Source organism: Vibrio harveyi NBRC 15634 = ATCC 14126 = KCTC 12724 (genome assembly GCF_001591145.1).
In the GTDB taxonomy this organism is placed as follows: domain Bacteria; phylum Pseudomonadota; class Gammaproteobacteria; order Enterobacterales; family Vibrionaceae; genus Vibrio; species Vibrio harveyi.
In genome coordinates this window covers 1-57,671 of sequence record NZ_BCUF01000036.1, presented here as the reverse complement: position 1 = coordinate 57,671, position 57,671 = coordinate 1, and the positions used below count along the sequence as shown (strand labels likewise).

General features: G+C 43.6%; 48 protein-coding genes (1 of these 48 running past the window's edge). 22 read left to right on the top strand and 26 right to left on the bottom strand.

The window, feature by feature from the left end; translation table 11 throughout:
- On the bottom strand, positions 1–139 hold the 5' portion of the coding sequence (locus VHA02S_RS17800; RefSeq protein WP_005451792.1) for an SPOR domain-containing protein. The gene continues 431 nt to the left of window position 1, outside the view; 139 of the gene's 570 nt are visible here — the first part of the coding sequence; the start codon lies at positions 137–139; its stop codon lies beyond the left edge, outside the window.
- 236 nt (positions 140–375) lie between these two features.
- On the opposite strand from VHA02S_RS17800, the gene VHA02S_RS17795 reads away from it, so the two are divergent.
- Both VHA02S_RS17795 and VHA02S_RS17790 read left to right on the top strand, forming a co-directional pair.
- Positions 376–3,015, top strand: a complete 2,640-nt coding sequence (locus VHA02S_RS17795; protein WP_038898938.1) for a bifunctional acetate--CoA ligase family protein/GNAT family N-acetyltransferase — start codon at positions 376–378, stop codon at positions 3,013–3,015.
- A 437-nt stretch (positions 3,016–3,452) separates the two neighbouring features.
- On the top strand, positions 3,453–5,534 hold the full coding sequence (locus VHA02S_RS17790; RefSeq protein WP_038898937.1) for a TonB-dependent hemoglobin/transferrin/lactoferrin family receptor: 2,082 nt from the start codon (positions 3,453–3,455) through the stop codon (positions 5,532–5,534).
- Between the two features lie 54 nt (positions 5,535–5,588).
- Here the strand turns inward: VHA02S_RS17790 and VHA02S_RS17785 are convergent, their stop codons facing one another.
- A complete protein-coding gene (locus VHA02S_RS17785; protein WP_005451789.1) occupies positions 5,589–6,476 on the bottom strand; it encodes a LysR family transcriptional regulator in 888 nt (295 codons plus the stop codon).
- A gap of 236 nt (positions 6,477–6,712) precedes the next feature.
- Between VHA02S_RS17785 and VHA02S_RS17780 the strand changes: the two genes are divergently transcribed.
- Complete coding sequence (locus tag VHA02S_RS17780) at positions 6,713–8,884, top strand: TonB-dependent hemoglobin/transferrin/lactoferrin family receptor (RefSeq protein WP_017189048.1); 2,172 nt, start codon at positions 6,713–6,715, stop codon at positions 8,882–8,884.
- A 478-nt stretch (positions 8,885–9,362) separates the two neighbouring features.
- Here VHA02S_RS17780 and galE read toward each other — a convergent pair whose 3' ends face one another.
- Positions 9,363–10,379 carry a UDP-glucose 4-epimerase GalE gene (gene galE / locus VHA02S_RS17775; protein WP_005451787.1) on the bottom strand — a complete coding sequence of 339 codons (1,017 nt, stop codon included), beginning with the start codon at positions 10,377–10,379 and terminating at the stop codon, positions 9,363–9,365.
- Between the two features lie 54 nt (positions 10,380–10,433).
- Positions 10,434–12,392, bottom strand: coding sequence for a diguanylate cyclase domain-containing protein (locus tag VHA02S_RS17770; RefSeq protein ID WP_038898936.1), 1,959 nt, complete (start codon positions 12,390–12,392; stop codon positions 10,434–10,436).
- Between the two features lie 290 nt (positions 12,393–12,682).
- On the opposite strand from VHA02S_RS17770, the gene VHA02S_RS17765 reads away from it, so the two are divergent.
- Genes VHA02S_RS17765 through VHA02S_RS17755 form a run of 3 tightly spaced genes read left to right on the top strand, consistent with a single transcriptional unit; the run spans position 12,683 to position 15,053 of the window.
- Positions 12,683–13,438, top strand: coding sequence for a 5-oxoprolinase subunit PxpA (locus VHA02S_RS17765; RefSeq protein WP_038898935.1), 756 nt, complete (start codon positions 12,683–12,685; stop codon positions 13,436–13,438).
- The gene (locus VHA02S_RS17760; RefSeq protein ID WP_017819609.1) at positions 13,438–14,121 is read left to right on the top strand and encodes a 5-oxoprolinase subunit B family protein; all 684 of its coding nucleotides are present in this window, start codon (positions 13,438–13,440) and stop codon (positions 14,119–14,121) included. The genes VHA02S_RS17765 and VHA02S_RS17760 overlap by 1 nt, the downstream gene beginning before the upstream one ends.
- Positions 14,118–15,053: a 5-oxoprolinase subunit C family protein gene (locus VHA02S_RS17755; RefSeq protein ID WP_038898934.1), complete on the top strand. Its 936-nt coding sequence runs from the start codon at positions 14,118–14,120 to the stop codon at positions 15,051–15,053. Before VHA02S_RS17760 ends, VHA02S_RS17755 begins: the two co-directional genes overlap by 4 nt.
- A gap of 33 nt (positions 15,054–15,086) precedes the next feature.
- Here VHA02S_RS17755 and VHA02S_RS17750 read toward each other — a convergent pair whose 3' ends face one another.
- The 3 genes from VHA02S_RS17750 to VHA02S_RS17740 form a co-directional block, all read right to left on the bottom strand.
- A complete protein-coding gene (locus VHA02S_RS17750) occupies positions 15,087–16,520 on the bottom strand; it encodes an FAD-dependent oxidoreductase (RefSeq protein ID WP_038898933.1) in 1,434 nt (477 codons plus the stop codon).
- 354 nt (positions 16,521–16,874) lie between these two features.
- Positions 16,875–19,331, bottom strand: coding sequence for an ABC transporter permease (locus tag VHA02S_RS17745; protein WP_038898932.1), 2,457 nt, complete (start codon positions 19,329–19,331; stop codon positions 16,875–16,877).
- On the bottom strand, positions 19,322–20,023 hold the full coding sequence (locus VHA02S_RS17740; RefSeq protein ID WP_038898931.1) for an ABC transporter ATP-binding protein: 702 nt from the start codon (positions 20,021–20,023) through the stop codon (positions 19,322–19,324). The genes VHA02S_RS17745 and VHA02S_RS17740 overlap by 10 nt, the downstream gene beginning before the upstream one ends.
- Here VHA02S_RS17740 and tesA point away from each other — a divergent pair.
- The 4 genes from tesA (at position 20,022) to VHA02S_RS17720 (ending at position 25,764) form a co-directional block, all read left to right on the top strand.
- Entirely contained in the window at positions 20,022–20,624 is a 603-nt protein-coding gene (gene tesA / locus VHA02S_RS17735; protein ID WP_038898930.1) for a multifunctional acyl-CoA thioesterase I/protease I/lysophospholipase L1, read from the top strand. The two genes, VHA02S_RS17740 and tesA, sit on opposite strands and share 2 nt — an antisense overlap.
- Positions 20,625–20,707: 83 nt before the next feature.
- On the top strand, positions 20,708–21,907 hold the full coding sequence (fabV, locus tag VHA02S_RS17730; RefSeq protein WP_038898929.1) for an enoyl-ACP reductase FabV: 1,200 nt from the start codon (positions 20,708–20,710) through the stop codon (positions 21,905–21,907).
- 218 nt (positions 21,908–22,125) lie between these two features.
- On the top strand, positions 22,126–24,036 hold the full coding sequence (locus VHA02S_RS17725; RefSeq protein WP_009696688.1) for a bifunctional diguanylate cyclase/phosphodiesterase: 1,911 nt from the start codon (positions 22,126–22,128) through the stop codon (positions 24,034–24,036).
- Positions 24,037–24,108: 72 nt separating this feature from the next.
- Positions 24,109–25,764, top strand: coding sequence for an ABC-ATPase domain-containing protein (locus VHA02S_RS17720; protein ID WP_038898928.1), 1,656 nt, complete (start codon positions 24,109–24,111; stop codon positions 25,762–25,764).
- 103 nt (positions 25,765–25,867) lie between these two features.
- On the opposite strand, the gene VHA02S_RS17715 is transcribed toward VHA02S_RS17720, so the two are convergent.
- Positions 25,868–26,488 (bottom strand): DNA-J related domain-containing protein, encoded by a 621-nt coding sequence (locus tag VHA02S_RS17715; protein WP_005451766.1) that lies wholly within the window; start codon positions 26,486–26,488, stop codon positions 25,868–25,870.
- A 113-nt stretch (positions 26,489–26,601) separates the two neighbouring features.
- Entirely contained in the window at positions 26,602–27,441 is an 840-nt protein-coding gene (locus VHA02S_RS17710) for an isopenicillin N synthase family dioxygenase (RefSeq protein ID WP_005451765.1), read from the bottom strand.
- Between the two features lie 222 nt (positions 27,442–27,663).
- Between VHA02S_RS17710 and VHA02S_RS17705 the strand changes: the two genes are divergently transcribed.
- Positions 27,664–28,260, top strand: coding sequence for a DUF2238 domain-containing protein (locus VHA02S_RS17705; RefSeq protein ID WP_038898927.1), 597 nt, complete (start codon positions 27,664–27,666; stop codon positions 28,258–28,260).
- Here VHA02S_RS17705 and cutA read toward each other — a convergent pair.
- The 5 genes from cutA to VHA02S_RS17680 all read right to left on the bottom strand — a co-directional run bounded on the left by cutA (position 28,222) and on the right by VHA02S_RS17680 (position 31,269).
- Entirely contained in the window at positions 28,222–28,554 is a 333-nt protein-coding gene (gene cutA, locus VHA02S_RS17700) for a divalent-cation tolerance protein CutA (protein WP_017189039.1), read from the bottom strand. The two genes, VHA02S_RS17705 and cutA, sit on opposite strands and share 39 nt — an antisense overlap.
- Positions 28,555–28,563: 9 nt before the next feature.
- Positions 28,564–28,815 (bottom strand): hypothetical protein, encoded by a 252-nt coding sequence (locus VHA02S_RS17695; protein ID WP_005451762.1) that lies wholly within the window; start codon positions 28,813–28,815, stop codon positions 28,564–28,566.
- Positions 28,799–30,505 (bottom strand): SgrR family transcriptional regulator, encoded by a 1,707-nt coding sequence (locus VHA02S_RS17690; protein ID WP_038898926.1) that lies wholly within the window; start codon positions 30,503–30,505, stop codon positions 28,799–28,801. Before VHA02S_RS17690 ends, VHA02S_RS17695 begins: the two co-directional genes overlap by 17 nt.
- Before the next feature lie 79 nt (positions 30,506–30,584).
- Entirely contained in the window at positions 30,585–30,818 is a 234-nt protein-coding gene (locus tag VHA02S_RS17685) for a DUF3389 domain-containing protein (RefSeq protein ID WP_009701825.1), read from the bottom strand.
- A gap of 16 nt (positions 30,819–30,834) precedes the next feature.
- Complete coding sequence (locus tag VHA02S_RS17680) at positions 30,835–31,269, bottom strand: hotdog fold thioesterase (RefSeq protein WP_009701824.1); 435 nt, start codon at positions 31,267–31,269, stop codon at positions 30,835–30,837.
- A 227-nt stretch (positions 31,270–31,496) separates the two neighbouring features.
- On the opposite strand from VHA02S_RS17680, the gene VHA02S_RS17675 reads away from it, so the two are divergent.
- The gene (locus tag VHA02S_RS17675; RefSeq protein WP_038898924.1) at positions 31,497–32,282 is read left to right on the top strand and encodes a M48 family metallopeptidase; all 786 of its coding nucleotides are present in this window, start codon (positions 31,497–31,499) and stop codon (positions 32,280–32,282) included.
- Between the two features lie 133 nt (positions 32,283–32,415).
- Here the strand turns inward: VHA02S_RS17675 and VHA02S_RS17670 are convergent, their stop codons facing one another.
- Positions 32,416–33,498: a site-2 protease family protein gene (locus tag VHA02S_RS17670; protein WP_009701822.1), complete on the bottom strand. Its 1,083-nt coding sequence runs from the start codon at positions 33,496–33,498 to the stop codon at positions 32,416–32,418.
- A gap of 358 nt (positions 33,499–33,856) precedes the next feature.
- On the opposite strand from VHA02S_RS17670, the gene VHA02S_RS17665 reads away from it, so the two are divergent.
- The 5 genes from VHA02S_RS17665 (at position 33,857) to VHA02S_RS17645 (ending at position 39,845) form a co-directional block, all read left to right on the top strand.
- Positions 33,857–35,107, top strand: a complete 1,251-nt coding sequence (locus tag VHA02S_RS17665) for an outer membrane protein transport protein (protein WP_005451753.1) — start codon at positions 33,857–33,859, stop codon at positions 35,105–35,107.
- Between the two features lie 22 nt (positions 35,108–35,129).
- Positions 35,130–37,574 (top strand): VolA/Pla-1 family phospholipase, encoded by a 2,445-nt coding sequence (locus VHA02S_RS17660; RefSeq protein ID WP_038898923.1) that lies wholly within the window; start codon positions 35,130–35,132, stop codon positions 37,572–37,574.
- 135 nt (positions 37,575–37,709) lie between these two features.
- The gene (locus tag VHA02S_RS17655) at positions 37,710–37,919 is read left to right on the top strand and encodes a YgdI/YgdR family lipoprotein (protein WP_005451749.1); all 210 of its coding nucleotides are present in this window, start codon (positions 37,710–37,712) and stop codon (positions 37,917–37,919) included.
- A gap of 268 nt (positions 37,920–38,187) precedes the next feature.
- Positions 38,188–38,745: a PhnA domain-containing protein gene (locus VHA02S_RS17650; RefSeq protein ID WP_005451748.1), complete on the top strand. Its 558-nt coding sequence runs from the start codon at positions 38,188–38,190 to the stop codon at positions 38,743–38,745.
- A gap of 194 nt (positions 38,746–38,939) precedes the next feature.
- The gene (locus VHA02S_RS17645) at positions 38,940–39,845 is read left to right on the top strand and encodes a homocysteine S-methyltransferase family protein (RefSeq protein WP_038898980.1); all 906 of its coding nucleotides are present in this window, start codon (positions 38,940–38,942) and stop codon (positions 39,843–39,845) included.
- 5 nt (positions 39,846–39,850) lie between these two features.
- Here the strand turns inward: VHA02S_RS17645 and VHA02S_RS17640 are convergent, their stop codons facing one another.
- The 4 genes from VHA02S_RS17640 to VHA02S_RS17625 form a co-directional block, all read right to left on the bottom strand.
- On the bottom strand, positions 39,851–40,549 hold the full coding sequence (locus VHA02S_RS17640; RefSeq protein WP_038898922.1) for a DUF1223 domain-containing protein: 699 nt from the start codon (positions 40,547–40,549) through the stop codon (positions 39,851–39,853).
- Positions 40,550–40,686: 137 nt separating this feature from the next.
- On the bottom strand, positions 40,687–40,878 hold the full coding sequence (locus VHA02S_RS17635; RefSeq protein WP_005451745.1) for a hypothetical protein: 192 nt from the start codon (positions 40,876–40,878) through the stop codon (positions 40,687–40,689).
- Between the two features lie 279 nt (positions 40,879–41,157).
- Positions 41,158–42,177, bottom strand: coding sequence for a TerC/Alx family metal homeostasis membrane protein (locus tag VHA02S_RS17630; protein WP_038898921.1), 1,020 nt, complete (start codon positions 42,175–42,177; stop codon positions 41,158–41,160).
- 530 nt (positions 42,178–42,707) lie between these two features.
- Positions 42,708–44,450, bottom strand: coding sequence for a bifunctional metallophosphatase/5'-nucleotidase (locus VHA02S_RS17625; protein WP_038898920.1), 1,743 nt, complete (start codon positions 44,448–44,450; stop codon positions 42,708–42,710).
- A gap of 537 nt (positions 44,451–44,987) precedes the next feature.
- Between VHA02S_RS17625 and VHA02S_RS17620 the strand changes: the two genes are divergently transcribed.
- Positions 44,988–46,622, top strand: coding sequence for a DUF2813 domain-containing protein (locus VHA02S_RS17620; protein WP_005451741.1), 1,635 nt, complete (start codon positions 44,988–44,990; stop codon positions 46,620–46,622).
- Positions 46,623–46,749: 127 nt separating this feature from the next.
- Here VHA02S_RS17620 and VHA02S_RS17615 read toward each other — a convergent pair whose 3' ends face one another.
- Both VHA02S_RS17615 and VHA02S_RS17610 read right to left on the bottom strand, forming a co-directional pair.
- Positions 46,750–47,229 (bottom strand): DUF1097 domain-containing protein, encoded by a 480-nt coding sequence (locus VHA02S_RS17615; RefSeq protein WP_005451739.1) that lies wholly within the window; start codon positions 47,227–47,229, stop codon positions 46,750–46,752.
- 297 nt (positions 47,230–47,526) lie between these two features.
- Positions 47,527–48,432, bottom strand: a complete 906-nt coding sequence (locus VHA02S_RS17610) for a LysR substrate-binding domain-containing protein (protein ID WP_005441888.1) — start codon at positions 48,430–48,432, stop codon at positions 47,527–47,529.
- A 286-nt stretch (positions 48,433–48,718) separates the two neighbouring features.
- Between VHA02S_RS17610 and focA the strand changes: the two genes are divergently transcribed.
- Positions 48,719–50,170, top strand: a complete 1,452-nt coding sequence (gene focA, locus VHA02S_RS17600; RefSeq protein WP_038898919.1) for a formate transporter FocA — start codon at positions 48,719–48,721, stop codon at positions 50,168–50,170.
- A 118-nt stretch (positions 50,171–50,288) separates the two neighbouring features.
- Here the strand turns inward: focA and VHA02S_RS17595 are convergent, their stop codons facing one another.
- The 3 genes from VHA02S_RS17595 to VHA02S_RS17585 all read right to left on the bottom strand — a co-directional run bounded on the left by VHA02S_RS17595 (position 50,289) and on the right by VHA02S_RS17585 (position 51,811).
- Complete coding sequence (locus VHA02S_RS17595) at positions 50,289–50,858, bottom strand: YceI family protein (protein WP_005451734.1); 570 nt, start codon at positions 50,856–50,858, stop codon at positions 50,289–50,291.
- On the bottom strand, positions 50,855–51,394 hold the full coding sequence (locus tag VHA02S_RS17590) for a cytochrome b (protein ID WP_017819592.1): 540 nt from the start codon (positions 51,392–51,394) through the stop codon (positions 50,855–50,857). Before VHA02S_RS17590 ends, VHA02S_RS17595 begins: the two co-directional genes overlap by 4 nt.
- Before the next feature lie 174 nt (positions 51,395–51,568).
- A complete protein-coding gene (locus tag VHA02S_RS17585; protein ID WP_009696700.1) occupies positions 51,569–51,811 on the bottom strand; it encodes a DUF2164 domain-containing protein in 243 nt (80 codons plus the stop codon).
- A 130-nt stretch (positions 51,812–51,941) separates the two neighbouring features.
- Between VHA02S_RS17585 and VHA02S_RS17580 the strand changes: the two genes are divergently transcribed.
- Together VHA02S_RS17580 and VHA02S_RS17575 are read left to right on the top strand one after the other, a co-directional pair.
- Positions 51,942–52,574, top strand: coding sequence for a hypothetical protein (locus VHA02S_RS17580; protein WP_005451726.1), 633 nt, complete (start codon positions 51,942–51,944; stop codon positions 52,572–52,574).
- A gap of 197 nt (positions 52,575–52,771) precedes the next feature.
- The gene (locus tag VHA02S_RS17575) at positions 52,772–53,560 is read left to right on the top strand and encodes an EAL domain-containing protein (RefSeq protein WP_038898918.1); all 789 of its coding nucleotides are present in this window, start codon (positions 52,772–52,774) and stop codon (positions 53,558–53,560) included.
- Between the two features lie 30 nt (positions 53,561–53,590).
- Here VHA02S_RS17575 and VHA02S_RS17570 read toward each other — a convergent pair whose 3' ends face one another.
- Entirely contained in the window at positions 53,591–54,847 is a 1,257-nt protein-coding gene (locus VHA02S_RS17570) for a DEAD/DEAH box helicase (protein ID WP_038898917.1), read from the bottom strand.
- 75 nt (positions 54,848–54,922) lie between these two features.
- Positions 54,923–55,519 (bottom strand): acyl carrier protein phosphodiesterase, encoded by a 597-nt coding sequence (locus tag VHA02S_RS17565; RefSeq protein WP_009696702.1) that lies wholly within the window; start codon positions 55,517–55,519, stop codon positions 54,923–54,925.
- 609 nt (positions 55,520–56,128) lie between these two features.
- On the opposite strand from VHA02S_RS17565, the gene VHA02S_RS17560 reads away from it, so the two are divergent.
- Complete coding sequence (locus VHA02S_RS17560; RefSeq protein WP_038898916.1) at positions 56,129–57,559, top strand: methyl-accepting chemotaxis protein; 1,431 nt, start codon at positions 56,129–56,131, stop codon at positions 57,557–57,559.
- Positions 57,560–57,671: the final 112 nt, after the last annotated feature.

Below are 57,671 nucleotides of genomic sequence, written 5' to 3'. Positions count from 1 at the left end.
CAGACGACATAATAGGTTTTGAAACTGAAGGAGTTTGGTAGTCCTCACGGTAGCTTTCTGAGGTTACATCTGTGATGTAAGTTTCCGAAGCACAAGCAGAAAGCAGTACTGATAAGCCGATGATTGCGATTTTTTTCATGGAGTAACAAACGCTCTAAATAAATATTACGATAAATCATGCCGATAGCAGGTCATTTTATCAAGCACCAAACACAATAAACTGTGATTTTCATGTGATGAGTGACACAAACTCTGTACGCTTGGCTCACTTTTGAGCCAATGTCTGCTTTGTCCATATTTAAAGAGATGCTTATTCGTTTATGATTGTATGAGGAGTGACCAACCGTTCTAGGCGTAAGAGGCCAAGGAGAAAGAATGAATAAATTACAAAAACTCTTCAAACCTAATTCTGTTGCGGTAATCGGCGCCTCTCAAAAAGAGTTACGCGCAGGACAAATAGTAATGCGGAATCTTCTTCAAAGCGGGTTCGGTGGTGCAATCATGCCCGTGACACCGAAATATAAGTCTGTATCTGGTGTTATCGCATACCCTAACGTCGCCTCCCTGCCCTATACCCCAGATATCGCCATTCTTTGTACGAATGTGTCACGCAATAAACAACTACTTGTTGAATTAGATCAGCGCGGCACGGAGTTTGCTATCGTCATTTCAGATGACGTTGAAAGTATCGATTTCTCTGATCTAAACATAAGAGTCTTAGGACCAAATAGCCTCGGGATAATTCTTCCTTGGCATAACTTCAACTGCTCCTTCTCTCCCGTGGCAGCGCAACCGGGTAAAATTGCGTTCATCTCTCAATCCGCTGCAGTGTGTACCACGGTTCTTGATTGGGCAAACGACAAGAATATTGGTTTTTCTTCTTTTATCTCAATCGGTCAAGGGCAAGACATCGACTTTGCAGAACTGCTTGATTATTTAAGCATGGATGCAAAGACCGAAGCCATTCTTCTCTATGTTGATTCAATTAAAGATGCTCGACGCTTTATGTCGGCAGCACGTGCAGCGTCACGAAACCGTCGTATCTTGGTTCTCAAAGCAGGTAGATCCTCACAAGCTCGCCCATTTAGCGATGGCAACACTGATTCATTGGATGTTATCTACGATTCTGCGATAAGAAGAACGGGTATGCTGCGTGTGGGTAATACGCACGAGTTATTTGCGGCAGTAGAAACGTTGACACATTCGGTTCCGCTTCGAGGCGAACGCCTAGCTATCGTAACCAATGGCGGCGGTCCTGCAATCATGGCCGTCGATACTCTATTTGAAAGAGGCGGCAAGCTCGCAACATTAAATGAAGAGTCTGTCGAACAACTAAAGTCCGCATTGCCTGTTAGTTGGCGTGGTGTTAACCCTATTGATCTTGCAGGAGATGCAACAAAGAAACGTTATGTCGATACCATAAACGCACTGATGAACGGAGACTGCGCTGATGCCATCTTAATAATGCATAGCCCTTCAGCGGTGTCGGATTCATTAGAAACCGCGAACGCTGTGATTGAAGCAATTCAAGCTCATCCCCGACATAAGCATTTCAATATATTGACCAATTGGTCTGGTGAGCAGACATCGAGAGAGGCTCGGCTAGCCTTTACACGTGCGGGCATTCCAACTTATAGAACACCTGAAAGTGCTGTCGTTGCTTACATGCATTTGGTCGAATACCGACGAAATCAAAAACAATTGATGGAAACTCCAACAACCGCTGAACCTTTACACTCCGGTAGCGTGAGTTCAGCTCGTGAATGGGTAAACGAACAATTACTGGACAAACAAACAGTAATGCTGGATACGCATCAAACCAGCCCTTTGTTTGAACAGTTTGGCTTTAATATTCTTCCGACTTGGATCGCTTCTGAAGTTACTGAAGCGGTCCATATGGCGGAAAATATTGGCTACCCGGTCGCGGTAAAGCTTCGCTCTCCCGATATTCCTCATAAGTCTGATGTACATGGTGTTGCACTCAATTTGCGTAATAGCCAAGAGGTATCTAGCGCCGCGCAAGCCATTCTCGACACCGCAAAGCTGAGCTATCCAGCGGCGAACCTACAAGGGTTGTTGGTCCAAGGAATGGCGAAACTAGGTAGCGCTGAGGAGCTCAGAATTAGTATCGCGGTTGATAAAGTTTTCGGTCCAGTGATTTTGCTCGGACAAGGAGGCTCAGATTGGAACATCACTCAAGACGCGGTTGCGGCATTGCCACCACTGAATATGAACCTAGCTCGTTATTTAGTGGTAATTGCGTTGAAATCAGGGAAAGTTCGCTTGCAAAAGCATAAAGACGCGATTGATGTAAACGAACTATCAAAGTTTCTGGTTCGCATATCTCAAATGGCGGTTGAACTACCAGAAATAGAGAGCCTGGATATACATCCAGTATTGGTGTCAGGTAGTGAATTAACCATAATCGACGCAGACGTGACACTCAAAAAGTATCAAGGAGATGCGCAGGAACGCTTAGCTATTCGCCCTTTCCCCGCAGAGTTTGTTGAGACAGTGACATTACGTGACGGGCAACCTATTCTGTTGCGCCCAATTCTTCCTGAGGATGAGCCAATTCACGCTCAATTTATAAATAGCGTATCTAAAGAAGACCTCTACAATCGGTTTTTCTCCGATGTTGGGGAGTTTAATCATGAGGCGCTTGCAAATTTAACCCAAATTGATTACGACCGTGAAATGGCATTTGTTGCTGTTGCCTTTGATGATAATGGACCTTCCATTATTGGTGTATCTCGAGCTCTGATAACACCGGATAATAGTGATGCAGAGTTTGCGATTTTGGTCCGATCAGATTTAAAGGGTAAAGGTCTGGGCAAAGTACTGATGCAAAAAATCATTAGTTACTGCCAAGCAAAAGGCACCAAGCAGATTTCCGGAATGACAATGCCAACCAATCGAGGCATGCTGTCACTCGCACAAAGTTTAGGATTTGAGTTGGACGTACAATTTGCAGATGGCACTGCAGATATGGTGTTACCACTCAAACGAAAATGATGTCTGATAAAGCAAAGATTTGGGCTGTAAGTTTTCAGCCCTACCTATTCTCCTAACTTCAGACTTTGTTGGATAACCTGAGTAAACATTTCATAAAATAATAAACCAATCGCAAATCATGCATAACTACCGCCATAACCCATGCACCACAACAATACGTAAACACCATTAAATCACACTGGCACATGCCTACTTTTTCATCAAACTGCAATTTACGTGACCGACATCTCATTTGCTAATTTTATAGAACTTATCGTCGAGCTTATGTTATAAAAAGCTATCCTGTTGAATTTTATATACTAAATATAAAAAGGTCATTTCTCTTACATACCTAACCACCACTTTAGTGATAATAATAATGATAGTAATTATCATTTGCTTGAAATAATATATCGCCCGTTGTTATTGCCTATCATGGATATAAGGTGTTAGAACCAATGTATAAAAAATCAATTCTGTCAGCATCAATTTTATTAGCTCTAGCTCACGGTGCACAAGCAGAAGAACACTCAACTTTTAACGAAGTCGTTGTTACTGCGACACGTACAAATAGCCAAATCGAGGATACTGCTGCGTCAGTTGCAGTCGTCACAGACCAAGACATCGAAGATGGCATGATTACCGGTCTTGATGATCTATTTAAATACACGCCAGGAGTTACCGTCGAGACGAATGCTCGACAAGGTGTTCAAAGTATCAACATTCGTGGTATCGAAGGCAACCGAATTAAAGTTCTAGTTGATGGTGTTGCTCAAGGTAACCAGTTCGATTCAGGCAATAACTTTATTAACTCTTCTCGTGTTGAAGTTGACACCGATCTTGTTAAAGCAGTGGAAATCGTAAAAGGTGCAGCATCATCTTTGCATGGTTCTGACGCAATTGGTGGCATTGTAGCTTTCGAAACGAAAGACCCTTCGGACTTCTTAAAGGGGCGTGATTTTGGTGGTCATGCGAAATTTAACTACTCTTCAGAAGACAATACATTCAGCGAATCGGTAGCTCTTGCAAACAAAACCGGGGACCTTGAGTCTTTAGTTGCTTACACTCGCCGTGATGGTAGCGAGCTTGATAACTTTGGTGATTTAGCGGATGCCGATACCTCTGCCAATAACCTTTTAGTGAAATTACAATATCAGTTAAACGAAGCACATAGACTTGAATTTAGCGGTAACTACATTCGCAATGAAGGTGATGGCATTCAATCATATGATGGCTACACGGATGGACGAAGCGAAGATACAACTGAACAATATCAAGTCGGTATTAAGCATATTTGGGATGCTCAAGCATCAATTGCTGACACATTAACGTGGCAACTAGATTACTTAAGTAAAGACGAAACTGGCATAACACATCGTGTCAAAGGCTTGAACAATCAACGCAAAGATTACACCTACAGCGATGAAGGCTTCCAGTTCGACATGCAGTTAGATAAGTACCTAACGCTTGGTAACACTGAACATTACATTGTTTATGGTGCGTCTTACTTAGATAAAGACATTAAGAACATAAACAAAGAGTTCAATAGCGCTGGGACGGATAAAGAGATCTTCTACATCCCTTCGGCAAGTGAACGTCGTTACGGAGTCTTCCTACAAGACGAGATTACCGTCGGCAACTTCATCATTACTCCTGGTGTTCGTTACGACTCATTCGAAACCGATCCTGGAAACGCTAGCGACAACCCAAGTGGTAACCCTGATAACGAATACAAAAAGTTCTCTGACTCCGCGTTTACTGCTCGTTTAGGCACGATCTACAAACTAAACGAACAACACCGTTTGTTTGCCCAGATAAGCCAAGGTTTCCGCGCACCTGATTTTCAAGAGCTGTATTACTCGTTTGGTAACCCGATGCACGGTTACATAAACAAACCAAACCCAGACTTGAAAGCAGAAGAAAGTATTTCTTATGAGTTTGGCTGGCGCCACAACAACGACATTTCAAGCAGTGAAGTCGCGGTATTCTACAGTGACTACGATAACTTTATCGAGCGACAACAAGTTTCAGGTAGCTTCATTCCAGGTATCGACCCTGCGGTTTACCAATACGTTAACATTGGTAAAGCAACAATCAAAGGTATTGAATTTTCCAACCAACTGTCTTGGGATAAGTTCATGCCAGTAAAAGGCTTTAGTTCTCGAGTTGCTGCAGCCTATACTGAAGGTGAAGACGGAAACAACGATCCATTAAACAGTGTTAACCCATGGAATCTAGTTGCTGGCTTCAACTACGACTCTGAACAGAACTGGGGTTCTTCACTAACGGTTAACTACACTGCGTCGAAAGACAGCAGTGATATCAATGGTGATGACATCCTACCAATTTCTTCAGCAACTGTTGTTGACGTAACTGCATACTACAAGCCAATTAAAGATCTCACCCTGCGAGCGGGAGTATTTAATGTGGCAGACGAAGAATACTACAGTTGGAATGATGTAAGCGGAATGAAAACTGAGAATAAAGACCTAACACAAGCCGGTCGTAACTGGGCTATTACAGCGAAGTACGAATTTTAGTTTTCAACACACACTTCTTAACGAAAAATCCCAGCATCATATGCTGGGATTTTTTTATTTGAGACGCCAATTTTTCTTAAGGTATTGTACGCACCAAGATTTGGCTTCGCCCATCGTATTTCTGCGCCACGCTAAAATAATATCAATTGGCTGTTCTTCCGTACCTTCAATGCGTTTAAGAACGCCACTCTCAATTAAAGGTTCCGCGATTTGACTTGGTAGCGTCCCGATACCTAACCCGGAAGTTAGTGCTTCAACTTTGGCAGGAAAGTTGGTTACTGTGAGTCTTGGCTGTTTTTGCATTACATTGATTGATAGCGCTGGCTGCTCTCTTGCCGTATCAGCAATCGCAATAACGCGATATTTTTCTCGGGCATTGTCATCAAACGCCCCACTTCGCTTATGCACATAATGATCAGAAGCGGCGACCCAAACCATACTCATTTTACCAATTTTTTCGGCCTTAACATCTTGCGGAAGTGTATCGAGAGCCGGACATATCAATAAGTCTGCCCTTCCGGTATTTAGCGACTCCCAACTTCCCGCAAGAATCTCTTCTTGTAACCTCACCCTTGTACTACTCACGTTAGATAGCGCATCTACCATTGGGAAGAAATTTGAAATAGGAATAATTCCATCAAAAGCCACCGTAATATCAAGTTCCCAACCATTGGCCAGGAGCGTTGCATCATTAACAAGCTTCTCACTAGCTTGCAGAATTGCCCTACCACGCTCAAGAATTAACTTCCCGGCTTCTGTGAAATGTGCTTTGTGACCTGAACGATCGAAAATGATGATATCGAGATCTTGTTCCAGTTTCTGAATTTGATAGCTAAGCGAAGAAGGCGCGCGATCTAATTCGTTCGCAGCAGCAGCAAAACTTCCTCTTCTATCAATAGCATCCAAGATATGAAGTGCTTCTAAAGTGATTGGGCTCTGCACTATAGCTCCCTATTTGCGTGATTTAAATCACAGTAGTGGTATTTAAAAATTTATACTAGAAAATGACTTTAAACAATATAACAGATTGATAAATAAAGACTAGGTTGCGCATAGCACAAATTTCCATTGACAAAAACAACACTAAATAACAATAGTAATGATAGTAATTACCATTTGTATAAACTAAGATACCGCACGTTGTTATTGCCTATTATGGATTTAAGGTATTGAAGCCAATGTATAAAAAATCAATTTTGTCAGCCTCTATTCTCATTGCCCTATCACAAGGTGCATACGCAGAAGAAAGCTCAACTTTCAATGAAGTTGTCGTCTCTGCAACTCGTACCGAACAAAACGTTAATGATGTTTCAGCTTCAGTTGAGACCGTATCGTCAAAAGATATTGACCGCACACTTTCAAAGAACCTTTATGATGCCGTTCAATATACCCCTGGAGTGGAAGCAACGACTTCCGGTCGTTTTGGCATTTCGGGCTTTAACATTCGCGGCATGGAAGGCGACCGCGTGAAAGTTGTGATTGATGGCGTTCAGCAAGCTACTCCTTTCAATCCAGGTGGCGGTGCGGTTCAAGCAATTTATCCGAACGCGATTGAACTCGACACACTGACCAGTATAGAGATTAACAAGGGTCCATCCTCTACCCTATATGGCTCTGATGCAATGGGTGGCGTTGTTGTTCTTAAGACAAAAGATCCTTCAGACGTTCTAAAAACTGACGGTGACGAGACTCGTTTTGGCATTAAATCGAGCTACTTCTCTGCAGACGAACAATTCAAGAACACGTTAACTTGGGCAATGCGCCGTGGTAAGTTTGAAACACTATTGATGGGAACTTACTCTACCGGCAGCGAGCTTGAAACCTACGGTGATGGTTCCGACATTGATGGTTCAGCACGTGGTCTTGAGAACCCAGCAGACAAAGATCTAAATAACATTTTGGCAAAAGCTTATTACAACATTAACGATGTCAACAAACTCGGCTTTGTCTTCGAGCGCTATAACTACAACTACGATGAAAACGATCGTCGTGGCAACTACACACTTAATTTTGGTCCAAGACCTGGCGTTACTTATGCTAACGCAAAAGCGAGTGATGAAATGACACGTACGCGTTATGGCGTAAACTACGAACTCACTAAAGCAAATGCAGCTTTCGACTCAATGAAATTAGACCTTAACTATCAGGTCACAGAGAGCGAAAACTCTAACTTCGCTAATGTCACTGACCATTTAGGTTACATTGGCTATAACGGGGATCGTACTCGCCTACGTCAAGCTGAAGACGAGTCACTTCAGTTTGATGCTCAGTTCGACAAGGTAATCACAACCGGAAATGCAATTCACGAACTGACCTACGGTCTAAATTCTGTGGTGACAGATTTTAGTCTAACGAATGTGGATATTTACCACGACAATGGGACTAGTAAACCTGGCTCAACGACAATCCCTGATGCCACCGTCACCGAATGGGGTATTTTCCTTCAAGACAATGCATTCTTACTTAACGATACACTAGTACTAAATGCGGGCATCCGTTACGATTCATTTGAAGCGGATCCAACATCTGACGCAGGCTTTACTACCGAACGAGGTAAGAACAGTAATGACGCATTTACTGGGAAACTGGGCGCGGTTTACCACCTTAACGACAAACTAAGTACTTTTGCCCAAATCAGTCAGGGCTTTAAGGCACCTACAGTTGAGCAGCTTTACTATGAATACGACACTGGTGCTGAATTCGTTCCTAACCCAGATTTAGAAGCCGAGAAAAGCCTTTCTTACGAAATTGGCTTCCGTGGTCAAAACAACTTTGCGCAGTTTGAACTCACAGGCTTTATCACTCAGTACAAAGACTTTATCGACTCAGAAGAACTACCAAAAATCGATCCAAATAAAGACCGATTCACGATCGTAAACCGAGATGAAGTCGACATTTCTGGTGTTGAATTTAGTTCTACACTTTTGCTAGATGAAGCTTTTGACGCCCCTAAAGGTATGTACACGAGAGTATCTGTGACATACCTAGATGGTGAAGATAAAACAACAGGTAAAGCACTAGATAGTGTCGCTCCTTTGTCTTCTGTACTTGGTTTAGGTTACGACAACGTCGAGCATCATTTTGGTGGTCTTGCGTCTCTTAAGCTTGCAGCTAAGAAAGACGACTGGTCTAGTGATGACCAAATTGATTCGGCAGGTTACGGTGTAATGGACTTAACCGCATATTACATGCCTATCAAAGACCTAACGCTGACAGCAGGCTTGTTCAATGCATTTGATAAGAAATACTGGACATACCAAGATGTTCGCGGTCTCGAAAGTACGGACAACAAAGACTTCCATAGCTTACCGGGTCGTAACTGGGCAATTTCTGTAGATTACCAGTTCTAAGTGACATCAATTTATAAAACTGTTCGTAAAGCACCCGCTTAGTTGGGTGCTTTTTTGTTTTTCCACTTTCAAACAAAGCTAACTATCTGCAGCGACATTGCGAAAATGATTGATAAATGAGTCATAAACGAAGAACTTGCGCTACAAAAATAAAAAAGCCAGCAATATGCTGACTTTTTTACGCGTTTTCATTTCAAAAATGTTAAGAAAAGAATGAAAAATGAAAACTTACTGCTTTGCCATCTCTTTTTTCACCATGATTGCTGCTGCCACGATGAAAGCGATGATTAGACCAAGTTCCATGAACTACCCCGATAGTCTTAAGAAAATTTACGACCTAAATTAAGAGTCGGACATAGTTTAGCAGTTCTATTTATCTAAGCTACCTTTTAACCAGTAATTTACGATTTTTTCCGATTTAGATCAAAAAAGGCGCAGAAGTGCGCCTTTTTGTTATTAATATGTAAAACTTGATTTTTTAAGCGTCAGGGTAACCTTGAGGGTTATTTGACTGCCAACGCCAAGTATCACCTGTCATTTCTTCTAACGTGCGCTCAGCCTTCCAACCAAGTTCGTTTGCAGCTTTTGAAGGGTCAGCCCAACATTCCGCGATATCACCAGGGCGGCGATCAACTAACTTAAACGGCACTTCTTTGCCAGATGCGTTTTCAAATGCTTTAACCATTTCAAGAACGCTATAACCATTACCGGTACCAAGGTTGTAAATATGCAGACCAGCTTTATTGCCAACTTTTTCAAGAGCGGCGACATGACCATCAGATAGGTCCATCACATGGATGTAGTCACGCACACCAGTACCGTCTTTTGTTGGGTAGTCACTACCAAACACAGATAAAAACTCACGACGACCTACTGCGACTTGCGAGACAAAAGGCATTAGGTTGTTTGGGATGCCTTGAGGATCTTCACCTAGCTCACCCGTTGGATGAGAACCAACAGGGTTGAAGTAGCGGAGAAGCGTAATACTCCAATCTGGGTTCGCTTTTTGGAAGTCTGTTAGACACTCTTCAACCATTAACTTACTACGGCCGTAAGGGTTAGTTGCGCTAGTTGGGAAGTCTTCAGTGATAGGCACAGATGCAGGATCACCATATACTGTCGCTGAAGAACTAAATACGATGGATTTAACTCCTGCTTCACGCATAGCATCAACAAGCACTAGCGTACCATTAACGTTGTTATCGTAGTACTCAAGCGGTTTTTCTACCGACTCGCCCACTGCTTTTAAACCGGCGAAGTGAATAACAGCTTCAATGTTGTGCGCTCTCATTGCTTCAACAAGCGCGGCTTTGTCGCGGATGTCCGCTTCAATAAACTCAGGTCTTGCACCACAAACCTTTTCAATGCGCTCAAGCACTGTAGGTTTGCTGTTGTATAGGTTATCAAGGATCACTGGCGTCATACCAGCTTCGATCATTTGAATACAAGTGTGGCTGCCAATGTAGCCCATACCACCCGTAACAAGTACTTTCATGTTATATATCCTTCTGACGCGAATCGCGCTAGTCTAAAGGTTTTTAGCCCACAGTTAAACAGTCTCTGGGGATTCGCAACCCATTAAAATTGCTTGACCTTTACCTGCTTTCTTAGCTTGGTACATTGCTGTATCGGCACTCTTAAGAATACGCGTTGCGTCACGCTCGTTAACGCCAACCAGTTTCACACCAATGCTCACGCCAACTTTAAGCAGGGAGCCTCGGTATTCAATTGGAGAGCAAACCGATTCAAGTAACTGTTCTGCAATCCTTGTTACGACCTTCTGATTTGCTGGGTTGACCAACATGACAAATTCATCTCCCGATAAACGAGCAATCAAATCGCTATGTCGAGTTGCCGCAGCCATCCGGTCTGCCACTTGTTTGAGCACTTCGTCACCTGCATCATGACCATAAGTGTCATTGATATTCTTAAAGCCATCTAAATCCAAGTAAAGTACCGCGAATTCGTCGCGCAAATAGCCTGATCTTTGTACCAATTCTTCTAGCTCTAGGTGGAACTTAGAACGATTTGCCAACCCGGTTAAGGCGTCGTGATGTGCAAGATACTCCAAACGCTCCATCTCTTTTGCACTTGATAGGTCGGTTAGAATGATGACCATGTCATAAGTGTTTTGGTCATCGCTCTTGTTAATGCAATTAACCTTTGCAAACATTGGAACGAGTTGACCTAGATGGTTCTTCTCAATCACTTCTCCTTGCCACATACCATAGTTTTCAATAGATTCTTGAATGCTCGGCATCATAGCTTGTAGCTTTCTCCAGCGAATTGATTTGATGAACGGCTTACCCACTAATTGGTCAGCTTCTACACCGACGAGCTTCGTCACCGCTGGATTAACCATGGTAATAATACCTTGGTGGTTCAACACCACTAAGCCATCTTGACTGCTTTCAAATACACGACCCGCTACTCTTTGACGATTCATTGCCTCTTCAATCTCGGTGATGTCCTGAATTACGAAAAGCATATAGCCGTTTTTCGCTAAGCGTCGGCTGGTTAAACTTAGCTGTTGCTTCCCTTCACCACTTTCCAGGTGGATATCATCACATTCAAGCCCTCGGCTTAGTATTTGTCCAAGCTCGTTTGGCGTCTTGGTCTGGATTAGATCGCAAATGTTTGCCGTTTCTATCCCTTGGTAAGTATGTTCAAAAATACGTTGCGTAGCAGTATTACAATGAATCACTCTCCCTAAGTTGTCCGTGACTATTAACGAATCCTGAATAGAATCAATCACTTCTTCGGCGAATACCTTACGGCGCTCTAGCACTTCCAAGCTATGTTTGCGCTGCTTTTCAAGTCGCTGCTGTTTTTCAACCATAAAGTTGAAAGAAGCGACCAATGCACCGACCTCGTCTTTTGATTTATGGTGAATCCTTCCACTAAGGTGATGCCCGTTAGCTAAATCTTGCAACGCTCGATTGACTTCCTCTATGGGACGAAGAACTCGTCGTTCAACCCCAAAGTAGAACATAACCCCACCAGCTAAAAGAATGACTAAGAACAGCCCACCGTCTTGTAGCAATGCATCTCGTACTTCGAACAATGGAATTCGTGACAACGTCACCCTAATCGATCCGATGACTTGTCCTTCGTGAATAATAGGCTCAAAAACGTACAGAAAGTGTGCAGATAGTGCGTATCCTACTTCATGCAGACGACTTCGCTCTTTAACTGTCGGCGAAGGTGCAGCAAAGCCATCCAAAGCAAATACAGCAAATGGATTATTGTCTTTGTCGTAAAGCTTTACGCGTGATACGTTTGGCTTCTTAAGCAGATCAGCCAAAATGGTTTGCGCTTTTGGTTTGTTCTTTGTTGCAAGCGCATCTTTAATTGAGTGAGAAGCATCATTGATCAGAACTTTGGTCTGTTCGACCAATTCATGTTTGGCGGACTGATAAGTGTTATATGACGTGTAACTTTGAGATGTAACAAAGATGACCGTGATGAAAGCGAGAATCGGCCATATTAGCTTTGCTCGTAATGACATATATATTCCTGTCGCAGAAAGCAATCAAAATAACGAAAGGATTGCTATGCAAACTATCACACAAAAAAGAAGAGCCAAGACTAACACGACAAATCTTGAAATGAAGCCGTAAATCTCAATTATTAGACTGATTAGTCATGATTTTCTTAAAATTTCGGATCATTTCAAAGAACACGACGATCTTTTCACCACTTCATTTGATAACCTTCTTCTTGAAGAATGAAGTTAGTCACTGAACTTAAACGTAATTTCCTGCATTTTTAAAGCATACTTTGGACTTTTATAAACGTATGACATTGAATAACCAGCAACTGACACTGAATTGCGACATGGGCGAAAGCTTTGGCGCGTGGAAAATGGGTGCCGATGAGAGTGTAATGCCTCACATTGACATGGCGAACATCGCTTGTGGATTTCACGCATCTGATCCTAATGTCATGCACGATACGATTACTCTCGCTAACCAACACGACGTTGAAATTGGTGCTCATCCTGGTTATCCCGACCTACAAGGCTTTGGTCGTCGGAGCTTAAAAATGACCAATGATGAAATTACCAACATGGTGATTTATCAAGTTGGCGCGTTACAAGCTTTGTGCAAAGCGCAGTATACCGACATAGGGTATATCAAACCCCATGGTGCGCTTTATAACGATATGATGCAAAGCGATGGCGTTTTTCTCGCCGTAGTGAAAGCAGCGGCACTTTTTAAAGTTCCACTAATGATCCTCGCCTCTCAAGAAAATGAAAAGTATCTCGAAATAGCAGATGATTTTGATGTACCTCTGTTATTTGAAGCCTTTGCGGACCGTCTGTATCAAGATGATGGAATGCTCACACCCAGAACACAACCTAATGCGGTCTTAAACAGCGAACACGCTATATTAGAACAAGTCAAAATGCTTGCTGAATCAGGAAGAGTCAAAACGGCATCGGGTCAATATATTTTGTTAGAAGCTGACACAATTTGTGTCCACGGAGATAATGACGAATCCATCGCATTGATTCAAAAGATTCGCCAAAGTCTCTACACCGGAGGAAATTAATGAATCAAGGGCAGTTTTCAATCTCTCCTATCTCTGAATGCAGTATTCTGATTCGCTTTCATGAAGCGGTGACCGTCGAACACATTGGTGAGTTAGCACATCAGATTGCCGATAAACTTAACCTCATAATCATGAATGTTGTTCCGTCATACCGAACTATTTTGATCGATTACCTGCCCTTTAGAATTAACGAATCCATCATCCTCAAAGAATTGAACCAACTCGTTACTCGTTTTGATGTCCGCTCGATGGATAATAAGCAACCTAACTACATTTCCATTCCGGTTTACTACTCAGAAGAGACCGCGCTCGATTTAGAACGATTCAACGATGCTGGTTTGCCGTTGGCTGAATTGATCGAGCTGCATACCAAAACGGTTTACACGGTATCAGCAATCGGCTTTGCGCCAGGCTTCGCGTTTCTTTCAGACTTACCAAAGGCATTACACATGCCACGACACAATACCCCCCGCACTCACGTTCCAGCCGGCAGCGTCGCGATAGCGGACAGTAAAACCGCTGTCTACCCTTCAGATAGCCCTGGAGGCTGGAACATCATAGGTCGAACACCCATCTCGTTGTTCACTGATACGCCACCATTTATTCCTTTTGAAGTTGGTGACAAGGTCACTTTTGGTTCAATCACAAGACAGGAGTACATCAATTTAGGGGGCAAATTATGAGTTTTTCAGGTTTAATCGTAGAGAAGCCAGGTCCACTCTCATTGATTCAAGATTTCGGTCGTTTTGGGCTCGCGCATATTGGTATTACACAAGGCGGTCCGGTTGATGATTACGCTTACAGTTGGGCAAATCATCTATTAAAGAATCCTGTAAATTGCTCAGTCATTGAAATTACGCTTGGAAATGCCACCTTCAAAGCACTAGAAGACTGTCACCTTTCTATTTGTGGGGGCGATTTAAACGCTTCTATTGACGGAATAGCACTCACCAATTGGTCTGACTTTTCGTTAAAAAAAGGACAAACACTTAAGTTTGGAATACCACGCAATGGTCTTCGAGCTTACTTAGCCGTGAAAGGCGGTTTTAATGTCGAGAAACATTTAGGGAGTTCATCAACAGTATTAAGAGAATCCTTAGGAGGCATCGAACAAAATGGCTTGGCATTGAAAGCTGGAGACATCATAGGTTTCAACCCACACGCACTCCCTAGCCGAAAGTCCAAGCAAATGACTTTTCGTTTTAAGCCTGATTATAACCTTCCTATCAAGCTTCGCGTTATTGAGGGTTATCAATACAACGACTTCTCTCAAGAAGCGATCGACCGTTTCTATTCCACGATATTTGAAATATCGCCAAACTCGAATCGCATGGGTTATCGCCTAGAAGGTGAAACTATCACTCCTCCTTACGATGGCATTTTATCTGAGGGTATTGCGCTTGGGTCTATCCAAATACCAAACGACGGGAAACCAATCATTTTGTTAAATGATCATCAGACTATTGGGGGGTATCCTAAGTTTGGCTGCGTCGCTAGGATTGATTTGCCGCGCTTGGCTCAGGCAAAACCGGGACAATCCGTGAGCTTTATACGAGGAGATAGACAAGGTCTACAAGATGTATGGTGTCAGTGGGCTCAATTTTTTGGTTATTGAGCCCTTCTAGTAGTTTAGTATCAAGCGCGGATGTTACATACCGTAGCGCTCTGCTAATGCTTGCGGATAACCACGCTCATAGGTCAGTTTGATCGCACAATCCTCTACTTCTTGAACAGTCCAATGGACAGTCACAGGATGCTGCTGCTCGACGTTATCGCTAGGTTCAATATCAAACCAATATTGCGCCATTTTCTGCGCAGCGAGTAATGTAGACGACGCTTTAACCACTTCGATACGCGCGTAGTTATTTTCTTCAAACGTGACGTCCGCGGCTCGCAGTACTGGATCTGTCCCTGGGATCTGCTGAGCACCAAATAACGCCTTACCACCTCTTACTGCCGTGTGATAATCTGGAATGAACTGAGCCATGTGTGCTATCGCATTGTCGGTACGTTCATCAAGTATCTCTTGACGCCAACCATGACGTATTTTCGACAACAAACTTGTCGGTAGTTCTGGCTGCGCAGAAGCCTGTGAACTTTCGACTAAGCCATCGTCAAACAACGTAATACCTTTGGTCATCCCATGTAGTTGAAAATAACCATCGCCATAAGGTGTTAATTGAGCCATGCCCTTATCAGTACCACGAGGACCATGGAAAATAACCTCTGGCCACTGTTGAGTACATTCGTTCCAACGAGTGACGTATGCTGCCTTAAACTCAACAAGACGTTCACGCCGGACACCTACCTTGTCGTCCACGACTCCGGTTTCAAAACCGCACGCATTCACTAAGAAGTCGCAGTTCAACGCATGTTCAGAGCCATCTTTTGTATAAGCCAAAGTCCAAGCAGAACCATTCCAATGAGACTCCACCAATTCCGCTTGTGTAATTACATCGACGTTTGGCATCTGCTCTAAAGTCATGTTCGCGATTGCAGCAAGACGGAATACGCTCCAACCATACTCTTGAACCGCCACAACCGGGTATTTAAGCTCATCTAGATCGGCATGCTGAGCAAATGGGATGCACCATTCATCAATGCTTTGAGGCTGTTCTGGTTGAGCTTGGCTCGCAAGTTGTAGTAACGCTTCCTTCGAGTAGAGTTTGTAGTACTCATCAGGTTCACCTAGAACTTGGTTTCGAGAGTCTTGGGCAACCAGCGTTTGGTAAGCACGTTTAATCACTTCCAGTCGTGGTAACAAAGTTTCTGGATCACCACCGTCTGAATACGGAACAGCAATAATAGTCGGACGAATATTCAGTGAATGGGGATACAAGCGAATCGTCTCAATAGACTGGCTTAGAAGATCTAAACATTGTTGTTCAGAAATCTCTCGATACAAGTTGCCGCCGGCATGCAAATGGCATATTGGGGGACCATTCACCAACGATACCCCTTTTTCGATTACGGACACTTTAAAACCTAACTCGGCAAAGTGAATCGCAGCAGTTGAACCTGCTACGCCACCACCAACGATAGCGATGTGTTTATCTTTACGATTTGGAAACTCAGACTTCATTGCTTCACTGAAAATTTTATAAGGAGAAATCTTTACTTAGTGTCGATTCTACTCGGGTTTGAGTATGATTAAAATCACAAAAAGTTCATGGGTTTGCGTTTGTTAACGGTATACGTCAAAAGTTACTTTTGAGAGCAAAAAATTTCCGAAAAAAGTGCTTGACGAGGTTGTTAGGAAAGCGTGTTTTTGACCCTGTGTGAATAATATTTTTACGCTAACACCCATGGCATAAAGCCTGCGGAAACACCCCACTTTACTAACGACTCAGTTATCCCAAAAGTTATCCACCGTTTTTGTGGATAACTAAAATAAAACTGTCATGGAGTGCATCCGCGGTAGTTAAACGGAGGCTAATTAAGTGTTTACTGGCGTTAACAATCTTTTCAAAAGGCTCATTACCACTAAAGCAAGAACAACAAACGTAGCGAAAGGTAAAGCTATCCACAATTCAGGGTGGATCTGCGCATTAAGCTCAAAGCCATATTTCATCACAGCAGCGACACAGACCTCTGCTGCAAACACTGCAACGCCACTCGCCACCATTGCCATAATGCCGTATTCAGCCCATAGCGTAGTGTTGATACGCTTCTTACTTGACCCCAATGTTCGATAGAGTCGAATTTCCTGCTGGCGTTGAGACAAACTCAAACGAAGCAATGTAAATATCAGCAAAAGACCAGCCACTACACCAAGCAATGCCAATATGGTGATTGCCGATACAATTTGTTGGATAAGTGTTTGGATTTTGTCACCCATGGTTCGAATATCGAGTACGGAGACCGTCGGATGTGCACGTGACATCGACGTCAACAATGCATTGTTATCATCGTCGATACGATAACTGATCAAATAAGAGCCTGGTAAGCTTGCCATCATGTCAGACGAAAAGATGAAATAGAAGTTAGGCTTCATATCACGCCACTCAACATGACGAATGCTATCAACAGTGGCATCGAAGTTTTGGCTGTTAATAACAAACCGCAATTTGTCACCAAGTTCGATACCCAGTTCATCTGCAACCTGTGCTTCTACCGATACACTGGCTTTGTTTTTCCACTCACCAGATATGACATCGTTGTACTCAGGAAGCGTCTCCCCCCAAGTGAGGTTAAGTTCACGACTCACGGCATCTGAGCCTTGCCCCTCTGATTTAATCTCTTTAACGCTTACATCATTAATTTCTGCTAATCGGCCACGAATGATTGGGAAAGCTTGTGACCGCGTCACGTTGTTTTTATCCAATGTTTCTAGATAACTGTCTAGTTCGTAATCAGCGATATTCAAAGCAAATACGTTAGGTGCGTCCGCAGGAAGTGTTCTCGACCAATCAGCAAGAATATCGCTACGTACTAACCAAATTATCGAAAGTAACATCAGAGAAAGCGATAAAGCGCCAAACTGCAAACCACTGGTAACTGGTGTGCGATTGATTCGACTGAGTGCAAGCTTCATTGCTGGTCGAGTAGAAACTCGAGCAAATAACTTAGTGAGCGCAACGCTCGTTGCCGCAAGCACGACAAATAACATCGCAATGCCCGCAAGTACAATCCAAACCAGAGTGTTGTTTGCATAAAGGATAAGCAAAGGCACGACGGGCACTAAGATAAGCCACATGCGTTTCCAAGAGCGTTTGCTAGAACCTTGTTGAAGAACTTCTAGAGCAGGTGTTTTGATTAATCCGAGTAAGGGAATCCCAAGCGCTGGAACAGTAATAAGAACCGCTGATACAACTGAAATCAAGATAGGAGTGACACCGTAACTAGGCAGTGGATTAGGCAACAAATCCCTGAGGGGAATTCGCAACAAATACTCCAAACCACTACCTAATAGCAGACCAACAATACTGGCACTAAGCAGCAAAATGGTGACTTGAATCAAAAGCCACTTTTCAATCCAGCGGCGACTCGCCCCCAAGCTTTTCAACATTGCGATGGTTTGCGTTCGGCTGTTCACGTAGCTTTGGCAAGTCAAAACCAACGTCGTTGCCGCCATGATGATAACAATAGCAACCGTCAAAGACAGGTATTGAGTTGTTCGTTCGAAGACTTCGTTACTTCGACTTGCAGTATCTTGCGTTCTCCAGCGATCACTTGGTGACAATTCAGTACTGTCTTGCAATTGCGTTAATGTTGCATCGTCGCCTTTTAAAAACAAACGATATTGAACACGGCTCCCCAACTGGATTGCCCCTGTTTTTTCAACGTCGCTTTGATGAATATAGGCTGAAGGCATTTGTTGGAATGGGTTAAAGCTCAAACCTGGTTCCATCAAAACTGCACCTGAAACGATAAAGTCCGCATCGCCAATGGTGACAGCGTCACCCTTTTTAACATCAAGCTGCGCCATGATGCGTTCATCAAGCCATAGCTGGTTTTCTTTGACGTGGCCGGCTGAGTTATTGTCCAAGACTAATTCACCCATCAGAGGGTACTGCTCATCAACGGCACGAACAGAGATAAGCTGCATGCCAGTATCACTGAATGCCATGGTAGCGAATCGTGTCATGGTAGAGCGTGGCATCTCGTCGGTAGCAGCCAACAAAGTATTTGGTATAGGATTAGCAGACACAAAAACAGCATCTGCTGTTAACGCATCTTTACCTTGCTTAACGATCACCTGCTCCATTCTTTCTGCCAGAGCCGAGAGCGCAAAGATACTGGCAATCACGAGAATTAAGGCAACACTGATCGGCCATAAATTTCCTTGACGGATTTCACCGAAACTCCAACGTACTAAGCTTTTGTTTGGCGATTGTTTAGCCTGCTTAGGCATCTGAGTTGAGTCTTGCTCACTTGAAGAGATCACGGACATATCACCTCCTCCTGCAACTCGCCTGCTTCCATTCGATATACACGGTCACAACGACTGGCTAAATGACTGTCGTGAGTAACCAGTACTAACGTTGTGCCATGCTGTTCATTCAAATCAAACAGAAGCTCGATGACTCTTTCGGCGGTTTGATGGTCGAGGTTTCCCGTTGGTTCATCGGCAAACAGCAGTTCTGGCTGAGTCATAAATGCCCGTGCAAGAGCGACACGCTGTTGTTCTCCCCCCGACAATTGACTTGGTAAGTGGTCGAGACGCTTTTCCAGCCCAACCGCTGTCAGCAATGCTTTTGCTCTTGCATCATCTTCAGCTTCACCACGTAGAAGACAAGGTAACGTGACATTTCGTAATGCGCTCAAACTTGGAATTAGAAGAAAGCTTTGAAATACGAAGCCCAACGAGTCCGCACGAATTTTTGCACGAGCTTCATCGTCTAACTTTGAAAGCTCATGCCCTAATAAGGTGATTTCGCCTGAGGTTGGTGTATCTAATCCAGCGAGCAGTGTCATCAATGTAGACTTGCCCGCGCCAGAGGTACCAACAATGGCAATCTTCTCGCCCTTTCTAATGTCGACATTTACATTTTTAAGGATTGTTAAATGTTCTTGATTAGTAGAGACTTGTTTAGAAACTAAATTAGCTTGAACAATGGGTGCTTTAAGTACAGGTGTTTGCATGATTCGTATACTTTCCTTAGTTCTTTTTTTCTGTCTTTCCGCTTCTACGCAGGCGAACGAAAAGTTGCTTGTTTTGGGTGACAGCCTAAGCGCTGGCTATCAAATGCCAATCGAAGAGAGTTGGCCTAGCTTACTTCCTGATGCGTTACTAGAACATGGTCAAGATGTAAAAGTTGTAAATGGCAGTATCTCAGGGGACACCACAGGTAATGGTCTTGCGCGTTTACCAGCTCTCCTTGAGCAGCACACTCCTGACGTCGTCCTTATTGAACTCGGTGCCAACGATGGTCTTCGTGGATTCCCACCTAAACTTATTACGTCGAACTTATCGAAAATGATTACCATGATCAAAGATTCTGGTGCGGATGTTGTGATGATGCAAATCCGTGTGCCACCAAACTACGGTAAGCGCTATAGCGATATGTTCTACGATATTTACCCTAAGCTTGCTGAACACCAAAAAGTGGCTCTGATGCCCTTCTTCTTAGAGCACGTCATCATTAAACCTGAATGGATGATGGATGATGGTCTGCACCCAAAACCAGAAGCTCAGCCTTTTATCGCAGACTTCGTTGCGCAAGAATTGGTTAAACATCTCTAATTTTGATGGTCTAGCTCAATAAGTTTTACCAAACTTTACGTTACTCTACTCGGCATCTTATTCACCAAGGTTAGATAATAACAATGCAAATAGAACCGTTAATTCAAGGTGTTGTAGCTCGATCGGCGCATCCGTATGGGTGCCGTGCTTCCATCAAAGAGCAAATTAATTACGTAAAACAAGCTCCGCAGATCCAAAATGGTCCCAAACGGGTTTTGATCATCGGTGCGTCTTCCGGTTTCGGATTGGCTGCTCGCATCGCCCTCACCTTTGGCGGCGCTGAGGCTGACACGATCGGCGTTTCATTCGAGCGTGGACCATCTGATAAGGGCGTTGGTACTGCTGGTTGGTACAACAACATTTACTTTAAAGAAGAAGCGACTCATCACGGTCGAACAGCAGTAAACATCGTGGGCGATGCTTTTTCTGATTCTGTGCGCAACCAAGTAATCGAAGCTATCGAAACTCACTTTGAAGGTGAAGTAGATTTAGTCATTTACAGCTTGGCGACTGGTGTTCGTCCGAAGGCAGAATCTGACGAGTTTTGGCGCAGTGTCATCAAACCTATTGGTGAATCTGTCACTGGTGCATCGATTATGCTGGAAAACGATCAGTGGATAGACTCCACTCTTGCTCCAGCATCAGAAGAAGAAGCTGAAGCAACAATTAAGGTGATGGGCGGAGAAGATTGGGAAAGCTGGATCGATACGCTGATCAACTCTGAATCGGTGGCAAAAGGCTGCAAAACGATCGCCTTCTCTTACATGGGACCCGAAGTCACACACCCAATTTATCTTGATGGCACGCTAGGTCGTGCAAAAGTCGATTTACACCAAACCAGTCATGCATTGAACATAAAGATGGCAAACTTTGGTGGTGGCGCTTACGCGACCGTGTGTAAAGCGCTTGTCACAAAAGCGAGTGTGTTTATTCCTGCTCTCAGTCCTTACCTACTCGCTCTGTATCGTGTGATGAAGGAAAAAGGCACCCACGAACGTTGTATCGAGCAAATGCAACGTCTGTTCACGACGAAGTTGTACGACCAAGAAAAAGTACCTGTCGATGGTGAACGTTTGATTCGAATCGATGATCTGGAGTTAGATCCTCAAGTTCAGAAAGAAGTCAGTGAACTTCTTTCACAAATGAACGCAGATGACTTCAAACAAGTGGGTGACTATGCTGGATTCAAAGACGAATTTATGAAGCTAAATGGCTTCAACTTTGAAGGCGTCGATTACTCTCAAGATATATCGATGAAAGCACTCAAGGCGCTCAAGCCATAAGCTTGCACTTGGATTCTAGCGTCTCACTACTGAGATAGTGCCAAGTATTTCAAAGTCCTGAAAGGTTTTCAGGACTTTTTTTTGTTTCGGGTTCTGCCGCCCCTATACTTAAACTAAACGAATGGTTAAATAACTACTCAACAACAAGAATAAGCTCACATAAAAATTACAACGACTTTCATTCACAGGACGTGAACTTACGGGAAAGGATCACCTTTATGGGCACATTGCAAACCTTGGATTATGAGATCCCCGATTCGATGCGGAGAAGTTGGCAAAACATCGTCAACTTGTTAGCCCGCATTGCGGATGTTCCCACTACGCTTATCATGCGTGTGCATCCAGAGCATATCGAAGTCAATACCTCTAGCGAAACGGAAAATAACCCCTATAAAGTGGGTGACAAAGAAGCCCTTGGACATGGTCTGTATTGTGAACATGTCATTCAACACAAGCGCGAACTCCTGGTCTCGAATGCACTCAAAGACCAGGAATGGAAAGACAACCCGGATATCAAACTTGGTATGATCTCCTATTGTGGGCTGCCTTTGTACTGGCCGAACGGTGAAACCTTCGGTACCATCTGTATGCTAGATACTAAAGAGAACCAATACAGCGACACCTACCGTGAGTTATTAAGTTCTTTCAAAGAATCTATCGAGGCACAACTTGCGGTTGTATTCCAGCAACACAAATTAGTAAGGCTAAATAGCGAACTAAAAAACAGAGTCGAAACGCGCACTACCGACCTTGCGCAACTCAGTTATTCATTGACGAAAGAGATCGACAGACGCAAAGCTGCCGAGAAACAAGTCAACTATCAACAAACTCACGACCAAGGCACTGGCTTTCTTAACCGCGCTGCTTTAGAAGAACAACTAGACGAAGTCATTGAGTCCATCAACCATGACGAGCAATCTTTGGTCGTGATTAACATTGGATTCAGTAACGCCCGTAGCATCCAAACCAAATACGGATTCGAAGCTTTCGACGAAGTGTTGAAGGAGTTTCGCTTTCGTCTTGGTCACAGTGAATCCAGTTATTTTGTCACAGGGCGACCAAGCTCCAACGATCTTGTGCTCATTGTTTCAGGCGAAGATATCGAGCCGAAAGTCCAACATTTACTTGACGAAATTACTCATGTGAGCGTTGGCAATTTTTATATCGATGACAATGAAGTGCATCTTCATTCTTACATTGGTGTCGTCCAAGCTCATCGAAACAGCCATGCCAAGCAACTGCTGCAAAATGCTTGCTATGCAATGTTGTTGTGCAAAGAGTCTGGCGAGTCATACAATTATTTCTGCGAAAGTCATACGCAAGATCTCAACAACCACAATCAACTAGAAAGCTACCTTCTACAGGCAGTTCGTAATGATGACCTGATGTTGTACTTCCAACCTAAGGTGCTTCCCCACACACACAAATGGATAGGTGCAGAAGCGCTGTTACGTTGGCGTCATCCTGTCTTAGGTGATGTCTCAAATGAAGCGCTAATTCATATGGCAGAGCAAAACGGCTTGATCTTTGAGGTGGGTTCATTCGTTTTACGCACAGCCATAGACAAAGCCAAGCAATGGTCTGAGTTAGTGGATAACTTCAAAATTGCCGTTAATGTTTCGCCTATACAATTACAAAACGTTAACTTTGCCGAACAGATAGAACATCTACTTGAAACCTTCCATCTACCAGCACACTTCCTTGAGCTAGAAGTGACTGAGAGCGCTTTAATCGCAGATGAAGTCGTTGCACGTAACACGTTGAATAAACTACACAAGCTCGGAGTTACACTGTCACTAGATGACTTTGGGACGGGCTATGCCTCTTTCAGTTACTTGAAGAAATACCCTTTTGATGCGATTAAAATTGATAAAAGCTTTGTTCAGCAGATGGAAAAATCCGACGATGACAGAGCCATTATTTGTTCCATTATCCATATTGCTAAAAAGCTTGATCTCCAAGTTGTCATTGAAGGTATTGAATCCAGCCAACAAGAGCAGTTTTTAATTGGTGAAGGCTGCGATATCGGACAAGGTTTTTTGTATGGTAAGCCAATGCCTTGTAATGAATTCGAACAAAGTTTGTTTAATCAAAACCTATTAGGTGGCCAATACACCTATTCTTCCTAAGCATTTCCTTTACTCTGTTGGCGGTGGTTTCTATAATCGCCGCCCGCTTCCAATAAAAAGGCCATTATCTTCATGGATCAGTTGACTGCCACGCTTAAGAAAATCGAAAAGCAGAACTACCGCGCATACCAACAAATCAAAGGTCAATACGACTTCGGTGATTTCGACTTGTACATCGACTACGTACAAGGTGACCCGTACGCATCTGCTTCTCGCCTACGTGCAACTCGCGCGTGGTCTTTGACCGGTCTCGAATGGCTAAAAGATGAATCTCCAGCATTCCAGCGTGCAGCTCGTGACTTCATTGCGCGTAGCTTTGATGAGTTTGCAAAGCAAGAGAATACCGTAGCTATCTCACTTAGCGGTCAAACCGTTTTGGACAATACGGCAGTACTTTTCACTGAAGAAGGTATTGAGCTTCGCTTCCGTGTTAACCTGCCAGCTGAAGGTCGCTCTGTTCTTGGCAAAAAAGCGAATAACATTCTGACTTTCTACTTGCCGAAGTTTATTCGTCGCGCAACATTAGAGCGCGAGCTGAACAAAGACGCATTGATTGAGCACTGTAAAGTGGTTGAAGACCAAGCGTCTCTGCGCGAGCAACTTGAAGCAAACAATATAGTCGCTTTTGTGGCGAATGGCAGCATCCTTCCGCGTATTGCAGGTAACTGTGACTTGCCGATGAAAGACGCGGTTGAATTTAAAGCGCCAGAGTCACTTCAAGTAACTTTGCATGCGCCAAACAAAGGTTACGTAACAGGTTTGGGTATTCCAAAAGGCATCACATTGATTGTTGGTGGTGGCTTCCATGGTAAATCAACGTTGCTAAATGCAATTGAACGCTCTATTTACGATCACATCCCTGGTGATGGTCGCGAATACATCGTCACTGATGCGAACGCGATGAAGATTCGTGCAGAAGATGGTCGCTGCGTTCATCACTTGAATTTATCTAACTACATCAACCATTTACCAATGGGTAAAGATACGGCAGATTTCTCTACGCAAGACGCTTCTGGTTCAACCTCTCAGGCTGCTTGGTTGCAAGAATCTATCGAGGCCGGCGCTAGCTCACTGCTTATTGATGAAGATACGTCAGCAACTAACTTTATGATTCGTGATGAACGTATGCAGGCATTGGTTGCCAAAGGCGACGAGCCTATCACGCCTTTAGTAGATCGCATCGGACAATTGCGTGATGAGCTTGAAATCTCGACCATCATCGTTATGGGTGGCTCAGGTGACTACCTAGACGTTGCAGATACCGTTATCCAAATGCACGATTACCAAGCAGTTGATGTAACAGAAAAAGCGAAGCAAGTTATTGCACAGCATCCGACTCAGCGTCACAACGAGTCAGAAGAAAGCTTGCAAACATTCCGCCCTCGTGCGTTAAACCGTGTAGCGCTAATGAACATCCTGACAGACGGCAAGTTCCGTGTGAATGCAAAAGGCAAAGATTCTCTTCGCTTCGGTAAAGAATTCGCAGATCTAAGTGCGCTTGAGCAACTTGAGTCAGCGGATGAAGTAAACACGATTGGTTGGTTGTGGTTCCAAATTGCTCAACTTCCGGGTTGGTGTAACCACCCTGCAAAAGAAATCGAAGACATGCTTACTGGTGAATGGTACGCGACCTTGCCTAAACAAGGCGACTTAGCGAAACCTCGTACATTGGACGTAATGGCAGCGCTGAATCGTATGCGTAAGTCTCAGTTCAAACCTTCTCGTTAATACCCAACGCTCAGCTAACAAAAGGCAGCGATAAACGCTGCCTTTTTAATCTTGTACGAATCATGACGCCCAATACGTGACAATGTAACTTAAAATGAATTCATTATCCGTTTCGAAGTACGTTCCAAGCATTGCATAGCACTCTAAACCTATCTGCATTACCGTTCTCTCGGTCTGGGTGCCAACGTAATGCCAGCTTACGCCATTGTCGGCGAATCTCAGTTCGGGTTGCGTCTGCATCTAGCTCAAACAAATGTAGTGCTTTACTTCGGTCTAGGTCATCAGAGACATTTCCCCCGATGTAACGTTGATATCGACTCCAGAAGTCATTAAGTAGTCGGCGCACCTCGCCTTCGTCCGCTTCGTAGTTCTTCCAATCAAGGTAATACTCTCTTAGAGGATCATTGGTATCAACGCTGTGGCGAGAGGCTTCTATGGCGGACATAAGCACAATATTCATTGCTTCGACTTGCAACCAACCATCGGGATAAAGCGTTTCTTGCAATTGATAGAGCGCGTTCATTAATAAGAAATTTCGCTTGAAAAGATCTTTATCCGGAGATTCATCTAACTGTTGTATGTAGCCCTTTTGGCTGAGCTCATGAGCTAAAGTATGCACCTTCCAATTTGAAGGCTGCTTTCTGAGGATGTCTAAAATGGGCCACAATAATGGGTTTTCCATGTATTGCTGACTGTTTTGGCAAACATTGAGTTGTTCGTCCATGTATCCCCTAACCGTTTAAGTACCTGTTATATAAAGCTAGTCAATTTGTACCATAAACACAAAAAGGCTGACAGTCATAAACCATCAGCCTTTTGAAGCAAGATCTCGTTAACTTAAATAACGCCTAATTCTCTTAAACGTTCCATCAGGTAGCTGTGCGCAGTGTAACGCTCTGAAAGTACCGTATCTGGTTTCGGGTGCAAGAAAAGCGGAAGCGAAATACGCGACTTTTCTTGGCGACCGCCGGTTGGGTTAATCACGCGGTGCGTTGTTGACGGGAAGTAGCCACCAGACGCCTCTTGCAGCATATCACCGATGTTAATGATCAAGTTACCGAAGTCACATGGCACATCTAACCAGTCACCTTCTTTGCTCATTACTTGCAGACCAGGTTCGTTTGCTGCTGGCAGAACCGTTAGTAAGTTAATGTCTTCGTGCGCGGCAGCACGAATTGCGCCAGGCTCTTCTTCACCCGTCATTGGTGGATAGTGAAGAACACGAAGTAGCGTTTTATCGCTGTTGTTAATCATCTCTGACAGCGCAATTGAGAATTTCTCTTGAACGTCTTTTGGTGCGTATTCTTCTACCCAACCAAGCAGTTCTTGAGCGAATGCATTAGCGCGCTCGTAGTACTCTAAAATCTCTTCTCTTAACTGTTCTGGCATCTGACCCCAAGGGTACACGTGAAAGTACTCTTTGATGTCTTTGACTGAATGACCTTTCGCAACTTCAGAAACTGATGGTGGAAAATATCCGTCTTGTGTTTCAACATTGAAGTGGAAATCGTTCTTTTGCTCTGAGCAGAAAAACTCGTACCAGTTTTTGTAAATAGATTCGACCAGCTCTTGAGGAATTGGATGGTTCTTAAGAACACCAAAACCCGTTTCGCGCAGTGAGGTGACGAACTGTTGAGCAGCATCGTCAGCAAGATAATCGACAGTTTCCAGTTTCATGACTTTACTTCTTTTTTATTAGACTGAACGGTGAATTCTATGGATGGGTATGTTGTAAATCAAACTTTAATGAAATGTTTACGCGCAAACGTTTTATTGTTGAGCAGTTTGGCAATATATCAACATAAAAAGTAATCATCTCCTTGTTAAATTAAATAATTGCACACCGTTCAATTAAGTGTAATCATAGAGTCAGTATTTAATTGAAGGATCAATTTCTGTATGAAAAGCACTTCTACCCTGTTGGGTTTGACCATTTTCTACGCCATCGTTTTTCTATATTCTGCACTCGAGCCAAGTTCACGCGCAGTTTGGTTCGCGGAAATCGTACCAGCTATCGGTATTCTTATTGCCATTTGGGCACTGTCTATTCGCTATCAGTTTAGTAACACAGCCTATGTACTGATGTTTATTTGGTTATGCCTTCATACGGTCGGCGCAAAATATACCTTCGCAGAAGTCCCATTTGATTGGTTTAATAACTTAATTGGCTCTGAGCGTAATAACTTTGACCGCGTCGCTCACTTTTCTATCGGCTTGTATGCCTATCCTATTGCTGAATATCTAATTAACAAGAAAAGAATCAGTTCCGGATTTGCATCTTGGTTTGCGTTGTTTGCGATTATGTCACTCGCAGCTGGTTACGAAATCATTGAATGGTGGTATGCGGCAATAGCTGGTGGTGATGAGGGTATTGCCTTTCTGGGTTCACAGGGTGATATATGGGATGCCCAGAAAGACATGTTGTGCGACACCATGGGAGCAATTGTGTCGTTACTTTTACTGACAACTCAGCGTCGACTGGCGAAGCCATTCTAAATACGGGTTAAAACCTTCGACAATTGGGACCTGTACGATTTGAGCGACCTCATACTCGTGCAGGTCTTTTATTTTATCTTCTACTAATGCATAGAGATCTTTGCGTGTCTTGATGATCAACAACCATTCATTGTCGCTGCAGACTTCACCTTTCCACACATAATGACTCTCTATTGCCATCGTCTGAATGCAAGCGGCTAACTGCCCTTCCAGTAGCCCTTTGATGATTTCGTCCCGGTTCTTCTCTGTACCAGAAGTACTCAAGACCATACAGTATTCGTGTTGTTCGCTCATAACTTACTCTTACTTCATCGTTACCTTACCACCAATCATCTTGTAAGCAGGCGTTCCTCTTACTAAGGTGTCTCTTGCAAACTCTTGTTCACAACCAGGGCAAATGCAAGGCGTGTTGGTAAAGTCTTCAACAATACGTTCCTTAAAACATTTAACGAGGGCACCTTTGCCGCCCTTGCGGTACTTGAACAGCTGCGCTTTACATTTGGCGCAATATATCTCGACGGTTTTAGTCGGTTGCTTCTTATTCGGTTTCGCCATCTTTCTTTATTTTTGGTTTTACCCATACGTTGCTGAAATCGAACCACCCTAGTGCATTGCATTTGGCGTTTTGTAGCGCACCACTATGGTCTTTGTTTACGCCTAGCCAACAATGGAACATAGGGATCACTTGGCAGCTCTTCACAAGTTGCCTACCTAACTCACGAGCTGGGAAATCGCTGTGTTGACCAGCACGCCATTGATCCACCAGCCCTGCCCAACCAGAGAAATCATATCCAGCACTGAATTTGTCAATGTCACTGTAATCTAACAACCATCCTGCGAGCGCATCGTTACGGTTGGTGGCGATCCCCATTGCTTTGATCCAAATATCCACTTCTTCTGGTGACGGTGGTTGCGTGTCATAACGGATGAACTCAACCTCAACACCATGTGGCTTTAGCAAGGTTTTGATCGCTTTAGCAATAACAGGAAACATTGGGTGCTTCTTTTGGTAAGCGACGCAAATGACTTTATCTTTCTGAGGTACTTCCCCCGCAGCACTTGGTCTCAGATCGATCCAGCCCGGCTTCAAACCAAAGGCTTGTAACACACCCAGCTCTATGATTTTGTCTTGAGGTACATGAGCATACACCTGGTAACTGTTTAATGTTTGACTAAGAAACTCAGCCCAACGTGGGTCTTTTGCAACACCTGTATTTTTATTCAGTAGTAAGAAGGTGCAACCGGGATCCAGCTCAACCTCGTCAGTAGAGGCTTGTTTATCCATTTGGGGTTTGGTCAAGCTTGGGTAAACCATTGACGAATAGGCTTCATCGATCACCCACACCTCTACTTGGTCTAACAGAGGACGTAACCCAAAGTAGCCATCAAACGCAGTCAAAATTAAGCGCTTGTCGTCATTTACTTTCACTTGGAATGGTCCAGTCCCTACTGGCTTTCTATCGAATTCTTCCGAACGCAGCGTGCTCGGTAAGAGTACTTTTGCTTGGGATTCACTCAGAGCAAGTGGTAAGTACTTATCTGGACGAACAAGATGAATATCCACCGTCCAAGGCTCTGGCGACATTACATTTTCAATATGAGAGAAAAGATTCAACTCGCTTAACGCACTAATACTCTCAATGACACAGTCGGTGGTCAGTAGTTCACCGTTATGAAAACGAACACCTCGACGTAAATAGAAACGCCAATGAGTGTCTGAAAGCGCTTCCCAATAATGCGCCAAATCCGGTTGGAGGTGTTCATTATCATCCAGTCTAGTTAATCCACTGAATACCTGACGCGCGATATGCTGCTCAGAACGGCGCATCGGCTTTTGAGGGTTCAACATCGCAAGTGGTCGGTAGTACGGCAAACGCACAACTTGCTCACCTTGACGATGTTGGAGACCAAGATAACCTTGAATAACTTGGGTAAGCTTGGCGGCGTCATTATCTAGCGCCTCCAACGCTTGACCAATTTTACCTTCATCTAGATAACGGCGTGCGAGGTTCTCGCTAACATCACTGCGATTACGTTTAAAAATGAGTGTAGAAAGCTTTCCTCGACCAGCGGCAGGATGCCATTCAATCCACCCTTCTTCCTCTAATTTATTGAGGACGATTCGAGCGTTTCGGCGAGTACAGAAAAGTGCATCGGTAATATCTTCGAGTTGAACTTCCGTGTTATTACCAGAGAATTTTTCAAACAGTGTTTCGAATTGAACACGTAAACGAGGGCTACCCATAAAGAGGAAATTTTAGTTTTCATAACGATAAACTAAGTTTCCTCATTTTTTGCAAAAAGTGCAAACCTAGACATGCAAATTATTGAATGTCGATACCAATTTCTTGCGCTAGTTGGCGTAATTGATCTTCATCATCGAGTTTGATCGACCATTTTGTTTCTGCACCATGTGCCAAAACAACGTTTGCACCACGACCAAGTAACTGAATCGCATCGACTTGTGCTTGCATTGTAACCATGCCGTTACCATTGAGTTTAATAACGACTTCTCGCTGCGTTGCGATGATTTTACCAAGAGAAAATTCAATAACCATGTTCGTCTTCTACTCGTTAATGTGACTTTTCTTTTTGGTGTTTCACGGCGATCGTCAGTCGGCTGGTGCAAACTAATCGACCTCGTTCATCAGCGATGTCGATTTGCCACACCTGAGTTGAGACGCCGAGATGAACGGGCTTTGCAGTGCCAATGACATAGCCGCTACGCATTGCACGGACGTGGTTAGCGTTAATATCTAATCCAACGCAATAACTGCCTTCTCCAACACAAAAGTTTGCAGCGAGCGAGCCTAAAGTCTCTGCCAAGACGACAGACGCACCACCATGAAGCATACCCAGTGGCTGATGTGTAAAACTGCAAACAGGCATGGTTGCTGATAGCGAATCATCAGTAAAATCGGTGTAAACGATTTGCAGGTGTTCCATCATGGTGTTTTTTGATGTGGCGTTAAGAATGTCCAAGTCGATTGGCTTTTTCCAGATACTCATTTGTTCGCTCTTATCTCATCCAGTGTTGCACTGGTGCTCAGTCTTTAAAAGTGCGTCTAGCATAGACCTGAATGCATCGTTACTTCAAGGCGCAACGCATCACATAATGTGATTTATGTATTCCCAAATAACCTAGAGATACGTCGTTAAGCGAGAATGGCTTAAAGTTTCTTTACTAAGCGTTATACTATTGGTACAAAACAGAAAAAATACTTATGGACCCCATTATGAGAACATGGATTAAAGCCTCAATTCTTATGACCGTTGCTGGCTTAACAGCATGTAGCGCTTCACCGACAGGTCGAAACCAAATCTTGATGTTTTCCGACCAAGAGATGTCTTCTCTCGGTGCCAAATCTTTCGAGCAAATGAAGAAAGAAATACCGATTAGCAAAGACAAAAAGACCAACGCTTATGTTCAATGCGTGGCGAAGCAAATCACAGACACTATCCCTCCTCAGCCGGGCTTTAAAGATTGGGAAGTGGTGGTTTTTGATAGTGGCCAAGTCAACGCCTTCGCCCTTCCTGGAGGGAAGATTGGTGTATACACGGGCTTATTGAAAGTAGCGAAGAACCAAGATCAGCTAGCGACCGTAATTGGTCACGAGGTTGCACACGTACTTGCTGACCACAGTAATGAGCGTCTGTCTCAAAGCCAATTAGCAAATGCTGGATTGTCTCTAGCCAATGTCGCAATTGGTGCATCTGAATATAAACAATACCAACAAATGACAATGGCAGCGCTTGGTGTTGGCGTGCAATATGGGGTAATTTTACCTTACGGTCGTACGCAAGAGTCCGAAGCAGATATTGTGGGTTTAGGGTACATGGCGAAAGCAGGTTTCGATCCAAATCAAAGCGTCGATCTTTGGAAAAATATGAGCGCGGCTGGTGGCGCCCAACCGCCAGAATTTTTCTCTACTCACCCATCACACAGCACGCGTATTCGTGATTTGCAGGCGACGATTAAAACGCTGCCTACTTCGAACGTAAAAGCACCGAAATGTGGTTAAATTGCTTAGCCAATCTAGTGTAAGCAGCTTACTACTCTCTAGCTCGCTTTCTCAAACGAGTTAAACGAGCAAATAGAAGTCAAAAAGAAAGCTCCATCGGGAGCTTTCTTTTTATTTAATTCGCATTAGCCCTTTACGTACCAAGGATTTGCAGCGGCAGGCTTAGCAGGCTGTCGCCAAGACCCGCAAAATACCAAATGATAGCAATGAAGCCTCCAATGGACACTAGATACCAAGCGAAAGAGAAAAGCTGCCCATATCGAGTTAAAGGCAACAAATGACTATGGTGTCTTGTGCGCCACTCCACCACAACTTCCAACATCCCCATGATGAGCAAGAACCCCAACAACGTTAAACCGAATGCGTAGCTAATATAGATACCCAATGCTGCAGTCGCGACGCTACCGGCTAGACCAATCCATGAGTTCATGGAGAAAGTAATACTCTTCAGTACATGTCCACCGTCTAGAGGTAAAATCGGCAATAGGTTAAAGAGGTTTAACAAGGCGTTAAATACCGCAAGACCGGCAAAGATCATCTCTCCCGTCACCCAGTACAAAATTGTAAATACAATACTCAACACCAATCCAAAGAAAGGTCCCATGATCGAGATAACAACGTCTTGCCAGCGTGTATTGATCTTTTCATCGCTCAGCGCCAACCCGCCCAAAAAAGGAATGAGATATATCCCCTTCGTTTTCATACCGAAGTATTTCATTGCACGGATATGCCCGTATTCGTGAAAGACCAGGCATGCAACGAGCGCAAGCGCGAACTCTATCGAGAACAACCATGAGTAGGCAGCTAAACTCGCAGACGCTAACGCAACCTTAATCACTTTCGCACTCTTAAGCGCTTTCATTCCCAGCGACACAAGACCAATGATGCTAAAGCGCTTTTCTGTTGGTGGCGGCTCAACTGGAACTTGTTGCTCAATATCCTTTTCATTGCGAGTTCCTTCAGCCACAAGAGCCTCATTAACCGTAGCTTGATATTTGAAGTCAAAAGGTTGCCAATTTAACTCACAGCTCAGTTGGCAGTTCAATACCTGCTCTCCAGAAGAAAGTTTGAATTGATGTTGCGTCTTGCCGGAATCATCATCACTAGCATCAATTTGTGATACCAAAGTGTTATCCCAAAACAGTTGTTGCCAACCCGCCATAGAACCTTCCAGCCTAAGCGATTTCCCCAAAAATTCGATGTGTAGTAATTCCAACGCGATTTCCAATGCGATAAGCACAAAGTGGGAATTATGCCTGTAATGGAATAGAACGCAAAGCATGTTAACAACAGGTGTTTGGTTAGCGATTAACCATAAGATTTACAAAACAAGTCTGGTCGTACCATTTGCTATAAAAATATCACCATAATACATGACCTTATTAATTGCTGTTTGACCTATGCATCAAATTTAAAACGCAATATACGTCTAATCTTTGACAAGATAATAAACATACAATTAACATTATATTTACATTGCAGTTGTAATTCTAACCGACAGCAACTGGTGTAAAAGGCATACAACAAATACAAAGACTTCGGTCTAACATAATGACACCCTAGGAGGGTCAAGGATGAACAAGAAGCACTGCTCTCTGCTTACAATTTCAATATTGTTTGCGTGTAATGCCCAATCTGCGGGCTTTCAGGTTGCTGAACACTCGGCATCTGGTCTTGGTAGAGCATTTTCAGGTGAAGGCGCGGTTGCGGATAACGCAAGCGTTTTAGCGCGTAACCCGGCTGCGATGACACTTTTTAAAGAAGCTCAGTTTTCAGGTGCGCTATCCATCGTCGATCCTGAAGTTAACGTCTACGACACTTACCATAAAGAACATGCAAAAGACGTAGCTCCGCTGCAAATCGTTCCTGCTGGCTACTACATTAGCCCTATTAACGATCAATGGGCTTGGGGTCTTGGTATGTTCACAACCTACGGTGTTGCCACTGACTACCCGAATGATATCTCTGCCGGTGATATGGCAGGCGATACTTCTTTGCTGTCTGTAAATATCAACCCTAACATTGCTTACCGCATCAATGAACAATTCAGTGTTGGTGGTGGTATTAACCTTGTCTACGCGCAAGCGGAATTGACTCGTCATAAAGGTGCCCTAGCTCCCCTATTTGGTCCTGGTAGTAAAAAGTCTGACAACCTAATAGGTATGGAAGGCGATACGTTTGCCTGGGGCTGGAACATCGGTGCGCTATATGAGTACAACGAAAATAACCGCTTTGGTTTCGGCTATCGCTCTAAAGTGGATTTAGACTTCGACAATGGTGAGTTCAGTAGCTATGACTCTGGCATCGCAACGGCACCAAAAGTCGATGGTCGACTACAAATTTCGCTTCCTTCTATCATCGAACTATCTGCATTCCACCAACTAAACGACAAGTGGGCTATCCACTACGGTTGGCAGCAAACAGATTGGAGCACATTTAAAGAACTAAAAGCGACGAGCCCACAATGTAACGACGGCACCGCTGGTCAATGTTTCTTTAAACCTGAGAAATACGAAGACAATAACCGCTACTCTTTCGGTGGTACATATACTCTGAACAATCAATGGACATTACGCGCTGGTATCGCATTTGACGAACAAGCGGGTAAAGCGACGTTGAGTATTCCTGATAGCGACCGTTTCTGGTACAGCGCGGGTGTGACTTATGTAATGCAAGAAAACTTAAGCTTCGATGCTGGTTTTGCCTTTGTTAAGAGTAAGTCTGGCTCGTTCACTGAAACAAACGCAGCAGATCAAGAGATCACATTTGATTCAGAAGGTACGGCTTACATCAGTGCTGTACAGATGAACTACACCTTCAAATAATCAGGATTAACGGAGTAAACCAATGAAACATACGTTTAAATTATCACTGCTTTGTTCTGCAATCCTACTTGCAGGTTGTGGTGACGACACTTCTAGCTCAGGCACTTCAGATACCGCAACGTTTGAACCTGCGGTTCAGGCACTACTTGATCGTAACACGTCGGTTAGTTTCACGGTTCAAGGTTCGAATGCTGATGTACCAGCGCCTTCTTACTTGCTAATGGATAAAACAGATGGCACGCTCGGTCTGCCGACTGGTGGTGATGATGCGCTAACCAACCCTCGCGCCGCCATGAACACCATGGATGGTTGGTCAACATCAATGCCAATCGTTCTGAATTTCAACGGTGCAGGCTTCGCTGATGGTTTAGTAACGTCGGGTATTAGCGTTATTAAGCTAAATCAACGCATCACCGATTGGGATGGTAAGACAAACCCAATCGAAAAAGTTTTAAAGATCCAAGATGGCGCAACTGCTGATGCAGACTTCCAAGTCGTATCAAGTGGTAAGAGTCTTTACATCCAATTCGCAGACTCATTCGATGAATCAAGCGAATACATTTTTGCAGTGACTCAAGCAGTAAAAGATGTAAATGGTGACGCAATCGGTACATCCGGTAGTTACGCAACGGCAAAATCGAAAGAAGTCGTATACGAATCTGGTGATCTTGCTTCTCTACAAGCTGCAACAACGGCGGTTGAAGGAATCTTTGGTCTTGCTACTCAATCTGGCTTACTAAACGTTGTACCTTCAGACATCATCTACTCGTCATGGTTTAGCACACAGTCGGTAGGTGACACACTTGCAGCAGTGAAAGGCGTAACCGCAACCGGTTTTGCTACCGGTGCAAACACGCTCAACACGGTTTACAAGAATGACACTAACCCAGGTTCGGTCGACCTTGCGACTGCATACACGATGTCATTGGGTGCGACTCAAGACTTCATTACTGCGTTAGACGCAGATGAAGACTTCAACAAATACATCAGTGACTTAGACTCAACAAAGACCGCAATAAAAGGGCTTTACGCGAATGCCGGTGTTTCAGTCAACGTAACTCAGGGTGTGGTGAGACTACCTTACTATCTAGAGAAAGGTGCTGACTGGAACATGCAGCCAATGGTTTCAGCAATGCCAAGCCTTGTGAAACTGCAAGCCGCCTTATCAAACAAAGATGAACAAGCAGGCATAATTCAGCAGTTGTCTAGTGGTGAATTTGCAAATGACCCTGTTGATGTGAGCAAGCTCGCTACTGATCCTACTGAGCAGCTAAAGCTTGTTGGCGCCAATCTAAAACTATCTGACGGCACTCCATTGGATAGTGACCGAGTGATCACTCGATACTCACCAGTGCCAGCGGTTAAGTCTCTAGAAGATGTCGAGTTCCTGTTGTTCACTCCAGAAACTGGCACGCCGACCAACGTTGTGATTTATCAACATGGTATTACTTCAGCAAAAGAAAATGCTTACGCTTTTGCCTTTAACATGGTTAAAGCTGGCGTAGCGGTGATCGCTATCGACTTACCAATTCATGGCACTCGTAGCTTGGATGACCAACGTTCTGCAAATTCAAACGTGTTAGCATATTTGAACTTGTCTAACTTGGCAGTAGCGCGTGATAACCTTCGCCAAAGTGTCCTTGACGTATTAGGTCTTCGCGCAAGTCTTGTGGTTTCTGCTCAAGCGGGTCTTCTTGCGAATAGCCCACTTAAAGGGTTTAACCCAGCAACTGGCTCAAAAGTTAAGATGCTTGGTCACTCATTAGGAGGCATCGTTGGTACGTCAGTCGTTGCAGCAGCAAACAACTCTCTGGGCTCAGTATCAGCAGATGCGTTGTACAACTTCAGTAGTGCATCTATCCAAAACTCTGGTGGTCAAATCGGTAACTTACTGCTTGGTTCTTCCAACTTTGGTCCGCAAATCAAACATAACCTAGCGTACGCGGCGTCCGCAGACTATGCGAGTTATGCAGATGCATCTTGTGCAGAACTTAGCGATAAAGTGTGTTACGAAACGTTTGAGAAAGGCGCAAGCCCTGAAGCTCTGGCTCAATTAAACGCTGGTTTCTCTAGCTTTATCTATGCTGCGCAAACAACACTTGATACCGTTGACCCGTTCACAAATGCTGCTGATCTTATGAAGACTGGTTCGTTATCAACACCATTCTTCATGACAGAAGTAGATGGTGATGCAACCGTTCCAAACAACGTACCTAATGCGCCATTTGCAGGTACCGAGCCACTTGCGAAGAAGCTAGGCTTGAAAACGGTTAACAGCTCAGACACTGCTGTGAATGCAACAGCAAGCTTCGTCCAATTTAACGCAACGGCATCACACAGCACGTTTGCCTCTCCGGCAGGTACGTTGGCAGACCTTCCTCACCACGCAGAAATGCAGGCTGAGAATGCTGATTTTGTAGTGGATGATGCACTAAGCAAAGTAAGTAATGCGACAGTACTAAAATAATCTTGTACATCCCCTCAAAGCCCAGTTTCTACTGGGCTTTTTTGTTTCTATGCCTTTCAGACCCACTCATAGTTTCCTCTGCTATAGTTAAAACGATGTCTTTGTCTAACTCACTTGTTTGAAAAGGAAAACTCTATGCGCGTATTGACCGTGATTGCCACTGCACTACTTCTTGCCGCTTGCGGCAGCAGCCAATATCTTATGTCAACGAATGAAGGGAAAATCATCACCTCGTATGGCAAACCAGATCTCAATGAAGATACTGGCATGTACGAGTATGAAGACGTGGATGGCAAAGAAATGAGTATCTCACAAGACCAAATCGTACAAATTATCGAACGTTAGATCCTTTGCCTCCTGTCAAGTCAGGGGGCATTTTCAATCAATCTCCCTACCATCGATAACATTCATCAATGCAACTGATTCATCATTCAAAACAATCAACACCCTTATTTATATTCTAGATATTATTTGTTTAGCCAATATTTTACATCTTCACTCCTTTCAGGTTGGAATATTGTAAAATCTCGCCTTTAATTCTCTAACACCCTTTTATTTCTCAGGATAAAGTGGATAATACCGCCACCAAAAAACATTACTAAGGTGAGTCCTTATGTCTATCGAAGCTACTCTGCTTGCTCGCTGCGAGTCAAAATGTGAACTGTGTTCTTCTGAAACTCAACTAACTGCTTACGCTGTGCCACCACACGGCAACGTAACGGTTGATACTGCTATCATGGTTTGTGATAAGTGTCATGGTGAGATCGAAGACCCTAAAGACATTAACCACTGGCGCTGCTTGAACGACAGCATGTGGAGTCAGGTTCCTGCAGTACAAGTAACTGCATGGCGCCAACTTACTCGCCTAAACACAGAAAGCTGGGCTCAAGATGCTCTTGACATGATGTACATGGAAGAAGAGCAAATGAACTGGGCAATGAAAGGTATGTCTGCTGACGATAAAACTGTTGACTGCAACGGCACTGAACTTAAGAAAGGTGACGATGTAACAGTAATCAAAGACCTACCAGTTAAAGGTACAAACCAAGTAATCAAACAAGGTACTGTTATTCGCGGTATCAGCCTTGGTGATGATCCTAAACTTGTTTCAGGTAAGGCAAACGGTGGTCAGTCAATGTACGTGATCGCTGAGTACTGCCGTAAGAAGTAATCCCAACATTACTTTCGAATTGAACGGGGTTCCAGTTGGAACCCCGTTTTCGTTTCTGCAGTCCTGCACCTTTTGTCTTATCTAGCTCACTACTTACTACCCACCTACACGACCTATCCTTTTCCGCTCGTCACTTTCGCTCATAGCCATTTTCATTTAAGGTTCAACAAGGAAGAATTAAGATGGACTGTAGTATGAAAAAGTTAACCATCCTTGACGGCGGTATGGGAAGAGAGCTGAAACGCATGGGAGCCCCATTCTCTCAACCACTTTGGAGCGCACAAACACTGATTGAATCGCCAGAATTCGTTTACCAAGCGCATAACAACTTTATCCACGCTGGCGCAGAGATCATCATTACCAACAGCTATGCTTGTGTACCATTCCATCTGGGACAAGAACTTTACGAACAACAAGGTAGTGAACTAGCACGCTTTGCAGCCCAAATTGCTCGTGAATGTGTAGATAAGTCACCGGAACGCGTTCTAGTAGCTGGTTGTATGCCACCAGCGTTTGGTAGTTATCGACCAGATCTGTTCGAACCCAAATTAGGTGAAATCATTTCCAAGACTTTGTTTGAAGCTCAAGAAGATTATGTAGACCTTTGGCTAGCGGAGACCATATGCAGTTTAGAGGAGCTAAAGTGTTTACAAAGAGTCTTCACAAGCAGCACCAAACCTACTGCGTATGCCTTTTCTTTAAGTGATGACTCATTGGAAACCGCGTTGTTGCGCTCTGGAGAAACCGTTATCCAAGCCATTGAGCATATTGCACAAAGTGCTGACAACACCAATACCATCAGCGTTTACTTTAACTGCTCGGTACCTGAAGTAATGGCAAAAGCGGTCAGTGATACCAAAGCAGTTTTAGACCAACACAAGCTAGATATTGAAATTGGGGTTTACGCGAACAACTTCACCGCAATCAAATCTAATCACGAAGCCAACAGCGCATTACAAGCGATGCGAGAACTCTCACCAAAAGAGTACTTAACTTTTGCACAAAAATGGCATCGGTGCGGGGCAACCATTATAGGTGGGTGCTGCGGTATTGGACCAGAACACATCAAAGCGCTTTCGGATTGGAAGGCATCCCTTTAGTTCATTTATCGAATCTCACCCGCGACAGTCTGCACACGATTAAAAGTCCCTGGCTCAGTCACCCACGCCGCAACAGCATCAATGTTGTTGATGGGCTGATTGAGCTTAAACGTCCACTCTCCACTCTTTGAGCGCCCTTGTTGTTTCTCCAATGCAACGAAATTATGTTCTAGTACTTTCCCTCGGTTTTCACCGCGCTTAACTGGTGTGGTTTCATTACTTGAGAGAAACACAATCGTTGCATCATACGAGCCTTTCTCTTCAAACCGTAAAGAGAATTGGTTGCCAGAGCGCTCTAGTGTCAATGATTGGGCTTTTACGTTGTCGTTGCTGGGTAATACGCGCTTGCGCCAATTAAAAAAGCCGCGCCATTCTTCCCTATCAACGACAAATGCTGGAGTATAGACACTCCCTACCGCGCCATAAGCGCGATACAAACGTTGCAGCTGAGAGAATTCAGGCTTTGCAAATTTGTCTTTCCAACCAAGATAGTCCCAATAATCAACGTGGTATGCGACAGGAATGTACTTTTCCCACAAATCAGGGCTGGATTGAAACGTAGAAAGGTATTTGTCTGCAGGTGGGCAACTTGAACAGCCTTCTGAAGTAAATAGCTCTATCACTTGTGCGGGCTGTCCTTCATGAACCCAACTTTGTGATGCAGAAAGACTGGTAATAGCAGCAAGTGCAATCGCGTTAATCATAGGCAGCTCCTTTTCTTTGATACTGACTATGACCGTACGAGCAAGAGATAGCTTTCAATGCGGTCTTAGGTGTAGCGATTTCAGATACAAAAATGCCGGCGATTAAGCCGGCATTTCGAATTCGCTTTCCATTCAGATTAACGGTACATACCGATGTCTTTCTGAATGTGTGCAGATAGGTCTTCTGCGTAGTAGCTGCGAGGTGCAGAGTTATCTACGAAAAGAATATCCAGTAAGTGAGCAATCAATCCTTTGAAGTTAACCGCGTAGGTCTTCTTATCCATAGAGGTTGGTAAAGCTACATTTGTCATTTGCATTGCTTGTGCCATGATTGCCTCTCTTTAAAAGCAGTAAATTGTTTTGTTGGTCGTATATTAGTCATTTTTTCTCTGAGCAAAAAATGACAAAATTTGGTTATTCAGATTAGTTTTTCTTATAAAACAATTCCGTTACAAACCATAAGAATACAAAATCCAACTAACCGCATACTTATTCAAAAAAGCGAATCTTTAGTTGAATAACTTGGATTTACACAGGTAAACCCAAGTTTATTTGCAACATTTAATTAACCAAATATTCTTTTAAAGGATTTTGAATTTACAAAATACTTAAGAGTTTTGATTAGTAATTTTAACGCTAGAGCTATTGGTTTCTTTGTTCTTATAGATAGAAGCAATAACCGCTGTCGTCATCACTGTCACTAGGAAAGTTAATGACCAAACCGTTGGGATTTCGTATTGCGTACCAACCAGTAGCATCTTCACACCAATGAACATCATGATCACTGACAGCGCTGGTTTTAGGTACACAAACTTGTCCAACATTGCTTGCAGTACAAAGTACAGAGAACGTAAACCAAGCAGAGCGAACACGTTAGCTGCTAATACCAAGAACGGTTCACGCGTTACCGCAAAGATTGCAGGGATCGAATCCAGTGCGAACATCACGTCCATCACTGCAATCACACCAACAACGATCAGCATTGGCGTTGCAACCCACTTACCTGCTTGTTTCAAGATCAAGTGGTTACCTTGATACTCTTCTGTCACTGGTAAGAATTTACGAATGAACTGCTCAGGGTATGGGTTCACCTCTTCTTCTTCGCCTTTATCTCGCGCCAGTTTAATACCAGTCCAAATTAGGAATGCTGCGAATAGGTAAAGCACCCAATGGTATTGAGCAAGTAATTGAGCACCTACTGCGATCATGATTGCACGTAGAACTAACGCACCAATCACACCCCACAATAGAGCGCGTGGACGCAAATGCTCTGGCACCTTGTATTGCGCAAAGATGATTGCGAACACAAACAAGTTATCGACACTTAACGATTTCTCAAGCAAGTAACCAGTTAAGAATGATATGGTCGCTTTTTCGTGTGTATAAACGCTATGAGGCGCGTAATAATCCCAAAAGAAATAGATAGAGCCTGCAAAGACAAACGCTAATAAGAACCAGAATACGCTCCAACCAATTGCTTTTTTCATGGTAATCAAGCCGCCACGAGTCTGATAGATATCGAGAGCGACTAAAACCAAAGTAAATAGGCCGAATACACCGTACATTGTCAGTGATTCTTGCAGTGGAACAGACTGGGATAATTGGGTGGTATTTTCGATAAGAGACATGCTTCCTCCCATGCGGAAGGACATTATTCGGGCTGACCTTCCGCAAACAATACAAACCAGCAGTCACATTACCCATGTGTCTGCTAGCCAATGAATGCGTTGGTCTCGTTGAAGTGATCACGTGATGAATCAAGTGACACCTTTATTTACCGGATAAGCTGATGCTTAACGAGATGACGATAAATAAACTTGCGCTAACTACTCCCCAAACGCCGCCATCATACCCCTGCTTGCGTCGATCTCCAACAAAAAATCGTTATCGATAAAAACAAAGCATTTTGTGAAAAATGTTTATCAACATCATGAATTCAAGCCGGTTCAGATACAAAAAAAGGAGCACTTATGCGCCCCTCATTTGTTGAATAGTCGATCTTTAAAAACCAGTTAGCGGTACAAAGTAAACCAGTGTTGACCAAACTGCGACCCAAGCAACGACAACCGCTGCGTCAGCCCAATCTTTTTTCCACATACTCTCTTCCCTCTTCATCGCATGTGCATTAGGGAGTGAGCAAAAAAGATACCAATAACGGTTATTGATTCTTCTGCGAGTAAAGTTTGTGACTTTGGTTCAAACAGTTTGGTTCGTCCGTTAGTAGTTCAACAAAGCAATCTGCCATGGAAAGATTACTGACAAAGCCTTCACCTTTCATATCCAGCAACGCTTCATAACCTTCTTTACCTTTCATAGTATAAGCAGACGAAGTACCACGGTACCAAAGCTCATCTTCCATCTCACACCAACGCTTACCATCAAAAATTTCTAGTTTTTTAATGCGTTGTCCTTTTGGCGCATCGGCTTGATATTCAAAGTTCACATTATGTGTGTATGGGTAGCTGCCAGAACCAGTGCCTTCAACACCATTGTTAAGTGCATTATTGATCGCGCCTTCCAATGCTAAACGAACAACTTTGCCTTGTACGTCATAAAAACCGATAGGAACGGCAAATGGCAACAATCGTCCGGCAACGTCTGCCACGGTAATATTTCCCGGATTGAGAGAAGTACGCACACCTCCCGCATTATGAATGGCAAATTGAACCTTGTGCCCACGCTTGTTAAGCGCATACAAGAATGAATGCGCTACTGCTGGAGCAAGTTCGCTTCCGCCAAATTCGTCAGGAATACGTACATGGCGCTTCTTCTCTGCCACATTTGCAATTACTTGTGATTGAAGCTTACGCACTCTTGGGATGTACTTATCATTTAAGATCGCTTGTGTCTCTGGGTGCTTTTTACAAACAACTACGTTTGGTTGACCATGAATAAAGTCACACGCTTCTTCAAACACACCTTGGTCAAGCTGCTCATTTAGTGTCGAATCCCAGAAAATGCGTCTTCCGAGTAGCAATTCATTTTGACCACTTAACATGGTCGCGGTGCCATTTTCATCAAATTCAAGAACACAATGCCCCATGGTTAATGCGTGATAACCAGCTTGAACGACATAAGTATCGTTTACCTTGACGCCATATGGGTCATCTTCGCCTAAGCCAATAGCGGTAAAGTTACCTTGTAACCTATGACTGTGACCACCGACTATGATGCCAATGCCATCCACTTGAGCTGCAAGCTCGAGATCCCCGTCATAACCTAAGTGGCTCAAAAGGATGATGTTTTTAATACCCGCTTGGTGGATGTTTTCAACAGTATGTTTTGCTGTTTCTATTGCAGAGATAAATGGTGTGTCGGCATCTGGGTTGGCAATATCGCTCATCTTATCGATAGACAAACCAAAGATGGCAACTTTCTCTCCGTGAAATTCTTTCACCAGATATTGCGCGCTTTGAGTCTCAGTGTCGAAGCTCAATACGTTATCGCAATCGCCCATGCGGTGATCTTTAGTTGGCAATTCATTGGATAAGTCCCAGTTACCTGCAAGCAACGGGAAGTTGGTACGCTGACAAAACAAAGCAACCGGTTCATTACCCATATCAAGTTCATGATTGCCCAGAGCCATCGCATCGATGTTAAGCGCGTTTAATAGGTCGGCGTTTGCTCTGCCTTTGAATAACGAGAAGTACAGAGTGCCCTGAAAACAGTCGCCAGCGTGTAAAAACAACATGCCCTGACCTTGACGTTGGGCATCATCACGAAGCTGTTCTACGCGTGTTGCGATACGTGAAAACCCACCAGCGCTCACGTAAGGCTCTAGTGTGCGTTCGTTATTAATATTGAGTTTTAGCTGTAATGACGTTGGCTCAAAGTAGGAATGAGTGTCATTGATGTGTGCCAGTTTGATTCTGACTGGCTTATGATTTTTATTCATTGTCATCTTCTCTCTTTTCATTCCGAAATGCCCAAGTGACCTCAAGACGCAGTATTCAGAGCGATGTCACTGATTTAAGTTCAAGGACAACGATGCAGCGTAATAGTCATCTATTTCCCAATTGTTTGACAAAGAAATTGAATCAGTGACACGCTCCCTTCGGGCGAGTTGACTTGGTTTGTATAGGTTGTTAACGCTTTTTAACTTAGGGCCACTAGGTTTTCAAATCGTTGCCTAGTCTACAAACCAAGTCATTCTCGCTGAACTAAGCATCTCGAGGTTACTTGGACATCATTATTAGAACTGAATCATGACAGAATCATGAATTTTATGAAACAGAGAAATTGTCATTTCATTTTTACGTGATCAAGATTCATTTTGCGTACAAGTTTGAAAGTGACTTTACGCCTAAACGGTCTCTATTCATAGGATGAATGCTCTTAAATTTGTGAACTGAGCTTAACTTGCCATGATCAATTTCATATATGCTTATGAGGAGCAAAAGAACTCTCGATAATTCAAATAATTGCAAGGAGGAGTGAGATGAGACTAGAACGCATCGAAATCTCTGGGTTTAGAGGCATTAAACGCCTTTCACTCTCTTTTGACGAACTGACGACCTTAATCGGTGAGAACACTTGGGGTAAATCCTCCCTACTCGACGCCCTGTCTCTCGCCTTACCTGCAGATGGCTCTCTCTATCAATTTGAAATGACGGACTTCCACGTCGACTATTCCATCTCGCACCCACAAACACAGCATCTTCAAATCGTACTCTGTTTTAAATCTCAAGATAAACAAGAAGTGAATGCTGGACGTTATCGTCGCATTAAGCCTACATGGTGCATCAACGAAGACAACGAACACGTCATTTATTACCGTTTAAGTGCCAGTAGAGATGGTCACCACATCACAACCAAGTACGCATTCTTGGACTGTGATGGCGAAGCGAAGCAACTGCATCATGCAGAGAAACTCGCAATTGAACTGATGACTCTTCACCCAGTAATCCGATTACGCGACTCACGCCGTTTCCCCGAACCCAATCACATTAATGGTGACAACAAAAATGCTCGTATAGAAAAACGCATTAATAATACCTGCCGTCGCCTGTTTGCTATGCCTGGTCATGTGAACAAAGGTGAAGTTCGCAGCAGTCTTGATTCAATGCACACGTTAGTCGAGCACTATTTTGCATTCCGAAGCGTGAAGAAAGGTCACCCGAGAAAACCGCGAGACGGTCTGTTCTATGCCAGCCCTTCTGCTGAAAAAGGGTTATCGCAGTTTTTGAAAGAGACGAATAACAAGCAAACTCGCTTACTACTTATGGGATTGTTAAACGCGTACCTACAAGCCAAAGGCCCGACAGACTTAAGACGTTGTGCACGTCCCATCTTGATCATTGAAGATCCAGAAGGTCGTTTACATCCTACTCATCTATCCCGCGCTTGGAGCTTGTTGCAACTGCTTCCGATGCAGAAGATTCTCACCACAAACAGTGCCCGTTTACTCGGCTCTGTACCGTTGGCATCGATTCGTCGATTAGTTCGTTTGTCAGATCGAACCATTGCAAAGTCACTCAACACAAACCGCTTTAGTGTCGACCAACTCCGTCGGATTGGCTTCCACATTCGTTTTCATCGTGCTGGTGCCCTATTTGCTCGTTGCTGGCTATTGGTTGAGGGTGAAACAGAAGTTTGGTTATTTAACGAACTGGCACGTCAATGCGGGTATGACTTAGCGGCAGAAGGCGTACAAATCGTTGAATTTGCCCAGTCTGGGTTGAAGTCTCTGATCAAAGTCGCCAAAGAATTTGGGATAGATTGGCACGTCGTCACTGACGGAGATCCTGCGGGTAAGAAATACGCTCATACAGTAAGAGCGCATTTGGATAACGACCAAGAACGCCATCGCTTAACGGAATTACCTGACAGAGACATCGAGCATTTTCTCTATAACAATGGTTTCGAACTTTTCTTTAAGGACATTATCAAAGTTCCTCATGAGCACCCAATCCCAGCAAAGAAAGTCGTAAATCGCGTTCTGAAGAAACAAGCAAAACCCGATCTCGCCTTAGCGATTGTCGCTCATTGTGAAGAACGAGGTGTAGATTGCATCCCTGTGCTACTGCGCTGGACGTTGAAACGTGTCGTTACCATGGCAAACGGAAACACCTAACAAGCGTATAAATAAAAAAAAGCACACCAACCTGGTGTGCTTGTATCAAGAATCAGTAATTTTGATTAACTGTATTGAGCGGGATAAGTCTCAACACACAGCGGATACAAATAAGATCGGGGGTTCACTACTGTACTTGCTCAGCGAGCGAAGAAGTAGCGGCTGATTTCGCATGTAACCAAAGTCCTGTTGCTTTCATTAAGTAGCCAAACACGCCACCTAAAATCAGCGATGGCACTACAAGTTGCCAATTGCCGTCTGCAGCAAAAGTGGCGCATGAGCCAATGAAAGTGCCAGGGATGTACGCTAGCCAAGCTTGTTTCGCTTGAATACACATAAAGAACGCAACTACAGCAGTAATTACATAACCGATAATCTCTACACCTACGTAAGTTGAACCGTAAATGATTACCAACGCCCAAAATACGCCTGTCATATTGGTGATCAAACTTTCTGCTAGCCCTTTTAAGCCACTTGTCGGGGATGCAAAGTAACTTGTACAGCCAAGAAAGCCTGCCCAAGACAACAGACCAAGGGAGATAGCGATCCAGCCCCATACGCCAGAGAGAATGCCAGTTGTAATTGAAATTGCTAAAAGTGTGGTCATGGTATTCTTACCCGCTTGACTAGTTTCGTACCACTTGGTTCGAAAACTGCCTTCATACATTGAAATCAGGCAGTCAATACTAGGCACATCCCTCATTGACTTCGGTGATCAAGATCGCAATAACATCCTATAACGTTGCATGTTTTACACGTTAAATTTGACGCAACCGATAAATCAACAGATTTCGAAAATAACAAAATCACAATAAATTGGGCGAAATAAGCAATAGATGACAAAAAAGGCCCTGCACAATGCAGAGCCTTTACTAAGATGCGATCATTTTGTTTCGAATATCGCTTAAAGCACTGAAGGTTTGCCTTTCATCATGCGTAAGCCTTCACGTTTGATGCAGTCAACCAATGGGTTTTCCGCCATATCAGCACGCCATATAAACGATAATGTTCGATCCATCTTCAGATCAGGTACGTTCAGCGCAACCAAATCACCAGCTTCAATGTAACGTTCTACATCAAGATAAGGCAGGCACGTCAAATACTGACCATTGGATACCAAGCTTCTTAGAACTGGAACATGTTCGTATTCACGCCACACGTCCAAATCTTCAATAAGATGGTGAATCGAACTATCAAAAATCTTGCGAGTACCAGAACCATGTTCTCGCAACACCCATTTCGCTTGTTCAAGTTGAGCTAAGCTCACTGATGAGTTACGCGCAAATGGATGGTGGGACGCTGCGACTACAGTAAGATGGTCTCGACACCAAATCTCTTGGTGTAAACGGTTATCGTCACAGCGACCTTCAATCACGCCCAGATCGTATTTGTAATCCAAGACACCATCGATGACGGCCTGAGTACTCTGTACGCCTAAGGAGATACGCATCTCTGGAAAATCATTATCAATGATACTGATAAGGTCAGGAACTAGGTGTTCTGCAGGTGTTTGACTCGCGCCTAATCGAATGTGCCCACTCAACAAGTGTTGCTCGTAAAAACCCATTTCAATTTGTAGCGCGTCTTGCAGTAAACGCTTTGCTTTTGGTCTTAACCACATCCCCCAATGTGTTAAAGCCATTTGTTTGCCTTGCCTTTCAAATAAAGGTCTACCAAGCATTTTTTCCAACTGAGCAAGCGACATGCTCGTCGCCGATTGTGTCAGAGCCAGTTTATCCGCGGCCTGGCTTACACTGCCGGTATCTGCAACAGCGTCAAAAACCGCTAATTGCTTAAGTGAGTAGCGCAAAGTGTCCTCCCTAATTGGCGAGTATTCCCCATACTCTCGCAACCCAAAAATACATGCGTCGATACGCAATGAGGTTCATTTTACCTGCCTTTAAGAACTTATCAAATAATTTGATGAGGATTCTAAATATTATCAATTTTACCTGTAGCTCTGACCTGCTTAATCTGGATATGCGGTTCGGGAACACCGCAACAAAAAACAATAACACCTTCTCTTTCGAGTACAGAAAACGTCTCGATTTCATTAACCAAGGAGTTCATATGGAACCACAGACTAAGGAGTCATTATGGCGGTGACCAGCTCTCAAAATATCCAGTATTTCTCTCCAAAAGAAATGATGGCTGAAGCTGAGAAGTTTGCACTTAGTAAAGCAAACAAAACCAGCGGCATGACACTGGGTTTGGCAATTATGGCAGGCGCATTCATAGGTTTAGCATTCTTGTTCTACATCACAGTGACAACAGGTAGTGCGGATGCAGGTTGGGGTCTTAGCCGTCTTGCAGGTGGTTTAGCATTCAGTATGGGTTTGATACTCATCGTCATTTGCGGTGGTGAGTTGTTTACCAGTTCAGTGCTTTCGAGCATCTCATGGGCAAACAAACAAATCTCATTCGGCAAAATGTTGTCGATTTGGGGCAAGGTTTATGTAGGTAACTTCATCGGTGCAATGTTTTTACTTGCATTGGTAAGTGCGGCGGGCTTGTACCAAATGGATGCAGGTCAATGGGGCTTAAACGCACTCAACATCGCACAGCACAAACTACACCATACATTGGTACAAGCTTTTGCATTAGGCATTTTATGTAACTTATTGGTTTGTCTTGCAATCTGGCTGACATTCAGCTCGGCAAACGCTATGACCAAAGCAGCAATGACCATCATGCCAGTCGCGATGTTCGTTAGCAGTGGTTTTGAGCACTGTGTGGCAAACATGTTCATGGTACCGCTAGGTATCGTTATCGCAAACTTCGCACCGGAATCTTTCTGGACTGCGGTTGGTGTACCAGCTTCTCAATATGCAGATTTGAATGTCGGTCACTTCATCACTACAAACCTAATTCCAGTGACTCTAGGCAATATCGTTGGTGGTGCAGTATTGGTTGGTTTAGCTAACTGGTGCATTTACCGTCGACCAGAACTTAAAGCAGCAAAAGTTGCATCAATTACAAACACTACAACACTCACGTCAGTTAAGGAACGCACTATGAAAAACGCATCGATTGTAAAAGAGATCATGAACCCTAGCCCAGTTACTCTGAGCGTAGAAATGCCAGTATCAACTGCACTAGATACCCTGTTGGACAACAATCTAATCAGTGCACCTGTTGTTGACATTGAAAACCGTTTGGTTGGTTTCTTCTCAGCACACGACGTAATGGTTGAATTATGGTGCCAAGATTACATCCCAGCTCAAGAACAAAAAGTTGTCGATTTGATGAGCCGTGACGTAGTAGCAATTGATGCAAATGACCGCTTAGTCGACGTTGTTGAGTTCTTATGTATCGATAAAGAACAACTTTACCCAACGACGAGCATGGGCATGGCGACTCGCTTTACTTCTCTTTCTTTAGAAGAACGCGCGAAAAGTATCAAAGTAAGCAAGCCTCAAGTGCTGCCTGTACTAGAAAACGGTCTCATGGTTGGCGTGGTGACACGTAGTGAAGTTCTTAAAGCTCTTCGTCCGGTATATGGCGAACGTCTAAACCTAGTTGAAGATAACGTTCTAGAAACAGCATAAAACTATTACAACTAGCAACTAACAACTAACAACTAACAACTAACAACAAAAGTTGGCACCAATAAAAAAGCGCTCTATTTAGAGCGCTTTCTTTATTTATACACACAAGAGCAAGAAATTACTTCTTAATACCTTCGATGTGCAATTCCATATCAACGTAGCTCGATGAGCCCATTACAGGGATTTCGAAATCAGCAAGCTCAAGACGGGTTTGACCAATGAAGCCCGCACGCTCACCACCCCATGGGTCGTTACCCGCGCCAACAAATTCTGCTTCGATTGTGATTGGCTTAGTGACACCGTGAAGAGTAAGATCACCTGTTACATCTAGCTTACCGTTGCCTTTGTCTACAACTTTTGTACTCTTAAACGTCGCTTCGCTGTATTTACCTGCATCGATGAAATCACCGCTACGGATGTGTTTATCACGCTCTGCATGGTTTGAATCAAGGCTAGTTGTATCAACCACTACGTTTACTTTCGAATCAGCAATGTTGTTTTCATCAAAAGAAAAGTCACCAGAAAATGTATTAAAACGACCTTTGATGAAACTGTAACCTAAGTGGCTTACTTTAAAGTTAATAGATGCGTGAGCGCCTTTCGTATCGATAACGTAATCTGCAGCGTTAGCACCAAACGGTAGTGCCATAGCGATTGCTAGTCCTGTAGCGAAAAGTGACTTTTTCATTTTGAAGCTCCTAACATTTTTCTTAATGTGTTGTCTTTATCGATAAAGTGATGTTTTAGTGCAGCAGCGGCATGCATACCAGCCATTAGGATTACAGCCCAAGCTGCATAGAAGTGAATTTCACCCGCAATATCTGATTGACCGGGAAATAACTCCCCTGCGCCTGGTACCGTAAACCAATTAAAAACTTCGATACCGCGACCATCAGATGTTGAGATAAGGTAACCTGAAATAAAGATAGTGATGAGCAATAAGTACATCACACCATGTGCCGCCTTTGCTGCAGCCACTTCATAAGGTTTACCTTCTACTTTTGGTGACGCCGTCACATGTTTCCACACGATGCGAGCCAAAGTAAGTATTGCCAATAGAATGCCCACAGAGCGGTGATAATGTGGCGCCGTACGATACCATTCGCTGTAGTAGCTAAGGTCGACCATCCACAAACCCACAGCAAACAAACCGATGATGCAAAGTGCTGATAACCAATGCATAAATCGTGCAGGTAGGTTGTAATTCTTTACCAGTGTTTCCATCTCACGTTCCTAGATATGTTCCTAAGTTGATGTTGAGCAAGAAACACAACATTAACTTATTTACCTTGTATGAAACAGATTATTTACCATCCTTTACATCTAACCAATATTGCTTGTTAAAACATCTTGTTCGAAAAATTTGAAGGAACTTAAAATCGTTTGTAAAACGTAAACTTAGATCTGAACTTCTTGTTCTATTTCATACAGTTCATCGCTCATTTCTAACATACGCCGTTCAATTACTGTTTTTGCATCTTCAATCCCTTTGTTGTAATAGATCGGTGCGAGTTTTTCTGTGATGAAATCAATCAAAAATTCGCTGTCAAATTGCCCGATTTCAAGACTCAGTTCGTCCTGCATGTAATCTTGAATGGCTGTCGCCAATGTTTCTTTTTGTGCTCTTTCTAGTTTGATCATATTTTACCTACGGAACTCTATTCTCAATTTTGATGTTTAGATCAAGAAGTTGCCTATCTAAATTAGTCTATCCTAAAAGGACTATGCTAACCTTTCGCCGTTCATATTGTTAACCGTTAAGGGATATTCTTTGCTACTCGACTTAGTCATTCAAAGTGTCAATGATTTTCAGGACGATTGTCTCAAACTGTGTGAGAAGCATTATCCTGCGGTACATAACCAAGGTATGAGTGAACACCATCTCGGTCTTGCATTTGCACGACGTATGGAGCACACATTTCGTCACTTTGGTTACAGTAGTATCATCAAACCAATTGAAGTACTTGATGCCCCAGATTTACCTCACCATTATCGCATCTCATCTGAAATTGGTACGGTCTGGGTATTAAGCCATCATATGGTCAGTGCAGGCAATTCATGCCGCGAAAACCTACTTTCTTCTATCACTGAATGGCAAAGTGAGTACGGCTATGCATTACAGCCGAATGATTTACTATTTTTGGTGAGCGATCATTGGATCAGCCGTAGTAAAACCAGTCGAGAGTTATTACATTGGTGGATGGGTGAGCTACCTGAGCCAATTAATGAATATACCGAGCAAGGCATCACATTGTTTACCAGCGAGTCACAGCTTACCCATTCCCTGGATACGCGCTTTGGTATCAGCCCTTGCTACATTAAATTTGGACATCCTTTGCGCCGCTCAAACAAGCAACAACTGGTCAGAAAGTACCTTCAACTGTACGCGGTTTTACAGTGGTAACATCAAATTGCAACAGGTAGATTATCAGCCTATTCATCTATTTGTTTGAGGCTGATCGATATTTCCATTCAATACAAGCTAACTCTCTTGCCTTGACCCCTTCAGCACAATTAGATTCGACTTACTGAAGTAAAACTAGATGCACAACAATCAGTTAGGCATCAGTGAAAGTATCTTGGTCTAGGTTACAAACAATAATGATGAGTATCTCGCAGCTACTGGGCTGCATTTCAAAACAATTAGATGGACAATACGTCGCACAATATAAGCAACTGACGTTGAGAAGCGTATTTCAACCCATCTATCAGAAAGATCTTTCTATCATCGGTCTTGAGGCGCTGGTACGTATCAGCAATCAAGATGGGCTCATGATTAGACCAGACCAATTCTTTCACTCAACGAGCATCCCCAGTGAAGATCAAATCAATGTTGAGCGCTTAAGTCGACTCATTCACATCAGCAATTTCGGTCAGTCCAAGTTTAGCAATAAAAAGCTGTTCTTAAATGTCTTACCAAAAGCAGCTGAGATGCTGGCAAAAGACGTGTCTTATAGTAATTTGCTAAATCAATCCATCGTCGAAGCCGGCTTGCGCCGAAAGCAAATCGTCATGGAGTTAGTTGAACTTGATGCAAGTGACGAAAACTTCCTCTACAAAGCTACGAAAGAGCTCAGTGATAATGGCTATATGCTTGCCATTGATGATTACGGAATTGATGCCTCAACGATTGAGCGCGTTAGATGCGTAAAACCGAACATCATAAAAATAGATCGATCGTTGCTATTGAGGTACGAAAATGGCGACTTTTCGTGTTTGATGGAAGCACTCTCGCTAGCGAGAGATGTGAACTCAAAAACCGTTATTGAAGGAATTGAAACCGAGCATCAACTTAACTTAATGAAAAAACTCGGTTTCGATATGTATCAAGGCTACTTATTAGCGATGCCTCAAACGCTTGAAGCGTACCAAGAAGCAAAGACTGCGTAATCAACGTTATTGATAATCGCAATCACCTTTTTATTTTCGGTTTTTTCCGCGGTTTTTATGGATTGCCAGTTTTGCCTTCATCTTACGTTTTTCTGCAGAACGACTCTTACGACGACCACCACCACTATTACGTTCAGGTTCAATTTCTTCTATTAAGCTTGGTTCAAAGCCTTCTAACCACTCTTGCGGTAAGCGTTGGTCAAGCAGATTTTCAATGGCGTGCAATAGATACTCTTCATCACGACTCATCAAAGAAACCGCAAGACCAGATTTACCCGCACGTCCCGTACGACCAATACGGTGGACGTAATCTTCCGCCTTAAAAGGCATATCGAAGTTAATGACTTGCTCAAGTTGTTGAATATCTAAACCGCGAGCGGCAACATCAGTTGCAATTAACGCACGTACTTTACCTTCTTTGAACTCGTCAAGCGCACGCTGACGAGCACCTTGAGATTTATCTCCATTGATAGAGACCGCTTTAATGCCATCCAGTTTAAGCTCTTTAGCCAGTTCGTCACTACCTTGCTTAGTCTTGGTAAATACCAATACCTGCTGCCAGTTACGTGAACCAATTAAGTACGCTAGCAGTTCGCGTTTACGCTTCTTATCGACTGGGTAAACCATTTGTTTCACTGTTTCTGCCGTCGTATTTGCTGGTGATACTTCCACCTCGACCGGAGAATCCATCAATTTGTAAGCAATGGTTTTAATGCGCTTCTCAAACGTCGCTGAGAAAAGCATGGTCTGTTTCGTTTGTGGTAAACGACGAAGGATACGTTGCAGATCAGGCCAAAAACCCATATCCAACATACGATCCGCTTCATCCAAAACAAGGATGCCTGTTTTAGAAATGTTTACGTTGCCATTAAACAAATGGTCAAGTAGGCGCCCCGGTGTTGCGATAAGGATGTCTGCGCCCTCTTCAAGCTTTTTCTTTTGTACGCCAATACTCGTGCCACCGTAAACACACACTATTTTAAGATCAGTATTTGCTGAGTATTGCGTGAGGTTGTCCATCACTTGCTGAGCCAGTTCTCGAGTCGGCACGAGAATCAGTGCTTGCGGCGTGCCATTACGTTTCTGTTGCTGAACAGTCTGGATGATTGGCAAGCCAAATGCCGCAGTCTTACCTGTACCAGTTTGTGCAGCGGCAAGCAGATCTTTACCTTCCAGCACGTGTGGAATCGATTTTTCCTGAACAGGAGTCGGCGTAACAATATTCAAACCACCTAGGGTCTCAACCAACGGTTGTTCAATGCCAAGATCAGCGAAATTAACGGACATGATAAACCTCTTAATTTTTGGAGCGCAGAGTTTACCAGAGCGCCTTTGGGCATACTACCTTTAGCAGTCAATGCGTTATGAATTAATTAGCTGTTGATGATACTCAGCAGATTGACTCAACACATCTCGATACAGCGCAGCAAACTTCCCTTCCAATTGTTCATATTCATTATCCAGAACCTCAAACGTCGTCGTGAGGTCTGCCATACGCGGCGTTCTTTGCGACATCCGATGAAGGGCAAATTCGATGTTTTCTAAGTATTGATAAGACTGCAACCAACCACCACTCCACATACGACTATGTAACAACAAAAATCGTGGAGGCAGTTGTTCTGATATTTGTTCATTCACTTGGAGATAAGCATATTGAACAAAGGAATCTAAAGATTGCTCGCTAAATGAATACCAATGCTTGGCTAAACAGTGGTCCCAAAACATATCAAGAGCGATAGGTGCAAAGCGTCGTGCAACGCCAGTAAAGTGTGGTTTGCATTCTTCGACAATAGCGTGGTGATCGGTGATACGATCCACAAAACGATGGAGTTTAATACCATTGGAAATATCAGCTTGATATTGCTTGCTTGGATCTCCCTTTACGAAATCTCCAAGCAAGTTTCCCATTAAATGGCTATTACAGTGATCTGCAATATGCAGGTGGGCTAGAAAGTTCATTAGACGCTGTGAGTGGCCTTTTGGCTCGTCTTACATGAACTTAGTATAACGTCTGTAGTGACGCGGTGAGAGTACTAATTGTACTTATTCGGCTTCTTCTTCTGAGCCAATGTAGTCCGACAAGATAATACCGATTTCGAGTGCATCAAGCATCTCTAGGCATTCGTCGTTTTGGTATTGGTCGCTCATTGTGACCTCCTTTGTTTTACATCTCCTGAAGCATTCATGCTTCGATTCTACTGCCATAACTTCTTCTTTATCGATGACAGCAACTCCTTTTTATAGCCTTTATATGACACATTCATGACAGCGAAAAGTAAAGTTTTGGAAAGCTATGACAGAAATCATAAGTAAACGTTTGCGGTCAATATTCCCAAAAAACCAGACACCAACGCCAAAGCACTACCATTTCATATGCATGCAATTGTCAGATTTTAATTAGTTTTCTGTCATTAATGGATATGATGTACCGTTATAGGTAGCTTCAGATCTCATATTTTGAAATCGATTAGCCACTTGTTACATATTTTGCTGATAAGCCGCGCATATTTTGTTTCGATATAACTATAAGTTTGTTCAACACCGTTTTCATCTCAAATGGAGCTATAAATGAGAGAAGTTGAGTTTAGAACGATAGACAGATTGTTTATCAAAATGTCTATCAACGACAAAATGTGGGTCATTTTCCTTCTGTTCCTAGTGACTTTAACTTCAGTGGCAGGCAGCCGCTATTTCAATGACATTCAACAATTTGAGCAGCAGTCGATCATTGCTGCGCAAGCTCGGCTTTCGGGTGTGGTCGAATCACAACCAGATAGCCTACGCAGCATCAATGGCGTTGTGAACGTAAGCTCGGTCAACGATGCGAAGTTTGAAAACGGTACGGTGACCGTTTATTCTTCATTAAAATCAGGTCAAGCTATTCAACTCACTGAAAACTTATCTAGCCAATATCAACAAGCGAAGTCAGGGGCTTTAACTACGTTCCTTCTAAGCTTACTTTGGGCTGTACCGTTCGCCCTATTCTCTTATTGGGTAGCAACCTTTATTGGTGGTGCTTTGTGGGTGTTGTACACAACAACTGAAAAGATTGGCGACGGCGATTTAACGTCACGATTAGGTTTTCATCCAGGGCGCGATGAGTTCGGCACTATCGGTTGTGCGCTCGATAAGTCAATGGATACTCTGACCGAGCTAGTAAACAGCGTAAAAGATAACGCAAATACCCTAAGCGAAACATCGGCTTCCTTCGAACAAGATATGAAGCTAAGCGAAACGCAAATCGCACATCAATACCAGACATTAGATTCTGTTGCGACGGCAATGGAAGAAATGACAGCATCAGCCAAAGAAGTATCGAGTGTTTCTCAGCAAGCAACGCTTCAATCAGACCAAGATGCGCAACAGATTGAGAACAGTCGTAACCGCGTACAGAGTGTTATCACCGAAATTGAAACTTTATCGAGCTACATTGAGCAAGCGTCAGCTTCTGTTGGCAGCTTGAACGAAAACACAACGCAAATTAACGACGTTATCACCACCATCAATGCGATCTCTGAGCAAACCAACCTACTCGCACTAAATGCAGCCATTGAAGCGGCCCGCGCTGGCGAACAAGGTCGTGGCTTCGCTGTGGTTGCTGATGAGGTTCGAACACTTGCAAGTCGCACCCAACAGGCAACGGTTGAAATTCAAGCTATGATTGAGAAGCTCCAGGTCGAGAGCCAAAACATTGCTTCTATTACAGATCGTACCGTTCAACAAGCGCAAACTAGTAGCCAACTGATTGATGAAATCGGTGGTGATGTAACAGCAATTGCTGACTCAGCACGTTCACTGATGGATATGAGTATTCAAATCTCAACCTCTGCGGAAGAACAAAGCGCAGTAGCAAACGACATTGCATCTGAACTGTCAGACATTCGTTCTCAATCTAATACGATCAGAGAAGTAGCAGAACAATCAACAAGTGGGGTTGCTGCGTTAACGCAAGCGTCTGTCTCGCTTGGTGATGTATTGAAACGCTACCGCACAGCATAATCGAAATTAAGACCAAAAAGGGCTCCGAGTAAGGAGCCCTTTTTATTTGTTGTGGATTTTATTGTTATACCCAAGTGACTTCAAGATGCAGGGTTCAGAGCGTTGTCATTGA

Excerpts from the sequence above, each read along its gene's own strand:
- VHA02S_RS17795 (WP_038898938.1), top strand. The coding sequence starts at position 376 with ATGAATAAATTACAAAAACTCTTCAAACCTAATTCTGTTGCGGTAATC.
- VHA02S_RS17790 (WP_038898937.1), top strand. The coding sequence starts at position 3,453 with ATGTATAAAAAATCAATTCTGTCAGCATCAATTTTATTAGCTCTAGCT.
- VHA02S_RS17780 (WP_017189048.1), top strand. The coding sequence starts at position 6,713 with ATGTATAAAAAATCAATTTTGTCAGCCTCTATTCTCATTGCCCTATCA.
- galE (WP_005451787.1), bottom strand. The coding sequence starts at position 10,379 with ATGAAAGTACTTGTTACGGGTGGTATGGGCTACATTGGCAGCCACACT.
- VHA02S_RS17770 (WP_038898936.1), bottom strand. The coding sequence starts at position 12,392 with ATGTCATTACGAGCAAAGCTAATATGGCCGATTCTCGCTTTCATCACG.
- VHA02S_RS17765 (WP_038898935.1), top strand. The coding sequence starts at position 12,683 with ATGACATTGAATAACCAGCAACTGACACTGAATTGCGACATGGGCGAA.
- VHA02S_RS17760 (WP_017819609.1), top strand. The coding sequence starts at position 13,438 with ATGAATCAAGGGCAGTTTTCAATCTCTCCTATCTCTGAATGCAGTATT.
- VHA02S_RS17755 (WP_038898934.1), top strand. The coding sequence starts at position 14,118 with ATGAGTTTTTCAGGTTTAATCGTAGAGAAGCCAGGTCCACTCTCATTG.
- VHA02S_RS17750 (WP_038898933.1), bottom strand. The coding sequence starts at position 16,520 with ATGAAGTCTGAGTTTCCAAATCGTAAAGATAAACACATCGCTATCGTT.
- VHA02S_RS17745 (WP_038898932.1), bottom strand. The coding sequence starts at position 19,331 with ATGTCCGTGATCTCTTCAAGTGAGCAAGACTCAACTCAGATGCCTAAG.
- tesA (WP_038898930.1), top strand. The coding sequence starts at position 20,022 with ATGATTCGTATACTTTCCTTAGTTCTTTTTTTCTGTCTTTCCGCTTCT.
- VHA02S_RS17740 (WP_038898931.1), bottom strand. The coding sequence starts at position 20,023 with ATGCAAACACCTGTACTTAAAGCACCCATTGTTCAAGCTAATTTAGTT.
- fabV (WP_038898929.1), top strand. The coding sequence starts at position 20,708 with ATGCAAATAGAACCGTTAATTCAAGGTGTTGTAGCTCGATCGGCGCAT.
- VHA02S_RS17725 (WP_009696688.1), top strand. The coding sequence starts at position 22,126 with ATGGGCACATTGCAAACCTTGGATTATGAGATCCCCGATTCGATGCGG.
- VHA02S_RS17720 (WP_038898928.1), top strand. The coding sequence starts at position 24,109 with ATGGATCAGTTGACTGCCACGCTTAAGAAAATCGAAAAGCAGAACTAC.
- VHA02S_RS17715 (WP_005451766.1), bottom strand. The coding sequence starts at position 26,488 with ATGGACGAACAACTCAATGTTTGCCAAAACAGTCAGCAATACATGGAA.
- VHA02S_RS17710 (WP_005451765.1), bottom strand. The coding sequence starts at position 27,441 with ATGAAACTGGAAACTGTCGATTATCTTGCTGACGATGCTGCTCAACAG.
- VHA02S_RS17705 (WP_038898927.1), top strand. The coding sequence starts at position 27,664 with ATGAAAAGCACTTCTACCCTGTTGGGTTTGACCATTTTCTACGCCATC.
- cutA (WP_017189039.1), bottom strand. The coding sequence starts at position 28,554 with ATGAGCGAACAACACGAATACTGTATGGTCTTGAGTACTTCTGGTACA.
- VHA02S_RS17695 (WP_005451762.1), bottom strand. The coding sequence starts at position 28,815 with ATGGCGAAACCGAATAAGAAGCAACCGACTAAAACCGTCGAGATATAT.
- VHA02S_RS17690 (WP_038898926.1), bottom strand. The coding sequence starts at position 30,505 with ATGGGTAGCCCTCGTTTACGTGTTCAATTCGAAACACTGTTTGAAAAA.
- VHA02S_RS17685 (WP_009701825.1), bottom strand. The coding sequence starts at position 30,818 with ATGGTTATTGAATTTTCTCTTGGTAAAATCATCGCAACGCAGCGAGAA.
- VHA02S_RS17680 (WP_009701824.1), bottom strand. The coding sequence starts at position 31,269 with ATGAGTATCTGGAAAAAGCCAATCGACTTGGACATTCTTAACGCCACA.
- VHA02S_RS17675 (WP_038898924.1), top strand. The coding sequence starts at position 31,497 with ATGAGAACATGGATTAAAGCCTCAATTCTTATGACCGTTGCTGGCTTA.
- VHA02S_RS17665 (WP_005451753.1), top strand. The coding sequence starts at position 33,857 with ATGAACAAGAAGCACTGCTCTCTGCTTACAATTTCAATATTGTTTGCG.
- VHA02S_RS17660 (WP_038898923.1), top strand. The coding sequence starts at position 35,130 with ATGAAACATACGTTTAAATTATCACTGCTTTGTTCTGCAATCCTACTT.
- VHA02S_RS17655 (WP_005451749.1), top strand. The coding sequence starts at position 37,710 with ATGCGCGTATTGACCGTGATTGCCACTGCACTACTTCTTGCCGCTTGC.
- VHA02S_RS17650 (WP_005451748.1), top strand. The coding sequence starts at position 38,188 with ATGTCTATCGAAGCTACTCTGCTTGCTCGCTGCGAGTCAAAATGTGAA.
- VHA02S_RS17645 (WP_038898980.1), top strand. The coding sequence starts at position 38,940 with ATGAAAAAGTTAACCATCCTTGACGGCGGTATGGGAAGAGAGCTGAAA.
- VHA02S_RS17640 (WP_038898922.1), bottom strand. The coding sequence starts at position 40,549 with ATGATTAACGCGATTGCACTTGCTGCTATTACCAGTCTTTCTGCATCA.
- VHA02S_RS17635 (WP_005451745.1), bottom strand. The coding sequence starts at position 40,878 with ATGGCACAAGCAATGCAAATGACAAATGTAGCTTTACCAACCTCTATG.
- VHA02S_RS17630 (WP_038898921.1), bottom strand. The coding sequence starts at position 42,177 with ATGTCTCTTATCGAAAATACCACCCAATTATCCCAGTCTGTTCCACTG.
- VHA02S_RS17625 (WP_038898920.1), bottom strand. The coding sequence starts at position 44,450 with ATGACAATGAATAAAAATCATAAGCCAGTCAGAATCAAACTGGCACAC.
- VHA02S_RS17620 (WP_005451741.1), top strand. The coding sequence starts at position 44,988 with ATGAGACTAGAACGCATCGAAATCTCTGGGTTTAGAGGCATTAAACGC.
- VHA02S_RS17615 (WP_005451739.1), bottom strand. The coding sequence starts at position 47,229 with ATGACCACACTTTTAGCAATTTCAATTACAACTGGCATTCTCTCTGGC.
- focA (WP_038898919.1), top strand. The coding sequence starts at position 48,719 with ATGGCGGTGACCAGCTCTCAAAATATCCAGTATTTCTCTCCAAAAGAA.
- VHA02S_RS17595 (WP_005451734.1), bottom strand. The coding sequence starts at position 50,858 with ATGAAAAAGTCACTTTTCGCTACAGGACTAGCAATCGCTATGGCACTA.
- VHA02S_RS17590 (WP_017819592.1), bottom strand. The coding sequence starts at position 51,394 with ATGGAAACACTGGTAAAGAATTACAACCTACCTGCACGATTTATGCAT.
- VHA02S_RS17585 (WP_009696700.1), bottom strand. The coding sequence starts at position 51,811 with ATGATCAAACTAGAAAGAGCACAAAAAGAAACATTGGCGACAGCCATT.
- VHA02S_RS17575 (WP_038898918.1), top strand. The coding sequence starts at position 52,772 with ATGATGAGTATCTCGCAGCTACTGGGCTGCATTTCAAAACAATTAGAT.
- VHA02S_RS17570 (WP_038898917.1), bottom strand. The coding sequence starts at position 54,847 with ATGTCCGTTAATTTCGCTGATCTTGGCATTGAACAACCGTTGGTTGAG.
- VHA02S_RS17565 (WP_009696702.1), bottom strand. The coding sequence starts at position 55,519 with ATGAACTTTCTAGCCCACCTGCATATTGCAGATCACTGTAATAGCCAT.
- VHA02S_RS17560 (WP_038898916.1), top strand. The coding sequence starts at position 56,129 with ATGAGAGAAGTTGAGTTTAGAACGATAGACAGATTGTTTATCAAAATG.